This window comes from Bifidobacterium sp. KRGSERBCFTRI, assembly GCF_025908335.1.
Map to the genome: position 1 here is coordinate 3,183,752 of NZ_CP109653.1, position 57,671 is coordinate 3,241,422.

Genomic DNA, 57,671 nt, shown 5'->3' on the forward strand with positions numbered 1-57,671 from the left:
ACACCAACCAACACCCACACACAAAAACACCAACCACACCACACAGACGAAACCCACCACGAGCGCAACAACGCAGAACGGGAACCCCGAATAGGGGTTCCCGTCCGCATTCAGAAAGCGAGTTCACAGAACGCAATCTGCAAATACAAACAAATACAAACTACTTCTTGAGCAGTGGCTCAACCTGCTTCTCGTAGGAAATCAGCGCCTGGTTGAACACCTGGTCCATGTCGTAGTACGCGTAGGTGCCCAAGCGGCCTCCGAACACCACATTCGGCTCGTCGGCGGCCTTCGCCTTGTACTGTGCATACAGGGCCTTGTCTTCATCGGTGTTGATCGGGTAATACGGCTCGTCGTCGCGGTTCGCGAAGCGCGAGTATTCCTCCCACACCACGGTCTTGTTCGGGTTCTGCTCGGCGGCACGCTCCGGGTTGAAGTTCTTGAATTCAATGGCGCGCGTGTATGGCACGTCGGCGTCGGAGAAGTTCATGACCGCGCAGCCGAAGTGGTCACCCTCGTCATAACGCACCTCCTTGAAGTCGACGGTGCGCCACTTGAGCTCGCCCAGATCGTAGTCGAAATAGCGGTCGACCGGGCCCGTGTAGACCACCGGCACGCCCGCTTCCAACAACGCGCGCTTGTTGAGCGGCTGCGTCTCGTCGAAGAAATCCGTCTCCAGCTTCACAGTGATGCGCGGGTCGTCGATCATGCGCTCAAGCCACGCGGTGTAGCCGTCTGCCGGCAGACCTTCCCACGTGTCTTTGAAATACCGGTTGTTGTAGTTGAAACGCACCGGCAGACGCTTGATGATGCTCGCCGGCAGCTCGCTCGGATCGGTCTGCCACTGCTTGGCGGTGTAGTTCTTGATGAACGCCTCATACAGCGGACGCCCGATGAGCGAAATGCCCTGGTCGTTGAGATTCGCCGGATCCGTGCCTGCCAGCTCGCCAGCCTGCTCGTCGATGAGCGCCTTGGCCTGCGCGGGCGTGTAGTTCGCGCGGAAGAACTGGTTGATCGTGCCCAGATTGATCGGCAGCGGGAACACCTCGCCGTCGTGCGTGGCGTAGACGCGGTGCACGTAATCGGTGAACTTCGTGAAACGGTTCACATATTCCCACACGCGGCTATTCGACGTGTGGAACAGGTGGGCGCCGTATTTGTGAATCTCGGCGCCGGTTTCCGGGTCCATGTACGAGTAGGCGTTGCCGCCGATGTGGTCGCGAATGTCGATGATCGTGACGTTCACGCCGAGCTTCTCCACCGCCTGCTGCGCAATGGTGAGGCCGAAGATTCCGGCACCGACGATCACCAGATCCGGCGTCGCGTTCTGCTCGTTTGCAGTCATCTCAAGTCCTTCCGAAAATATCAATCGAACATGCCGCATGTGCATATTCGTCGCCGCACACCACGGAAACAGTCTGCAGCGGGCACTTGTCACCAGCATAAAACGCGGTGTGCACACTGCGGCGTGATTCGCGAATGCCAATGCTTACGCGGCCTGCGAACGAAATTCGGCAGCATAAGAAGATGTGGCGCCGAACATGGCACATGGAGCATATGCAGACATGCGCGCGGAATATGCACACAGTATTCATGCAATGCAGCCACGGCTCATGGCGGAACTTCCCCCGCCGTGGTTTACCATAGGTTGCATGACACACAGGGAACGCCGGGAGACGACTGCCCCCTTCACGCTGCTCATGGCGGTGTATGGGGGCAATTCGTTGCGTGAGGTGGAGCGTTCCGTGCAGTCGAGCACCATCGAGCAGACGCTGCCGCCGAATCAGGTGGTGATTGTGCGTGACGGCCCGGTTCAGGAGCCGGTGCAGCGGTATTTGGATACGCTGCAGTCGACCATGGCGGTGTGGTTCACCGCCGAGCGCCCCGAACTGGAGGTGCCCGAGGTGACGATCGTGCCTCTCGACGAGAACCGCGGACTCGCGCATGCCCTCAACATCGGCCTGCAGCACTGCGATTTCGACGTTGTCGCGCGCGCGGACTGCGATGACGTGTCGCTGCCGAACCGGTTCGCCACGATCATTCCGCAATTCACCCGCCGTTCCGCCGCCTCGCACACCACGGTGAAGTCGAAACTGCCGATTGACGTGATGGGCAGCGCGATCCGCGAATTCACCGACGACGAGCGCCAGCCCGGGCAGATTCGCATGCTGCCTGCCGAGGGCGCCGATCTGGAGAAATACGCACGCATGCAGTCGCCGGTGCATCACCCAAGCGTCGTGTTCCGCAAATCCGCTGTGCTGGCCGCCGGTGGCTACCCGGAGGATGCGGGCAGATTCGAGGACTACCTGCTGTGGGAGCGCATGATGCTCAACCACGCGCAGTTCCTCAACATGCCGGAGCCGCTTGTGCTCTACCGCACCAATCAGGAGGCGTATGAACGCCGTGGCGGCTGGGACATGTTCCGCGAGGAGCTGCGTTTGCAGTGGCGCTTCCTGCGCGACGGTTTCACGTCACCCGCACAGTTCCTGCGCAACACGTTCATTCGCGCCGCATACCGCATGATGCCCACCTCCCTGCGCAAGCGCGCCTACCATTCGATTGTCTCGCGCCGCAACACCGAGATTTCGGCCGCGCCCGCGCCGGCCGAAGTGCAGGCCAAGCCGCGCGGTCGTCACGCCCAGTCCGAGTGATTCGCGATTATTCATATCATATTCATATCAATCTGCATAATTTGGGACATTTTCAGTGCCTATCTGTCTCTTTTTACGCAGATGCGTACGGGTCAATTACCAATACTCTGCGTAAAAAGAGACAGATGGAGGCCCGCAGATGTCCCAAATTACGCAGGGGATGACTGCCTATCTGGAGGAGCATGTCTCCGATGACGCAGGGAGGCGGAGCCAAAGAGCCGAGCCTAAAGAGATTTGAAGAAATCTAAAGGGAGATGCGCTCGATGTCGGGCACCAGCGGCGGGCATGCACGGGCGAAGATCTCGGCATTCGACTCCGGTTCGGTGTGCCAGCCGTCACGCCAGCCGTCGCGCAGGCACTGGAGAATGAGGGGGCGGTCGCCGGCGCGCATCACAGTGAGTAGCCAGCGGCGCGCGGTCTTCGCGAGGAATGAGAGCAGGCCGCCGAACGAGAAATCCGAGCGGCAGAATCTGAGCATCCAGATCTTGTTGCGCACCTCGTTGTAGAAACGCTGGCCCGGGTCGGCGTCCGACGAACCGAATTTCTTCGTCTTGTGCACGACCTCGCTCGCCGGCACATAGTACCCCACGCCATTGCGCAGCAGAGCCGTCGTGTATTCGAAGTCGTCGTTCCACAGGAAGAACGCGCTGATCGGCAGACGTCGACGCCCGCGAATCGCACCCATATTGAGCATGCAGGAGACGAAGGAGAGCGAGCGCACCTGGTACGCACCGCCGGCCATCTCGCGCTCCCCCTTCGCCAGGACGGCACGTGGGCGGGGTTTGTTCATCAGGTGTTCCCGGCCGTCGACCCACACCGCCTTCGACCCGAGTGCCGTGGGCAGGCGATCGTTCACAGTGACGCATTCGTCTGCGGCGGCGAGCAGCTGCTCCAGGGCCGTCGGCGTGGGCACGGTGTCGTCGTCCATCAGCCACACATATTCAGCGATTCCCGGTTCCGCGGAACCGTTGGCGACGGCGTACGCAATGCCCGCGCAGAATCCGCCGGCGCCACCCGTGTTCTCGCGCAGTTCGAGAATATATGCGGGAATCGGCGTGCGCCCGGCGAAATCGCGCGCCACCTGCAAAGCGCCGTCGGTGCTCGCGTTGTCGACGATGACCAGTGAATCCGGCCTGCGGGTCTGCGCATTGAGCGCGGACAGGCATTCGTCGAGCAATCCGGCGCGGTTGTACGACACCACCACTGCGGTCACTGAATACTGCATACCCGCAAGTATAGGTGACGTATGGTGACGTCCACTCGCCATGCACATCTCATTCGCGTACTGCTTGTGAAGACCTCACGGAAATGGGCATCGCTCGGTTTCCATCTCGCAGAGCGAATAGAATACTGATATTTGTGTACAACGGGCGCATATGCCATTCACTTGCCCTAAACCGAATCTGAGAGGATTACGCGTGAGCGATCAGGAATATCAGGCCGAGACGCCGACACCGGTAATCGACGCGCACAAATGCACCCCGAAAACGGTGTTTCGTGACATCTGCGCCGCGGTGAGGCAATGGTGGCCCACACGCCCGAAATACTCATATGGCGCCTACATGGTGGTGTTCATGCTCACCTGCGTATGGTCCGATTACATGGCGCTGTGGAGCATGGATTCCGACAACCGGTATGATCCCGGCCATGGGCCGCTTGTCGCGCAGATTTTCAATTCGGCCCACGCCCGGCTCTCCACGAACCAGGGGTGGATGAATCTCATCATCATCGTGATGGTCTACATTGTGCTGCTCACGCTCATCAACCGGTTCTGGGCGGCCACGGCGGCAACGTTCACACTGTTCGCGGTGTATGCGGTGGCGACCGTGATCAAATGCGTGCTCCGAGATGAGATCATTCTGCCAAGCGATCTCAACTTCCTCACCGGCGGCGGCGAAGGGGACCTGATGTCGTTCATACCGGCGGATCTGAGCTCGATGATCGCCCCATCCGTGGTGATGATCGTGACGTTCGTGCTCATATGCGTCGCACTCCAGTTCCTGGACGGCCGGAGCATGTTCATCCATTGCTCATGGCGGCATGCGCTTGATTCGAAGCGGAACATCTTCGGCCTCATCTGCCGCATCGTCGCGCCGATTCTGAGCATCGCACTGCTCGCCTCATATGCCACCGGTCTCGGGCAGCAGGATTCCGCGGTGCGACGGTTCCTCGACTATTTCGAGTACACGCCCCAGCAGTTCAATACGACGTCTGACGCCAACCGCAACGGTGTGCTCACCTCGTTCCTGAGTCTCGTGGACGTCAAGGCGATGGAGCCGGATCCAAACTACAGCGAATCGGCAATGCAGGCGTTGAACAGCAAGTACGCGCAATCGGCGCAACGGATCAACACCGAGCGCCGGGCCACACTCACCGACAGCACGGTGATCAACGTGCTGTCGGAATCCTACGCCGATCCGACGCGGGTGCCGGGTGTCTCGTTCAGCGAGGATCCCATGCCGAATCTGCGTTCAATCATGCAATCGACGACGTCTGGCCTCGCATTGTCGCCCGGGTACGGCGGCGGCACGGCGAACATCGAATTCCAGCAGGTCACCGGCCTGAGCATGACGAATTTCGCGCCGTCGCTCGCCACGCCGTACCAGCAGCTCATACCGAATCGCCCGACGTTCTTCTCTTTCAACCAGATGTGGAACGCGGCGTGCGACGGTTCCACCGACTGTTCGGTGGCATTCCACCCGTACTACCAGAACATGTACCTGCGCGGCGCGAACTACACGAAGTTCGGTTTCTCGCATTTCCACGCGCTCAACAGCAAACCGCAGATCACGCACCGCGAATCCACCAGCAATTCGAAGTACACGTCCGACGAGCAAGCGTATGCCAATGTGCTCGATGAGCTGAAGCAGCCGGATTCGCGGAGCAAGTACATCGAGCTCATCACGATGCAGAACCACACTCCATATACCGCCGACGAGTATCCGGATAACGAATTCATCGCCGCGGACACCTCCACGGACGTCGCCGCAAGCGACCGCGGATCCATACGGACCTATGCGAAGGGCGTGCAGATCACCGACAAGGCGACCTCAGATTTTCTCGAGGAACTCGATGCAATCGACCGCCCGATCACCGTCGTCTTCTACGGCGACCATTTGCCCGGCATCTATTCGAAGGCCATGGCCGACCCGAAGAACGACATAGCGTTGCATGAAACCGACTACTTCATCTGGTCGAACACGGCGAGCGACGCGCATACGACGAAGCTCGACAAAGCGAATGCGGCCCACACTTCCTCGAATTATTTCATGGCGCAGACCGCCGAGCATCTCAATGCCAAGGTCTCCCCGTACTTGGCACTGCTCACCGAATTGCACGATGAGATTCCGGCCATGGCAAGGCTCGGGCGCAATGACGGCGAGTGGAAGAACGATTCCTCGCTGACCATGCTCGACGCGCAGGGGCGCCCGATCGACGAGAACGACCTGTCGAGCAAGGCCAAGGAACTGCTTGCAGACTACCGCAGCGTGCAATACGACATGTGCGTGGGCAAAAACTACTTGGAAACCATGGGCTTCATGGAACTGCCGAAATCGTAGCGCATACGCGGCACCACACGCCGTCGGCACGGCGCACGACAATTGTGACAGCATAATTGAAAGGTTGAATGAGCATGAAGAGCGTTGCACGGCACGATGGGCCACGTACACGCGCGCAACGGATCCGCTGCGCAAAACACAGGCGCGCCAGGATCCGCGCGGCATATCGTAGGCATCTGACATCGATGGCAGCTGGCAACACATACGCCTTGCATGCCGCATCCTCCGGCGACCCCCTCGCGATGCCTGCCGTGGCGAACCATGTCACCGCACGCAACGGAGACCATGACAACGTGAAGCCATCCGCCGCCCGGAAGGCGGCGCATCCCCGTGCCGGCGTGCAGAATGCGGCCCCTCAACCGACAGGGGAGAAGAACAGCCGCCGAGTGAATCCGGTGACGCGGCAGTGGCGGCGGTTCAAGGAGACGAAGTTCTACGAAATCTGGAACAAACGGCCGAAGTTCTCCTACGGCGCCTACACGGTCGTGTTCATCGCGATGGTCATTCTGGCGACCATGTTCCTGTGGTGGAGCACCAACACGAAACTCAAATACGACCCGGCCAGCGAGCTCAACTTCCTGCAGCAGGTGACCGGAGACGCCTACCATTACCTGTCTTCCGCCTCGTGCTATCTCAATATGATCGCACTCGTGCTCATCTACCTGCTCCTTGTCACCTTGGTGAACAGATTCTGGGTGGGCACCGCGTTGTTCGGCGCATTCGTCATGGTGTTCGCGGTGGCCACGAAAATCAAGATCACGATGCGCAGCGAACCGATCATCCCGTCGGATCTGGGATTCCTGAGCGGCGGTGGCGGAGGCGGCGCCGGCGACGTCGCGTCGTTCGTCACCGACGATTCGCGTCCGCTCGTCAATACGGCCATAGCATGGCTGGTATGGTTCGTCGTGATCTGCGTCATTCTGCAGTGTGTAGATAAGCGCCGCGCATTCATCTATTGCTCGTGGCGGCATCCGATTGCGGGCCCCAAGAACATCTTCGGTCTCATCTGCCGTATTCTCGCGCCCATCGTAAGTGTGCTGCTGCTCATCTCGTACGCCGGCGTGCTGTCGAACCCACAGGCTCCCCAACGCAAGACGTTGTCGAAGATCGGCTATTCGCCCACGCTGTGGAATGTGCAGCAGGATGCGGAGACCAATGGCGCGCTCACCACGTTCCTCAGTCTCACGCGCGTCAAGGCGATGGAGGACGAGCCCGAGTATTCGCAGGCTGCCATGCAGCAGATCAAAAATCGGTATGCACAGGCCGCCGACGAGATCAACGCGCAGCGTTCGCAGAATCTCACGGACAACACGGTCGTCATGATCCTCTCGGAAAGCTTCTCCGATCCGAACCGCGTGCCGAACGTGCACTTCGGCGCCGACCCGATGCCGAACATCCGCGCGCTTGGCCAGACCACCACTTCGGGCCTCATGCTCTCCCCGGGCTATGGCGGCGGCACTGCGAACATCGAGTTCCAGCAGATGACCGGCCTGAACATGGCCAACTTCAGCGATACGCTGCTCTCGCCTTACCAGCAGCTCGTGGCCACCCGGCCGAAGTTCTACTCGTTCAACCAGATGTGGAACGAGCATTGCGGCGACGAATACTCGACGAGTTGTTCGATCGGCTACCACCCGTTCAAGCAGTTCTTCTATCTGCGCGGCGTGAACTACAAGAAGTTCGGGTTCTCGCATCTGTACACGCTCGACAGCGATCCGAAGATCGCGCACGGCGAGGCCTATGTCGGGCCGAACGGCACGAAGACGGAAGTGTCGGACGAAGAGGCCTACAAGAACGTCGTCGAGGAGATTCGCACGAACACCGAGCAGAACAAGCCGTCACAGTACATTCAGCTCATCACGATGCAGAACCATGCCCCGTACCCAGATCTCTACGGCTCCGAGAACGAATTCCACGGCGTGAACGAAACGCCGGACACCGTTCCCGAACGCGGCATCATCGCCACCTATGCGAAGAACGTGCAGCGCACGGACGAGGCCACGGCAAACTTCCTCAATGAGCTCGATGGCATTGACAAGCCCATCACCGTCGTGTTCTACGGCGACCATCTGCCGGGCATCTACAACACGGCGAATGCCGACAAGAACAATGCACTCACCTTGCATGAGACGAACTATTTCATCTGGTCGAACCGCGCTTCGGCTTCCCATGACGTGAAGCTGCCCGAGTCTGATGCCGCCTACACGTCGTCGAATTATTTCATGACGCAGGCTGCCGAGCATATGAACGCGCGCATCTCGCCATACCTGGCCTTGCTCGACGAACTGCATGCCGAGGTGCCGGCGATGTCTCGCTCGGTCAATGCCGGCGTATGGAGCGCGAAGGGCGAACCGACGCTGCTTGACGACAACGGGGAGGTCATCGACACCAACACGTTGTCGAGCAAGGCCAAGCAGTTGCTCGCAGACTACAAGATGGTCCAATACGACATGTCGGTGGGCAAGAACTACCTGATGGACATGGGCTTCATGGACATACCGAAGCAGTAAGGTATAACTCTATGGCAGTGAATACCCCGAAGAAACGCCAGACCCCGCGCCATGCGGCAGCCGCCGCCCAGGGCACGGGCGACTGGGAGACGGTCAATCGCGTTGTGTTCCCGACGTCCGACGAAGACATGACGATGCCGTTGTACGCAATCGAATGGACACGTCCGAAACTCGACGAAGACGTGGTCAACCCATTCGCGGACTTCTACTCATTGGATTTCGGCGCAATGAACGAGTCCGAGCTGCGACGGTTGCTCAACGGGAACAAAAGGCCCATCGCCAATGCCTCGGACGCCGTGTTCACAGTGACCGGTCGCACGGCAATCACAATCCATACCGGTCGGCATGCCTCGTTCTGCACGTATTTCAATGCATTCCCGGCAAGCTATTGGCGTCGCTGGACGCCAGTGCGATCCGTGCGCTTTACCGCACAGGTGAAGGGTGCAGGCGCATTGGCGCTCATGCGTTCCACGGGACGCGGTCTCCTGCACCCCGTGGAGACCGTTCCGATTGATTCCCCGCAGGCATTCACCGAGGTCAGCGTGGAGATGGGCATGGACGGACTGCTCGATGGCGGCTTCTTCTGGTTCGACGCCAAGGCCACCGACACTTCGGCGTTGTATATCGCCGACGCCTGTTGGGAGGTGCCTACTGCCCAACGGCCGAATGACCTGCACCCATTCTCGATTGCGATCACCACGTTCAACCGACCGTCGTACTGCCTGCGGCAGCTGCGTGCCATCGCCGCCAACGCCGACGTACGGGCACGGCTCGACACGATCTACTGCACCGATCAGGGCACCGACCATGTATGCGACCAACCGGACTTCGACGAGACGGCGGACGAACTCGGCACGCAGCTCACCTACATCCAGCAAGCTAATCTCGGCGGCTCCGGCGGTTTTTCACGGGGCATGTACGAGACGCTCAAGGCAGGCACCAGCGCGCATACGCTGCTTCTGGACGACGACGCCATTAGCGAACCTGAATCGATTATTCGTGCCGTGCAGTTCGCCGATTACTGCAACACGCCCACCATTGTGGGCGGCGGCATGCTCCACCTCGACAACCGCACGGTGATGTACGCACAAGGCGAGCGCGTCGACATGCGCGAGATGCGCATGTTCCCGGCAGTAGGTGCCGAATACAACCATGATTACGCGCAGTTCCCACTACGGGACTGCCCCAAGCTGCACCGCCGGTTCAATGTGGACTTCAATGGATGGTGGCTTTGCCTCATCCCCACCGCCTGTATGAAACAGATCGGTCTGTCGATGCCGGCGTTCATCAAATTCGATGACATCGAATACGGACTGCGCGCCAAGGAGCATGGATTCCATACGGTGAGCCTGCCGGGCGTCGCGGTGTGGCATCAGGCATGGCACGACAAAGATCCGGGCCGCACATGGGAGGAGTATTTCAACAACCGCAACCGCTGGGTGTGTGCATTGCTGCACGCCGAAAAGCCAAGCCCGATCATGGCGTACCAGATGGCCTACGGCGACGCGAACCTGGGGCTCCGCTTCATCTACTCGGGAATCAAGCTGCGGCACATTGCACTCCGTGACGTCATGCGGGGCCCCCAGTACATGCTCGACACCGTGCACACGCAGCTGAACACGGTACGCGAGCTGCGCAAGGGATTCTCCGACACCGATCTCAAACCGAATCTCACCGATTTCCCGGAGGCCAAGGCCGAGTTCGAGCCCCATGCCGTGCCGAAGTCGAAGGCCGCAGTGCAGAAGGAATGCTTCAAGGTCGTGCTCAAATCACTCATCTCACGAACCGACGGCACCCATGACGAACGCCCCGCCATCGCCGTCCCCGCCAAGGATGCCACCTGGCACGCCTTCCAAGGGCAATCCTCGGTGCTTGTCACCAGTGCGGACGGCAACTCGGCATCGTGGTGCAGGCGCAACAATCCGCTGTTCCGCAAGCAGTTCATGCGCGGCCTGTACCTGTCGAAGGAGTTCTTCAAGCGCTGGGATCGGCTCGCCGCCGAGTACAAGGCCGCAAATATCGCCAGCGTGGAGCATTGGGAGCAGATCTTCCGCAATCCGCGGTGACAGCACGACATATTCACAGCGTGGCCGGTGTTTCATGTGAAACGCCGGCCACGCTGCATATGCCCGTGTGTGCAGATATCGCGCCACTCACTCCACGTCGAAGAACCGCGGGTCGAACACGCTCACATCGACGTCGCCGGTCACGCCGGGCACACGCGCGGTCGACGTGTATTGCCATGCGTGCAGATCCGGGCAGCCTGCGAAATCATACTCAAGCGTGTCAGAATACGAGGCGATCCAGTTGGCGTGTCCGTGCAGCCAGTCGCTGTCGAGGCGCGTCGCCATGTTGTGCGCGTAAGTGTAGATTCCCAGATTCGTGTACCCCGCATCCTCGAGCACGCCGAAGAACACCTTGGCAATCTGTTCGAACTGAATCGGCCGCGTGGGCATCGTGTGCCCTCCCCAGTCGTCGAGGTGCTCCATGTCGTAGAAAATAGGGACGCTCTTGTCGGTGATCGAATACCTCCTGAGCGTTTGCAGCACGAAATTCGCCTCTTCGCGCGCGAAATCGGTGTCGTAGGCGTAGCTGTACAAATACAGGCCATGCGGAATGCGGTTCACGCGCACTTGGGCCAGATTGTTCTTGAAATACTTGTCTTCGTTGCCATGGCCGTAGCCGATGCGCAGAATCGCCGCATCGACCTCGGATTGCTTGACCTTCTGCCAATTGATGTTTCGCTGATGTTCGGCGACGTCGATGACCCGCCATACCGGCCGCAGCACGCGGCCATCCCCCTCGGTGAACACATGTACGCCGAACGAATACGACCACGGGTCGGCCGCCTCGTTCCATGCGTCCGCCTGATCGCTGCCATTCACATTGCCGCAACCGGTCAACGCGAACATGGCGAGTACGCAGCCGAGCAATGCGCAAACCGCAGTCTTCAATCGCCGGGCAACCCTGCGGACGGCGTTTGGATTGCACCATCCCCCGTATTCGTGCAATCCAAGCCCCATCCGCATCGTCACTCCTCACATACGCCGACCCCTTGTATTGTAGGCGATTTCCCCGGGCATCATGCATACAGGATGAAATGCAGGGCCTCCAACTACAAACGAGCGTCCAAACGGTGCAGCAATGCCACCATGTCCTGACGGTACATATGCCCCATACCCTCGTAACGCCATGTCCCGTTGCCATTGCTGTAACCTTGCGAAATACCCGAACCCCCAAGCCACTGCACTTCCTGGTAATGCGGTGTACTCGCATTCACATCGGTGAAGCTCATCGGTCGCACATTACCCAGCTTGTTCGCCTTCTTAGCCAGGCGATACAGGAAGGCAGCCATGTCCTGCCGATACATGGGTGCCATGCCTTCATACCGCTGGGTTCCATTGCCGTTGTCGTATCCATCGGCAATACCGGCATGGGCGAGCCACAGAATGTCCGCCGCATGCGGCGTTCCGGGATCCACGTCGGTGAACCGGTTCCAATCTGCCGCCGACGGCTTCCACGTCTTCGCGCCTGCTATGTTATGCCGCACGGCCACACGACGCAGGAACGCCGCCATGTCTTGCCTCACCACCGTGTTCATGCCCCGGAACGTTCCATTGGGGAAACCGTCCGTCACCTTGGAGGACTTCGCCCATGCGATGTCTTGCAGATGCGGGGTCTTCCAGTTCACATCGGAGAAGATGCGCTGGTCGAAGGCACTCATATCCACGTTGCCGCTGACTCCCGAGATGCGGTCGATCGAGGTGTACTGCCAACCACGAACGTCGGAGTACCCACTGTGGAAGTCGTAGCTGAGCTGGTAGCTGTACTGCGCCATCCAGCCGATCCGGGCTCGCAGATCATTGGCATTCAGGCGGCTGTTCGCATAGTTGAGGTAGGTGTACAGGTATGTACGTCCATAGCCAGCACTGGCGAGCTGGTTCACGAATGCGTTGATGATCGGGCGGAACGCGTTGGCGTTGGTGGGCATGCGGTGACCGCCCCAATCCCCCTGCTCCACATCGTAGAACACCGGCAACGCCATATCGGACGGGTTTACACCGTACTTGCGCAACAACTGCACGACCCACTGGCCTTCCTGCACCGCGAAGTTTACGTCATAGGCATAGCTGTAGTGGTAGATGCCGAACGGGATGCCCAAGCGGCGCACTTCCTGCAGATTCCGCCTGAAATGGCCGTCCTCGAAGCCATGACCGTAGCCGATGCGCAGAATGACGGCATCGACACCGGAACGCTTCACCCGGTTCCAGTCGATGACCTTCTGGTGTTCGGAAACATCCAGCACCTTCATGGCCGGATTGAACACCTTCTTCCCCGCACAGTTCTGGCCCGTTCCCGCAGAGGAGAACCGCTTGTACCCATTCGCTGTGTCCCAGTCGTACAGTGCGGAACAGCCGGCGGATGCCTTGGCCCTGCCAGCGCCCTGCTGCTCGCCCTTCGCCTGTTGTTCCGCTTCCCATTGCTCCTGGGCGGCGCCTTCCTGCCACATGTGCTCAGGATTTGTAATGCCTTTGAGCTCGTCGGGCATCTCGCCTTCGCCTTGCCACTGTGGCTGCACGTCGGCGGTCTCCGTGGATTCCATGGTCTGCGTCGCGGCTGCATCCGGCGCCACGCTATCGTTCGCCCACGCCGAGGGTGCCGTCACTGCCACGGTTGTGCACATCGCCACAGTCAGCAGACCGGCGCACACGCCCTTCGTCATAGTCCGCACTCGCAGTCCCATCCATCCACTCCTTCACACCGCGAATAATTCCCAAGTCATCTGGGTTTCCACCGCTTATTGTAGAGGGAACACGCGTCCTCATCAGGGCTGCACGAATATCCGCTCAATGTATCAATATTTGGCATATAGGAACTAAACGTGTTGTTTATCTTGCTGCTCATATCATATGGCAGTAGGCGTGTCGTGTGTTCTTTATTGTGCCGTCCCGTTAATACGGCGTGTTTTCCGTGGTGTGGGGTATGCCGCGGGCATGAGGAAGAAATCAGTCAGGGCGCGCAAATGCCCGGTGTGCGGCAACGCGATGATCACACACGGCAGGAGCGCCTCGGGCGCTCAACGACGGCGTTGCGCCACATGCGCGCTCACTCCCACGGCGTCCAGGGCCGACAAGGCGCGTCGGTGCCAGCTGGACGAGTTCCTCGACTGGCTGCTCGGGGCCGCGCCCCAGCGCCGGCGGCGTGAGAGCGCGCGCAACTTCCGCAAACGCGTGGGTTGGTGCCGGGGCTCGCCCCGGGCATCGAACCCGACGGTGTGGTGCATCATACGGTCATGGCCGACGGCACCCACATGAACGGCTGGTGCCTGCTGGTCGCGATCGACGGCGAGGACGGCGAGGTGCTCGCCTGGCAGTGGTGCGACCGTGAGAGCGCAGCCGCCTACAAGGCCCTGTCCGAACAGATCGCACCTCCCGACGTGCTCATCTGCGACGGCATGAAAGGCATCGGCAAGGCCTGCGCCGAGGCATGGCCGGGCACGCGCATCCAACGCCGCCTCATCCACGTGCAGCGCGACACGAGGGCCGACCTGACCTCCAGGCCAAGGCTCGAGGCCGGCCGGGAGCTCAAGGGACCCGCCGACGCGCCCGCCCGCATCCATGACCCCGAACACGCCGCCCGGTGGGGCGAGGCGCCCGACGCATGGCACGAACGCTGGAAGACGATGCTGGCCGAACGCACCTTCGCCAAGGACCATCCCGACGATCCCAGGGCAGCCACAAGCACAAGCGGATGGTGGTGGACCCACCTGCCGCTGCGCCGCGCCTATCCCAGGCTCGAACGCCTCTTCCGCAACGGCACCCTGTTTTGCTTCCTCGACCCCGAATTACTCGAACACGGGCCCGTCGCCCGCGACAGCAACCGGCTCGAGGGCGGCGTCAACGCCAAGCTCAAGCTCATGCTTCCCAACCACCGCGGGCTCCCACCAAAACACATGAGACGCGCCTGTGAATGGCACTGCCACATGAAAAGCAACGACCCCGACCCCACGCGCATCCTCAAGGAACACGACCGCAAGAGCAAAACGAAACAAGCAGCCCCACAAGAAAACGACATGCCCCAACCAACCCTCGGCACCGGCATCGACTGGAACGAATTCCACACCAGCACACGCTACCCAAACAGCACGGACTAGAAACCTAAAACAACACGTTTAGTTCCTATATGCCACATTTTGAAGTTTTGCGACTGAAAATGGAAGGCAGCATGACAGAGCATCGTTCTTAGCTCTGCGGCACCAGAGAGATCAGCAGAAAGGACTATGATGAACACTCTCAAAAAGATGGCCGTCAGCGCTGTCGCCGCACTGGCAGGCGTGATGATGGTGGCGCCGACGGCAATGGCAGCTAACGGCACGATTCCAATTGATGCAGCCCACTTCCCGGATACAGCATTCCGTGTACGCATTGCACAGGAATTCGACAGCTATCCCAAGGACGGCAAACTCACCATAGCAGAACGCAATGCTGTCACCGAAATTCGTGGCGGTGACAGCTATGAGATCAAGTTCGCAAAGGGCATCGGGTATTTTCCAACCCTCGAAAATCTATATTTGTACAACCAGCTCTTGACTTCTATAGATTTGAGCCACAACGCAAAACTCCAGAATCTGAATCTCTCCCGGAATAAGCTGACGAAAATTGATCTCAGCAGGAACCCAGAACTGCGCGACCTCGATCTCAGCTCGAACAAGCTGATCTCAATCAATGTAAGCAAAAACACCAAACTCACTGAATTCGATTTTCAGTCCAACCCGCTGCTTTGGATAAGCTCGATCGCCCCTGCGGTCAATGTCGATATCTATAGCCCCTTCACCGATTAATACAAGACTCAAAGCGGCATCCTAAATCTTAAATCGGCTGCCCCGAGCATTGATCTCTCGATGATTTCAAATGTGCGTGGCGGAAAAATCGAGAATGGCGTCGCCATGCCCGATAAACTTAACGGAAGCGTCACTTATCGATACACCTACGATTACACTCATGAGCCTTTGAAGGCGGAGATTACATTCACACCTTCAGTTTGGTTCACCGACGTGAACGTGTATTCCACACCTCATGCGGTGGATATCCAGTGGCTGGCCGACAACAAGATCACCACCGGCTGGCTGGTGAACGGCTGTTATGTGTTCCGCGGCATGGATAACGTCAAGCGCCGGGACATGGCAGCATTCCTGCACCGATTGGCCGCCAAGGCGGGCAAGGGCACGAACGTCACTCCGAAGAACAACTTCAAGGATGTGAACGCCAAGACCCCACATGTGGCCGACATTCAGTGGCTTGCAGGCGCCGGCGTCACCGAAGGCTGGAAAGTGGGCAACTCCTACGAGTTCCGTGGCATGAACAACGTGGTGAGGCAAGACATGGCAGCATTCCTGCATCATCTCAACGACAAGGTGCTCGCCAGGTGACACATCGCCGTCACTGGGCTACTGCGGGCTGCAGTCACCAGCACGGCATATGAAACGTCCGCACGGCTCCGAGTTTAATACGACACTCGAAACCGTGCGGACATTCCATGTCAACTCATTGCTCGCTCCGGTTACTTATGCAGGGCGACACTCATGCATTGTCGCGCACGAGCACAATCACATCATGGTTGATGCGATCCGTTTCCTCATCTGCAAGCATCTCATCAATGGTCATCCACTTGCAACGATGACCGCCGACGTCGAACGGCCCGTCAACAGACCAAGAATCCGGCAGCGCGGAGACGACCCCTCGGTAGATGCGATAATCATAGTACCGCATCTCATCATGTTCCGTCGAATACTTGGTGCTCTCTCCGTCCGTCTTGTATTCCAGCGTGCAATCGTCTTGCGGAACCTTGAATTCGGCATGAAGATAGTTGCGAAGGTCCCGCTCGTCATCCGGAACACTCGGAGTGGAGCGACGGTTCGGGAAGAACCAGCACTTCCATTTCGTGTCCCAATACACCAGATATTTGTTGGAATCGGAGATGCCGGGCTCCGTGATTGCGATTATCGAGCTGGCGATGGCATTCATTCCGGCGATCTCCTTGAATAACTGCTTCGTGGTGTAAGGCTTGCGAATGACTCCTGCAATGCCATATATAGTAACAATGGCCCCAAGCACGTACATTGGAATCTTCCACCAGAGATCTTCCATGACCACTGCAGATGCCACATAGAACACACCCGTGATGATCGTGAGCGCACTTTCCAAACGCGGGGCGATGCCGATAAAGTTGCGGCGATTGGCCAGCACCGTCTCCAAGTCGTTCTCGCGAATCATCAGCATCATGCGTCACCATCTTACAAAGTTACAGACTCACGAACGAATGTGGCTCGCCGTAGAGCGGGGCGACTTGGGCGCGAATCTGGTCACGGTATGCGAACCGCACCGACGGATCAGCGAAACCAGGTCCCGGTTTCGGAATCAACGAATCGCCTATGGTAGTCTGCGTCCAACGGGAGCCCATGCGCAGCACGGCCGCATGCTTGACGTCATAGTAACCGGGTTTCACCGGTATGAACGTGCCGCTGCAACCGCGCGCTGCCGCCAGCAGGTGCGGATGATACCGCGTGGACAGCCACCGCTGCCCGGAACGCGCCGGGAAGCCGTGGTCAATCAGGTTCTGCAGCGGGAACAGCACGGGCTCCCATCCATGGTCGCGAATCACACGCAATGCATCCATCGAGTCGTACGGAATGCATTCCACAACGCCCACGCGCTCCCCTGCCGGCGCTTCCCATGCCTGGAGCACCGCGACCATATGGTCCAGCAAAGCGGCCGGATCGGGCACCAAGTCCGTTTGCACGCAAACCATGGTCTCGGGGAGGTCTCCCGCCGCCTCATCGGGCAGGTACACGCCCTCCAAGCCATTGACAAAGCAATCGTCGGGAGCCAGCGTGGCGTATGAATGCGAGGAATCTATGGCATCGAGACTCGGCATATCACGGCATGAGAATGCAGTGATATGCGAGGCGATATCGGCCACCCATTCCGCATCTTCGGCATCGAGCGGCTCCAGTCCCACGCCACTCACCACCGCAGGCTTGCCATGCGCCTGCGCCCATTTCGCCACAGCCAGACGCGCCAAATTCGCATTCCAGAAACTGTGCATATAGCCGCCGCCAATGACGTGCATGTCAAGCGCACGATTGTTCAGCAAACGAATGCCTGCGGCATACCGGGCATCCAACCCCTCGGCATCCAACGCGGCGAGAACGCGATTCGCAATCTGCGGAACCGGAATCTCCTCGATGGTGGGAGCAACGGCAGCAGCCGGTTCCACGGAATCGGAGACGGCATGCTGTTCATCATAAATATGAGCGCGATCGATCATGCACATCTGCGCAACGGTGTCCACCACGGAGAACTTCGGGTGGAGCCCCGAGCAGATTGCCGCAGCCGGCCCGGCGCACAGGCAGTCGAGCACCACAGGCACTTCGGGGTCGACCTGTGCGAGATACTTGACCCATTCACGCGCAATGAGCTCGTCGCCGTAGTTCGGGTAACCGGCCTCACCGATCAGGTAATGGCACTTCGATCGGCGAACAATCTCGGTTTCGGGCAGTGGCTTGACGCCGTAATGGCGGTTATACAGGCGTGTGATCTGCTCCCAGAACGCTCGCTTCGCGGCCTTCAATGGGCCTCCCGACCCGCTGCCGCTCACGCCTGCCCACTTTCGAAGACAGTGTTGGCATCGGCCGCGGTATCGGCAGTCTCCTTGCGGGCGGCCTTCTGCTCGGCGGCCGCGTCTTCGGCTTCCTCCTCACTGATCGGCTTGATGTAGAGTGCACGGTTGTTGATGAGCGCATAGTTGGAGTTGCGCGGGTCACGAATCGCGAATGTGCAGGCGTTGTCGTCCAATGCCACAGCCACGGCATCCGTCATCTTGCCATCGCCGGGTGTGGGCGTGCGCAGCGATGTGATGAGCCGGAACTCGCCGTTGTTGAACAGATCGAGCGGCATCTCGAAATACACGGTATGGTGGCCGGGCTTCGTCATGTGCATCTGTGGATTGCGCGCACCGGTGTCGAAGGTGATGCCTCCTCGGCGAACATCGTGCAACGCGATGGCCAGGTAGAAGTCGTCGGTCTCGTCGAACTGGTATTCCACGGCAAACCGGAACGTATCAGCACTGGTGAGCATGAGCGGTGAGACACCATAGGTGCGCAGCAGCGGGCACCGTTCGTTGAGGCCGTTCGGGTACTCCTCATGCCCCGCTTCCAGCGCCTTGCGAGCCTTCTCCTCGTTCTCCTGGTCAATGGCCTCGAGATTGGCGAGCGTGTAGCTCTCCGACACGGTCTCGCGATCGCCTATCGCGGCAACCTCGCCGTCCTTGATGAACATTGCGCGCGTGCAGTAGCGTTTGATCGCACTCATGTCGTGCGTGACCAGAATCACCGTCTTCGTGGGGTCCTGACGCACCTTGGTGAAGTAATCATCGCATTTGCGTTGGAATGCCTCGTCACCCACGGCCAGCACCTCGTCGAGCACGAGAATGTCGCCCTGGGCCTTGATGGCCACCGAGAACGCCAGGCGAACCTGCATGCCGCTCGAGTAGTTCTTGAGCTTCTGATCCATGAACTCCCCAAGTTCGGCGAACTCCACGATGTCGTCGTACATCGCGTCCACTTCCTCGGGCGTGAAACCGAGCAATGCGCCGTTCAAATACACGTTCTCGCGACCGGTGAGCTCCGGGTTGAAGCCCACGCCGAGCTCGATGAACGGCACGAGTTTGCCGGTGACGTTCACTGAACCGCGGTTCGGGTAGTAGATCTGCGAGATGATCTTGAGCAGCGTCGACTTGCCACCGCCATTGCGGCCCACAATGCCGAAGAACTCGCCCTGATGCACCTGGAATGTGACGTCCTTGAGCACCTGCTGCTTCTTGAAACCTTTGATGCCCTTTGTCCAGTTGATGAACGCCTGCTTGAGCCCCGTGGCCTGTTCGGTGGGCAGCTTGAACCATTTGTCCACATGCTCCACGTCCAACACCACGGGCTTGTCCATGTAGTTGTCGATCGTGACGACGTCGCCGTTCTCCACGGCGTCGGTGTTGTGGTCGGTTGCCTGAGTCATTACATTACCTCCGCGAATCGGCGGCTGTTCTTACGGAAGATGTACACACCGAACCACAGCAGCAGCACGGTGATTGCGATGGGGATCATCTTCACCCACCAGGAGCCGAAGGTGTTCCAGACAGTGGGCTGCGTAGCCGGTGCAATGAAATTATGGCGAATGTCTTGAATCGTCTGCGCAATCGGATTCATCAGTTCGAGATTGGCGATCGTACGATACTCGGGGTGCTTGTCGGTGATGAAGCTCAACGGGTAGATGATTGGCATCGCATAGAAGATGATCTGCTGCAGCACTTCCCAAATATGGAGCACATCGCGGTAGAACACATAGAACGTGGACAGAATCAGCGCGAGCGCAAGCGCGATGATGTACAGTTCCAGCACGTTTATTGGCAGCCAGAGCACCCGCCAAGTGAACTGCACGCGCATGAAGATCGCGAAGATGAGAATGACCACATAATTGATGGCGAGCGAGATGAGCGAGCCAATCGAAGCGGAGACGACGACGATGTAGTTCGGGAAATGCACTTTGCGCAGCAGGTCGCCACGGTCGACAATCGAGCGCAGGCCGATTCCCACGGTCTCCGTGACGAACTGCCAGGAGCTGATGCCGAGCAGCAGCACGACTGGGTAGGTTGGCGTGCCATCCGTCATACGCATGAATTTCGCGAACACCACATACATGACCGCGAACAGCATCAGCGGCTTGAGCACAGACCATGCCACGCCCAGGAACGACCATTGGTAGCGCATCTTGAAATCGGTCTTCACCAGGCCGCGCAATACGGTCATGGCATACCCGTAGCGGCTTTTCAACCGTTGACTCAGCGTATTCACTCGCACCTTCTTCGTTTCGGGTTCAGTCGCTCCATTGTACCTATGCCACTGTTCAAGAGCACCGCAATGGGCGAATCCGCAACGAATGGCATAGACCGCGCGCTTGTGCCTAGAACATGCTTTTTCGTTCGCCTGACTATGCTGGAACTATTCGATAGTCGTAGACATAAGTGAGGATGCATGCCATCGATTCGATTTGCGAACGTGCTGCTGGAGACCAAGCCGCGCGCGCTGAGCTACCCAACGATGTATTACCACACTGATCAGCTGATCACCCCGTCCGGCGAGAACGGCGAGTGGACGATCAATGGCGCCGGCACCGTCGATTTCACCACGTATTTCAACGCGCTGTCCGTGCTCAAATTGCAAAAGTACACACGCGCGACCGGCTTTGCGCTGCATATCGACGTGAAAAGCGCCGGCGAGGTCACGCTCACGCAGACCTGCGCCGAGCGTCTGTCGATGAATCCGGAGATTGTCAAAGACAATTCCCAGACTGTCGCCGGCGACAATGACTGGCATACGGTGACGCTGGACATCTCGGTGGACGAGCACACCGTGCTGGCTGGATTCCAGATTGCCACGACCGCCGCCACCGAGATTCGTAACGGCTACTACGAGGTGTCGTTCGACGGTGAGCCGCGCGATGTGGAACTGTCGATTGCGACGACAACCTTCCGCAAGGAGAAGTTCATCGAGCGCAACATCGAGCTCGTGAAGACCGAGCTGCTGGCTTCGGATTACGACATTGCCAAGCATTTGACCATGCACGTGATCGACAATGGCAGCACGCTCGATGCGGCCGCCCTGAGTGACGAGCATGTGATTGTGACGCCGAACGAGAATGTGGGAGGCGCCGGCGGCTTCGCACGCGGCATGATCGAGTCTCTCGAGCAGAGCACCCCTGCGACGCATGTGCTGTTGATGGACGACGACGTCGAGGTGTCGCCGGAGAGCATTCTGCGCACTTACAATCTGCTGCGCATCGTGAACGACGAGTATGCCGAGGCCTTCGTCTCGGGAGCGATGCTCAACATCGAAGACACGCAGGACCAGAAGGAAGACACCGGTTTCATCTCCACCTATGATGGGTCGTGCGTGCCCGCCAAGCCGCCGCTGCAAGTGACCAAGTTCGTCGACGTGGTATACAACGAATGCTTCGACGAATCCGTGTGCGTGCCCGAGGACGCCCACCGCTATGCCGCATGGTGGTACTGCGTGATCCCGACCACCGTGATCGAGCGCAACGGCCTGCCGCTGCCGATCTTCGTGCGTTTCGACGACGTGGAATACGGCATCCGCTGCAACCCGAAGTTCATGACGATGAACGGCATCTGCGTGTGGCACGCGAAGTTCGACATTCGCTACAATGCCGGCGTGGAGCGCTACCAGACGGTGCGCAACCAGATGATCGGGCAGGCGGTGACCGGCCTGGCGCCGAGCATGAAGACGATGCTCCACAGCCTGCACCACATGGTCGATCTCGAAAGCCGCAAATTCAACTACACCGATGCGGAGCTCGCGCTCGATGGCTTCGAGGACTTCCTCAAGGGGCCGAAGTTCATCATGCAGCCGGTGGCCCAAGAGCGTTTCATGCGGGCGAACCGCGAGAAGGAGAAGCTGGTGCCGTTCGACGAGCTCAAGAAGCAGGCGGCCGAGATGGGCATCACCGACTTCGACCCGGACATGCTCACCCGTCAGGTGATCGATTTCGACGAACCGCGTTCGTTCCAGCAGCGGGTGTTCGATTTCGTCACGAAGAACGGGCAGCGCTTCGGCACCGACAAGCTCGTGGCGATCAGGTTCGACGGCAGGGGAGACGAACCTGAGACCGCGCTCGGTTCCGACGGCGACCGTGTGGAATACACCATCATTCCAAGTGCGGGCTGGCTCTACCCTGCCGGCATGATCCACAACGAGAATGTGATCATCGCCATCGATTGGGCCACCCGCAAGGGCGTCATTCGAGTCAAGGACGCCAAGCGCTACAAGGAGGTAATGAAGCGCTACAAGCGTGACATGGCCTACTACAAGAAGCACGCGGACCGCCTGGCAGCCGAGTATTTGGCAGCCGGCCCGCAGATGCAGTCGATGCGCTTCTGGAAGCAGTACCTCGGCATGGACTGATGCCACACGGCGCAGTCGGTGCGATCGTACCCCGACTGCGACACGCTGGACTTGTGACTTACGTGAGCTTGTTGTATTCTATTTAAGTTGCGTAAGCACACTGGAGGATTCGCCTAGTGGCCTATGGCGCACGCTTGGAAAGCGTGTTGGTGTAACAGCCTCGCGAGTTCGAATCTCGCATCCTCCGCTCTTCAGCCGGAACCTTAGGGTTCCGGCTTTTTCGATTTCAGCGGCAGATAAATACGCCAGATAGCAACGCATCACGTTGTCGGCGACGCCATATCGTGGGATCATGCGGTCATTCCGATGAACCAGTTACGCACCGTGGTATACATGCCAGTGCGTACCGAAGCAAACTCCGCAAGCCGCCCCTTGGCGAACAGGCCGAACAGATTGATCAGCATCGTGAAGAACACCAGCGCGACGAGCAGCGTTACCAACGTACGGAACCCCAATGAGTCACGAACCGCGAACGGAACCTCATGGGACTTGGCCAAATCCAGCCCTTCAGACTCGATTGCCCCCTGCTGTATGCCAGAGTCGAAGGCGAGCACCACGAGCAGTGTGGCGAGCATGAAATAGAAGGCGTAGTCGCCCGAGTAGCGCATCGTGGTGCCGCCCTTGTAGCAGTCAAACACGGCCACGATGAAACCGACGGTCATCATCGTGCAGGCCAGCCCCCACACCTTGTGGTCGCGCAGTTGGTACCGCAGGAGTATGAACAGCAAGGCGAACAGCGCCAGCGGGTACACGGCGAAATAACCGCCGATCGACGGCTCGTTCGGTGCAGCCAGCGTGGTGTCCACCGTGGTAATGAACGGGAAGCGCATCGTCGTGGCCACCGGTTCGAACAGCTGGTTGAATACCTGCCCCGGCAGTATATAGAGGGGACTTCTGCGCGTGGTGAGGTCGAAACCGGTGAAATTGTAGTTCTGCCCGAAGTTAAGCCACGCACCAAAGCGAATATGGTTGTAATACAGCAGCGGAACCGTCACGAGCACGAACGGGAGCAGCGCGGCCGCCGTCCCCCATGCGCCGCGCTTGGAGAACAACGTGCGGTGCTGGGTAATCTGCTCCCAGAACAGCGGGAATGCCAGCAGCCAGGCGGCCGCGAACTGCGGGCGCGAGCCCAGCAGCAACGCCATGCACAGCGAGCCAGCACCGATGAGCCGACCATTGACCGAGCCGTCGTGCCGTTTTGACACCTGCCAGAACCACAGGCCCATCAGCACGAGCGCGATCGCACAGACGATGGGCACGCCATAGAAGTTGCAGCTCATGTTGTATACGAACAGATTCGTGCCTATGTTGAAACCGATGATCACGAGCCATACGACGCCGAGCGAGGCCTTCGGAAAATAGTCGTGTGCAAGGCGACGCACCAGCAGCGTGCCGAAGACGACGGCGAGCGCGGAGAATATTCCCATCGCCACCCAGGTGGGCATCCAGTGGCCGGTGATCAACTGGTAGGGCACGAACGTGAGCAATGCCGGGACCACACCGAAATAGCAGTAATATCGTCCATTGAAATATGCGTGGTCCCATATGAACTGGTGGCCGTCGCTTGCAGCCAGACCACGGCGCGCGAAGAAGTCGTACGGATTCGCCATCGTCTGCAATACCGGATCGACCGGCAGATCGAGCCACGTATGCCCATGGATGAGTGCGTCCGCCAGCCGTTGGTACTGTTCATGATCCACATAATGGCCCGTTCCGGCGTCATACCCCCACGGCCTGGGCATCGTCAGCGCGGCGACGGCCACAATGAGCGCGCTCCATGCGACCACGTACACGGTCGTGGCCGACCGTTGCCTGTTGCTGTGCAGGTTCACATGCAGCCGGTAGATCGCTGAACGCGGTCTGAACACGACGAAGAACGCGGCGATGGCGATTTCAAGCAGTAATCTGAACGGATTGATTTCAAATGGAATCGTGGGATTCGCGTACACGCGGTCGAAGATGACCTTATGACCCTTGTCTCCGTAGAATCGGACCCGAATCTCGGTGGAATCGTAATACTGCAGTTTCTTGCCGATCAGCAGGTACTGGCTGCTCGGATTCGTCGTATAGTGCAGTTCGTTGCGCGGGTCGCCCCACACGCCGTCGCTGTCGCGGCTGCTGACCCACTCGTTTCCGGACATGGTGCGTCCGCCAGTCGTACGGAGTTCGATCGCGCCGTCGACATACCGGTTCTGTTGGTATTCGGTGTTGTTCCTGTTGTTCGGCGTGGCCTGCACACGTACGCTCTCTACACGCACCGGCCCTCCCCCGTCGCGCGCGCTGACTGGCACGGTGACGGTCGCCGTCTCGGGATCGGTGATCTCATACTCGTTGTTTCCGAGCGACTTCAGGCCGCGGCCTATGACTGGCTCGCCAACCACGGCCTGCTGCAGGCCGGTTGTTCTCCAGTGCCCCAGATTGAAGAGCCCTACTTCGAAGAACGTGACGATGACGACCGCGACGGCGATGGCCACCCAAAGCCCGCGCTTCGATCGGACTTGGGAATCTGTAATCTGTTCCATTGTTTTCACTCCCCTCACGCCGTCAATCCGATGAACCAGCTGCGAACGGTGGTGTACGTGCCGCTGAAGGTGCCGTGCCAGGCGTCGAGTCTGTTCTCGTTGAACAAGCCGAACAGATTGATCAGCAGTGTGAGGAACACGAGCGTCACCAGCATCGTCTGCAATGTGCGGAAGCCGAGGAACCGATTCACCGAGAATCCTTTGGCGTGCAGATTCACGGCAGGCCTGTGCTGCGCGGCCGTGGCATACGCGAGCACGACGAACAGGGCGGAGAGCATGACCAGATAGGCGAAATCGCCGTAATACCGCATTGCCGTGCCGCACTTGTAGCAGTCAAACAGGGCGACGACGGCGGTGAGCGCCATCATCATGACGGTCATGGCCCACACCCCATGCGCGCGCAGTTGGCGACGCACCAGAACGAACAGCAGTGCGAACAGCGCAAGCGGGTAGATGGCGAAATAACCGCCAATCGACGGTTCGTTCGGACCGGCCATCGTCGTGTCCACCTGCATGATGAACGGGAATCGCATGGCCGTGTCGACCGGCTGGAACCACTGGTTGAACAGATCGGGCAGCACTGTATATGGCGAACTGCTGCGGGTGGTCATATCGAAGCCGGTGAGATTGTAGTTCTGGCCGAAATCGAACAGCGAGCCGAACCGCACGTAATTGTATGCGAGCAGCGGCGGAATGACGAGCGCGAACGGCACGAACGCGGCGATGGTGGGAGCCAGCCCCTTGCGGGAGAACAGCGTGCGGAGCTTGGTGATCTGCGGCCAGAACAACGGGAACGCCAGCAACCACGCGGCCATGAACTGTGGGCGTGAACCGAAATTCAGCGCCATGCACAGCGAGCCGGCGGCGATGAGCCAAGGATTGACGGTGCCGTCGGGCCGTTTCGACACCTGCCAGAACCATAGGCCCACGAGCGTCACGGCAATCGAACAGTTGATCGGCATTCCATAGAAATTCGGACTGTAGACGTAGACGAACAGATTGGTGGCGACGTTGAACCCTATGATGACGAGCCACACGACGCCGAGTGAGGCCTTCGGGAAGTAATCGCGGGCGAGACGGCGCACCAGCAGCGTGCCGAATACGACGGCGAGTGTGGTGAACACACCCATCGCGGCCCATGTGGGCATCCAATGGCCGGTGACGAGCTGGAACGGCACGAAGGTGAGCAATGCCGGGACCACGCCGAAATAGCAGTAGTAATGGCCGTTGTAGTAGGCGTGATCCCAATAGAAGGTGTGCGTGCCGTCGGCGGCGATGCTGCGACGGGCGAAGTAGTCGTAGGGATTGGCCATGGTGGTGAGCGCGGGATCCACCTTGAGATCGAGCCAGGTGTGGCCATGGATGAGGGCGTCCGCCAGCCGTTGGTATTGCTCGTAATCCACCCAATGCATGAAACCGGTGTTCAGACCGCTCGGTTTGGGCATGGCGAATCTGGCGATGGCGACGATGATCGCCGACCATGCCACGACATAGCCGGCGATGGCGAGGTTCTGCCTCACGCGCCGCTCATCGACCCGCATCCGGTAGATGCCGGAACGGGGGCGGAAGAGCACGAAGAACGCGGCGAATGCCAGCTCCACCAGCAGTCGCCACGGGTTGATCTCGAAGGGGATCACAGGATTCGCGTGAATGCTGTCGAAGAGCACGAAATCGCCCTTGTCGCCCAAGTAGCGCACGCGAATCTCATGTGAGTCGTAGTACTGCAGTTTCTTACCGAATATGAGGTATTGGCTGGCCGGATTCGTTGTGTAGTCGAGTATGTTGAGCCGATCTTCCCACACGCCGTCGCTGTCGCGCGAATCCACCCAAGTGTTGCCCGAAATGGTCTGGCCGCCGGTGGTGTTGAGTTGAATGGCCGCTCGCGAATAATGATTGCGCTGGTTGGGCACTTCATTCGTATTGCCTGGCGTGGCCTGCACGCGCACGCTGCCTATGCGCACCGGCGCACCACTATCGCGCGCGCCCACCGGAACCGTGATGGTCGCGGTCTCTGGATCGGTGATCTCGTATTCGTGATGCCCCAACGATTTGAGACCTTCGCCAATGATGGCATCGCCCACGGTGGCAGCCTGCAGACGACTGGTTCTCCAGTGACCGAGATTAAAGAAGCCCACCTCGAGGATCATCACGGCAACGAATGCGATGGCCATGCTGACCCACAGACTGCGACGGTTCCCGCCACTGTGCGTCGCAGACGCCGTCACGCTCCCGTGTGGTTGTGCCTGACTGACCGGCTCGCGCATGGAAACTCCTCCACCATGTTCTGTGTTCGGTTTGCGTTTCTCAGGGTACCCGTACAGTGTAGGCAACGCGAATGAGAAATTTCACATAGCATGCGAGAACGGCCGGATGGCCGGCCCCCTGCCATTGAGCAGTCGGAACTGCATGCACGGGCCGCAGGCCGGCAAGGCACCGCTCCACCGCGGCCAGCCCGGCTATGCGCCGAAGCTCGACCGCGACGGCGATGGCATCGCTTGCGAATGATGCTCGTCAGCACGCCCGCAAGCCGCAATGGGTGCCGTGGCACGGCTCATTAGGCCACGACATCCACGTCAATGATTTCCGCGTCACCGGCCGCCTCGCCCAGTGCATGTTCCGATTCACTGTGTGGGGCGGTTTCCGGTTCCTTCGCACTGGCGACGATCTCGGCAAGCTCCGCGGAATCGACATCGCCGTCGTCTTCATCTTCGAAATACGGCATGATCAACCGCGCATAGGTGCCCGGATGGTCGTTGAGCACGGCCATGGCCAGTTCGGAATTCAGGTCGTCATCGTCCACGAACACGCGTTGCAGCACCACCGAAGCCATGTCGGAGAACACATTCTCCTGGAATTGCGACAGATTCCAGAAATCGGGGTCATCGGCATCGCACAGCCCGAAATTCCCGCCGTCCTCAATCTCATGCTCGAACCGCACCACCACCTGCATGGGCAGCAGGGCCACCGTGAGGTCGCGCACATCGTCGCACAGATGCCCGAGCAGGCGCACACCCTCCTCGAATTCCTCGCGATTGCGCCGTTCAAAGCCCATCGTGATCTTCGAACCCATTGCCGCACCCATCAGCGACACCGTGAGATCCTCCAAATACAGCGGATTCTCCCATAATGGCACCGAAGGCACCGCATTCGTCTCCTCGAGCATTCCGCTCAGCATGCGCGTGCTGCGGGTCTGCTTGTTCCACAACGCACGGTACGCCTCCACCACTTTTCCGGCGTCATACAGGTACCTGCGATCCATGGCTTTCGTGGCAGCCGCATGCTCCTCGACATCCGAGGCGTCGTGCTCGTCGATCAACGCATGCGCATACTCCAGGTCGGCCTGCACACGCAATTTGCGTCGATACCGGATGATGCGCCGGAACCGCATGTCGGTGCTCGCACCCAGCCGCCGCACTGTTTTGTCTTCACGTAGCATGCACATGCCCAACCCCCAGTCGTTGAGTATCAACGTCGCCAGTTCGCGCCGCCTCTCCCCCGGTTCGCCCCATTTCGCCACGCAATACGCTGCCAACATGTAGGTGTGGAGGGAATGGACGCGGTTGTAGCATTCGCGTTGCCACGTTGGCCCGGTCCTCTGCACTGTGGCATCCAAACCGCACCGCAATCTGCCATTGACCACATCCGGCCCGTTCACGATCACCGGCATGTGTTCGGCGGGCTTATGCAGCAGCAGAGCCATCGAGGCATCGTTCATGATGTCGTACAACCACACCGCCATGCCATGCCTGCGCACGGTGGACGAACAGTACAGCATGAATTTGCGGGCCTCGTCGATGAGGTCGTGATCCAATCCGAGCGATGCCATGCGTATGAGCGACCCCCAATGCGTGGGGCCGAACAGATCCTGCGCCAGCACGTCGATGCGACGATCCACGCGACTGAACAGGTCCATCTGCGCCTGCACCTGCGCCGACACCGTCTGGCACATCTGCTCATTCTCGGCACGTTCCGGCGTTGCATTACGCCCCTTGGCAGCCGAGCCGCGCCTATGGAACGCCCCCGTGCGCCTGTTCGAAGACTCCGTCGAGGTATGTGGTTGTATGGTGGGTGAATCGATGCGGTCGAAACTCAGGGGAGCGTGGGAGACCACCTCATCGAATCTGCGTTCCAGCTGATTGAGCAGTTGCAGGAAGCCGATCGAATCGAACGCGAATGGTTCTGGCATGCAATCCTCTTTTCCTAAAGATGCGGCGCCCACGGTGAGCGCTCGTATTCATACACTCGCATAGGTGCACAGAGAATTTCTCGTATCCACAAAAATCTGTGGACAAGTGGATGACAGAGTGGATATCCACGGGGATAACTTGAATTTCCACCGTGAATATGTGGACAATGAACGTCGCGGTATGCACATTGTGGACGACCTGCCATCACAATCCACCATGAACTGTGCATCTGTTGTGGATAACCCAGCCGCGAATTTCGCCTCACAGCATTCTCATAGCCGGGCTTGGAAATATACTTACTCAGGAACGCACAAGGTGCATGAATACAGATTGCGGGGTACTATGTTCATCTTCGGCCAAGCTTGGAAAATGCTGTGCCGCCATCCATTGAGGAGCCTGCTCATCGTACTGGTGAGCGCGGCCATCGCCATGTGGTCCACATTCGGAGGCGCAGTGCTGCAGGAGAACCACAAGGCGCGCACGGAAACACTCGACAAGCAAAGCAACACCGCCGTGATCCGCCCGTCCAGCCAGCTGTTGGAAACACGCCAAGGCGACGACTCCTCCTGGACCGAACACTATCTGTCTTGGTCGGACTACGACAAGCTCGCCTCCGCCGGGCAAACGCAAGGCATGCAATACAAATACACGGTGGCCGAAAGCGTCCCCGTGCGCGAAAGCAAGTCGGTGCAGGCAATCACCACAGGCAAGACGTCCGATGCCAGTGCCGACAAGACCGGCGGCAATCTCACACTGCAGAGCTTCTACACGGCCGAAGCCGCACAGGCGAACGAATACGGCCCATACGAGGTGGTGGAGGGCAAAGGGCTCGACTACCAGAACTCCCTGGCGCAGAACGTGCTCATCTCGGAAGCGCTCGCGAAGAAGAACAACCTCAAAGTGGGCTCCACCATCACCATCGGCAACCCCACCGATGCGAAGAAAACCTATGAATACACGGTGGTGGGCATCTACCGCTACACCGGCAACCCCGACAACGCGCAAGGCGACGACGCCAAATTCGCCAAAGACAACCGCAACAACGTGCTCTACACCACGTACACCACCTTCGCCGTGAACGGATTCGACACCACCAAAGGCAAAGGCTGGTCAATCCCGGACCTCAACGTCGTGTTCACGTTCCAGAACCGCAGCGACATCGACAAATTCGCCGCGGCGCTCAAAGCCGACCTGCCGAAGGGCTTCACGGTGAGCTCGCCCACGATCACCCACTACATGCAGTCGATCGAAGCGCTGGGCACGCTTGCCGGAACCACTCGCATCATCATGATCGTGCTGTGGATCTGCGGCGCGCTTGCACTGCTCGGCCTGGTGCTGCTCGCCGCACTCCCCCGCTCTAACGAGATCGGCATGGGCATGCTCGTCGGACTCAGCAAGGGACGTCTCGCATGGCAGTTCATGCTTGAGACGTTCATGCCGACGCTCGTCGGCCTCGCCGTGGGCTTGGTGCTGGGCGCATGCACCGCCAACCCGCTGGCAGGCGCATTGGGGGCTCAGCATGACGTTCATGCAACCGGTGGCCTCGTATGGCAGGTGATCTGGATCGGCGTGCTGTGCTCGGTGGCGCTGGCCATTGTCGCCGGCCTGCGCGTGACCTTCTTCCGCACCATTCGACTCTTCGAGTCGCCGTACATCTCCGATTCCGCAGATTCCGAGGACTGACATGACCGAACACCACGATTCCAAAGACACAGATTCCAAAGACACCCCAACCACCCCGCAGGAAAACGCCTCCGAGAACGCCGCACCCGACACCTTCGACTATGTGGTCGATTACTGGGACGACGAGGGATCTGCAAGCAACGACTCCTCCGACGCCGTCATCGAGGCGCTGAGCGCGACCGTGGATGCGAACGCAACCGATCCGACCGATGGCGATACCGATGCCGACGGAGAGCCTGCCGCAGACAAATCACGAGAGACGGCTCCGGCACACTCCAACGAGAACGCGCAAGTCACCGTGCCGGATGTGGTGCAGGTGGCAGACCATCTCGACTCGTCACTGCAGGCCGAGGAAGATGGCGAAGACGCCGCGCTCGCCGGATCCTCGATCTTCCGCGCCTACCCCATGCTTTCGCTGCACGATGTGACGGTGAGCGACCCGAAGACGAAGGAGCACATCTGGCAGCATCTCACCTTCCGTTGCGAGGCCGGCGAATGCTACGCGATCATGGTGGACGCGCATGACACGCGCCGCCATGCCACGCTGCTGGCGCTCATCGGCGGCTTCATCGCCCCATCAAGCGGTGAGATCATGACGAAGACCACCCCGTACGAAGACATGGACGCCGAGCAGCTGCGCGGTCATCGTCTCGGCATGATCACGCCGCAATTCTCGCTGCGCGGCGATCTGAACGCCGTGGAAAACCTCACCTACGTCATGAACGCCTCCGGGCAGACGTTCATGAAACCAGTGAAGGGGCTTGCGCAAGACCTCCTCGTGCGCACGCGGTTCGGCGAGAACACGAAGGCGGACGAAAGCACCCTCGCCGACGAACTCGACCCGGTGGATGCGGCCAGACTCAGCATCGCGCGTGCCTTGGCCATCGACCCGGACTACATCATCGCAGACAACCTCACCGTCAATCTCAACGAGACCGACACCAAGCAGGTTCTCAACCTGCTCAAGGCACAGGTGAGCACGCCGGACAAGCAGCGCACGGTGATCGTCGTCACCGCCAGCGAGCAGATCGCCAAGCAGTTCGACAACATCATCGACCTGCGCTGACCTTACAGGCCACGTTTCCCGTTAAGGGCTAGGATTTCTCGTTACGGGCTGGGGCAACATGCATTACAGAAATCCCCAACTGTTGAAAAATGGCGATTTGAGATTCACGCTACCGTGCATCCGTGGTAGTTTGCCCTAGCCCGTAACGGAAAATCCTAGCCCGTAAGCAATCTGCAATCTACAATCTGCGGATCAGTCGACCAAACGCATGTGATAATGCTCGGCGAGCGCCGGCACGTCCGGTTCGCCGTATTTGCGCACCAGTTCAAGCCAACGCTGCTTGTTCTCCGCGCCAAACCGCGCTGCCTTGCGCGCGTAGGCGGAGGCGGTGAGGAACTTCGGCGGCACCGACTTGCTGTGGTATTTGTCGGCCACCATGACCACCTCCTGCTCGAGATTCACCGGCACGTAGTCGGCCGGCGGCAGCGGCAGATGCTGGTCGATCACATCTTCCCTCGTGAGTCCGCAGCCGGTGTGATTGCGCGCGAATTCGGCGATCGATTCGTCATACCCCTCGTTGAGGAGCAGTTCATAGCCGATGAGACCATGCTCCACATACCGCGGGCCATCGAAACTCAGCGGTTCGCCGTTCGAACCGTCGTTCTTGAGCACGGCGTAGGTGCCTATGTCGTGCAGCAAGGCGCCGATCGTGGCCTTTTCCACGTCGATGTACCGTGGGGGCACCATGCCGCCGGTCACGCCGTCGGTGGGTGGCACGACGAACCGATCTTCCTCCGGCGAGCCGATGGCGTCGGCAATGCGTTCGCCGGCGAGCGTGGGGTAGTCTCCCGTGCGCTCGAGCGCGTCGTCCGGCAGCGTGCAGCGGCGCATGAACAGCGCGTTCTGCCGGTGAATCAGCTGCCGCGTAATCTGCGCGATGATCTGGCAATGCGTATGGATGAGATCGTAGGCGGCCTGCGATTGCGCGCATTTGCGATGCAGTTCGTCAATCTGGCCGAATGTAGGAATGATTCCGCTCATACCCACACTCTAGCCCCGATGCCGCAAATTGGCATAGTTTGCGCACATGCGCGCCTGCGTAAAAAGGGACAGATTGGTGCCGCTAAATGTCTCCAATTACGTCGTCGAGACGTAAAAAGAGACAGATTTGCGCAGGTAAATGTCCCAAATTACGCAGGCCGAGAGCCAGTCGAACGCAGAGCGAGAGCAGGCGCGCGGCAGATTGCCGCCGGTATCCTAGCGCTCACCCACCAACGATTCAGATCGAACGCACGCGGAAGGCGCCCGTGCGGTTCGAGGCGACGATCATGCGATTGTTGCCGAGGTCTTTCCAGCCTTCGTCCGCCGGCTGCGCGAAACCGCTGCTCGCGGCGACGACGCCCTTGCGCGCGCCATCCGCACCGGTGATCTCACGGTACCTCACCGTGCGGTAATCTGCGGCCTCTGCGGCACGCCCGTACTGCGCGTACACGTCGAGCACATCCTGCTGTGTGGGCCCGTTGTCGTGCGCCTCGAGCACGATGAGCTGGTCGCGGCTCTGGATTATGCAGTTGTAGCTGGAATCCGGGTATGCGCCCCGCAGTTCGCGCACCGCCTGAGCGAGCGCCTCCTCGAGTTCGTAGCCATAACCGAGGTACTGCAGCACAATGGCGAAGTAGATCGCGGAATCCGAACGTCCACCCGTGGACTGCACGAGCGTGTGGTCCACCGGGTATGCGCGGTTCGTCGTGATGTTGCGCCCCTGCGCATCACTGATGTCTCCATTGTGAATGAAGCTCAGTCCGCTCGCGTAGAACGGCTGCTGGTTCTCCAGCACGAGCGGCAGATTCGAGCTGGCCAGTCGCAGATGCCAGATTCCGCCGCGCACCGGCACGCTTGCCAAGTCGCCGAAAATCGAGTCGTAGCGCGCGGCGATTGTATTGCGGTAGATCGCCGAGCCGGTGGATGGCGAGGGCGCGCCGCCATCGGTCACATGGGCAGTCTGGTCCGGCTCCTTCACCATGGCCGTTCCCCAACCGTCGTTGTGAATCTCGCTCAGCTCGCGGAAGGCGTCGGTGCTCTGCGCACCCAGCACCTCGCGCAGCGAGATGTTCTCGTTCGCGGTCGCGTATCCCAGTAATCTGCACATGGTTGTCGAGTGTAGCGTGCGCATGTTGCCCATTCACCCATTTTCTCGCAATCCCGTTATCGCATATTTCTATAACGGGCATCTCATCGTCGGGATTTCAACGATTTTCACAGATTGTCCCCGCACACGGCCTGCCGAAATCCCGCACCGCAAGATTTACCCCGAGCAAAACGTCCCTCCCGATTTGCATAAAAAGCTCTTTTTACGCGAAAGCTCGCTTTACGTGAAAAGAGACAGAAAACCGCGCGAACCTGTCCCAAATTACGCAAACGGACCTACGCGCAAAGGGTCACTGCACACAGGTGCGCACAGCCTAGTTGATGCGCTTCAGGCGCGGCGGGCGCACGGTGGCAAGGAACAGCGGCTGCACCTCGGTCACCGGGTCATACGGGGCCAAGCCGAACCATTTGATGGGCGAGCCGGCGACATGGCGGATCGCATACTTGATGCGCAGGGCCATCGCACCCCTTTGCGACACCTTCGACTCGGGCATGAGCTCCTTGTGAATGAGCACGTAGCGAATCGGGCCGATCTCCGGATCGGCATCCACCTTCGGGTACGTGCTCTTCTGCGCGGGAAGTTCGCCGGTGCGCAGCAGATCGTGCATAATCTGGTGCAGATACGCCGGCACCGACGTGCGCACCTTGAATCCCAGCCGAATGCGCACGCGGAACAGGAAGTCCGTGCCGAGCGTCTCCACCGAGTATTCGCGCGTGAACGGCTCGTCCGAGGTCTCCACCGAAACGCACCACCAAGCGTGCGCGCGCTTCGGGTGGCTCGCGAAGATCGAGAAGAAGATGTCGGTGTCGATGCGCTTCATCTCGGTGTCGGAGGTCAAATACACGATGTTGTCGGCATAGTACGGAATCGTGTCGTCGTCGTGCAGGCGATGCAGCACCGGCAGGCAATCCTCTGGGCTCATGTGGCGACGTTGCGCGCGCTCGAGCTTCGTGCCCTCGTCCCACGTGGCCATGACGGTGAGGATCGCGAGCGCGAGCAGCATCGTGAACCAGCCGCCGTGCAGGAACTTGGCCATCGACGCGATGAAGAACATGAACATGATCATGGGGAACACGATCGCGAACAGCACCGCCGCGAATCTGCTGCGCATATGCCACAGGTACACGGTGACGAGAATCGACGTCATGATCATCGTGATCGTGAGCGCCAAGCCATAGGCGGCGGCGATGTGCTCGGAATTGCGGAAGATGAGCAGCACCAGCAGCGTGGAGCAGCACAGCACCACGTTCACGGTGGGAATGTACAGCTGGCCGCGCGTACGGGCCGGATAGCGCACCTGCAGGTGGGGCATCCAGTTGAGGCGGGTGGCTTCGGAGACTATTGTGAATGCGCCGGAGATGAGCGCCTGCGAGGCGATGATGCCGGCGATCACCGACAGCAGCACGGCCACGTAGCGCACGCCGGGCGTCAGCATGGCGAAGAACGGGTTGGGGGCGTTCCCGTCGGGTACGAACGCCGGATTCTCGAGCGTGCGGATGATCCACGCGCCCTGGCCGAAGTATGAGAGCACGAGCGCAAGGTTGATGAACGGCCAGGTGGCGTAGATGTTGCCGCGGCCCACATGGCCCATGTCGGAATACAGCGCCTCCGCGCCGGTGATCGACAGGAACACGGTGCCCATGAGCGCCAGGCCGGCGTGGTTGTCGCCGCTGACGAGGAATTGGATGCCATGCACCGGGTTCAGCGCGCGCAGCACCTCGAGGTTCTGCGACATGCTGATCGCGCCGGTGACCGCGATGAACAGGAACCAGACGAGCACGGTGGAACCGAACACCTTGCCGATGCGCTCGGTGCCGCGCGACTGCACGGCGAACACGGCGAGAATGATCACCAGCGCGATGAACAGCGTCAGGCTCGGGTTCTCCTCGAACACGCCCTGCAATGCGGGCAGCGTCTGCAGGCCTTCGACGGCCGAGCTGATCGACATCGCCGGTGTGAGCACCGAATCCGCGAGGAATGCGGCCCCGCCGATCATCGCGGGAACGATGAGCCATTTGCCGTATTTGCGCAGCAACGAGTACAACGCGAAGATGCCGCCTTCGCCCTTGTTGTCCACGCGCATGCAGATGAGCACGTATTCGACGGTCGTGATGAGCGTCATCGTCCAGAACACCAGAGAGAGCATGCCTATGACCGCGGTCTCGTCGGCATGCTGCACACCGCCCTGACCGGCGAGGAACGTCTGCATCGTGTACAGCGGCGAGGTGCCGATGTCTCCGTACACCACGCCCAGCGCCACGATCGACATGGCCAGTGTCACCTTGTCGGGGCCGGACTGCAGCGTCCGCCACCAGCGACCCACCGGACCGAACGCCTTGTGCTGCTCGAGCTTGGCGGCCTCCTGGCGTTTCTTTTCGTTCGCCTCGATGATCGCCAGGCGCTCTTCCTTCGTGAGCACCTTATGCGACACCTTCGGTGCCTGCGTATATTTGTCGGCGGTGCGTAACAGCGGCTCGTCCGCTTGCTGCTCCGGTCTTTCGTCCATACTCATTCCTTATACCATGGCGCGCCTTGGGGCACTCCACACTGTGAAGAAACAACGCAAACTGCCACACTAATCAGCATCGAGACAACACCCTCGGCCAATCCGCCGAAGGCAGAGTGGTCAACGGGGAATGCATTCCCTGCGCACGGGGCATGCCTGCGGGACCATAACCGTTGCGAACCGGCCCCAATCGGGCGCTTCCGGCTCAGATTCCATACACCTCGCGCGTGGTGTTGCGCGTGGCCCGTGCGACCTGTTCGACCGGCGTGTCGAGATATTCGGCAAGCGCGGCGAGCGTGTACGGGATCATCATCGGCGCGTTCGGCCGCCCGCGGTACGGCATTGGCGTCAGGTATGGAGCGTCGGTCTCCACCATCACATGGTCGAGCCCCACAAGTGCCGCAGATTCAAGAATGCCGGTGTTGCCCTTGTAGCTCGACGCTCCCGACAGCGAAAGATACCAGCCGTGCTCGCGTGCGATCTCGCCCATCTCGGCATCGCCGGAATAACTGTGGAACACGGTTTTGCGCGGGGCGCCGTCTGCGAGCAGTGTCTCGATGACATCGCGGTGTGCGTCGCGGTCGTGGATCTGCATGGGAAGGTCGAGCTCCTTGGCGACTGCGATATGGTCGCGGAAGGCCTCACGCTGAATCTCCTTGGCGCTCTCGCCGGTGCGGAACAAGTCCATGCCGGTTTCGCCTATCGCCACCACCTGTTTCGGATATGCCTTGGCAAGCCGGCGCACTTCGGTCATCGCCTCGTCGAACGGCACGTCGTGCCATGGTTTGTAGCGCACTGGCAGACCGTCGGGGCCGGGTGCCCCGCGATGCCCGTGCAACACCGCCTCGTTCGGGTGGATCGCAATCGCCGCCCACACGCTGCCCGGGTGTTCGCGTGCCATGTCGATGGCGGTCATCAGGTGGGGCAGTTCGCAACCGCAGTCGATCACGCCCTCCACGCCCACTGCGGCCGCCTGGTCGAGCAGTTGGTCGACGCTGTAGACGGCGATCTCCGGCTGCCCTTTCTCGACGGCCTCATGACTCAATGCCTGTGAAAAAGGCACCACGGAGGCCACGTGCGTGTGATTATCGATCACGTGGGCGTCCTGCGGCAATGCGGGCGGCAGTGGCGCCCAATCACGAACCCTGTGCTTCTTGCTCATGCTCCCACTCTACCGCCCGCCACCTTTGCCTTTGAGAAATCTGCCGGCAGGTTCGCGGTGACCCGCGCTATTTGGGGCGTATATTTTGAGATTCATATAAACTTCTGATTTAGCGCCCCGTAATTGAGAAGTTTATTTGCAGATTCATATAAACTTCTCAATTACGCAGATTATCGCCCCTCGATATCGTGCCCGGCGTTCTCGCTGGCATCGTCATCCGCTGTGCCATCGGCAGATGGCTGCGGGAATGTGATGGCGAAGACACGTGCGGAGGGCTCCTTGTCTGCGGAGGCTTCGATGCGCACGGTCTCGGAATCCGCCCATTCAATGCGCCACGGCTTGGCATCGGGCGCATGCTCCGGCTTGGCCGGATTGGGGAACACCTGCTCGATATGGGCTCCCTCACCAATCTCCAAATACAGCGAATTAATGCCGCCACGACGCCAGATGGTCAGGTATTGGGCCTCATCGACGTGCTCGGAGCCTTGGCCGTCAGTGCCATTCCAGTCTTCGTCATGCGACAGCCCGGTCACATTGGGGGCATGCCGCAAACCATACACGAGCCAAGGGCTGTTGAAGTCCGGCAACCCACAGGGCCACCATGGCACCAGATGCGATTGCCCGCCCAGGATCGTGCGGTGCAGTGCGATCGCATCGCGCACCAGGCCCAGCCGCGCCTCGTCCATGCGGTCGATGAACCCCGAGAGGTACAGGCGGCCCAGAATGCCTGCAGCCAGCGTGAACACGGCGGTCTCGTCGTCCATCTCCTGCTGTGCATAGCCCCAGTTGCCCTGCTGCTCCGGAAGCACCGTCATGCCGGCGCCGGCGGCGATCGCCGCATAGACGAGTGGATCGGACTGGTCGGAGGTGGACTGCATGTCGAGGCGGCTCAGCATCGCATAGTCGGCCCTCATGGCACCGGAACCGCAGTTTTCGATCATCACGTCGGGGTGTTTGGCGCGGATCTGCTCGATCCACTGCTGCACCGCGCGGCAATGCTCGAGCAGGCCCTCGCCCACCGAATCCGTGTCGACATCGGTGCCGGCACCCGGCGTCGTGTTGTAGTCGAACTTGAAGAACCTCACATTGAACTCGTCGATCAGGCGGTCCACCGTGGCCGTGGCATGGGCGCGCGCCACCGGCGAGCGGAAGTCGAGATGGTAGCGGCCCTGATCGGCGATGCGGACGCCATGCCGGCAGAAGAACGCCGAGTCGGGCAGCATCTTCGCCAGCGGCGAGCGCACGCCGATCACCTCCGGCTCCAGCCACAGGCCGGCCTTCATGCCGTGTGACTGGATGTCGTGGATGAGGCCGGCCAGGCGGATGTCGCCGAAGCGGTTCATGGAGGGTTTCCATTCACCCACCATGTCCCACCAGCCGCCGTCCTCGCTGTCGTACCACCCGGCGTCGATGCAGAACACGTCGGCGCCCACCTTGGCCGCGCCCTCCACAAGCGGCAGCTCCTTCTCGATGCGGGGGTCTCCCCACAACGTGTTCATGTAGTCGTTGTAGACCACGAGACCCTTCGCCTGTTCGGCCTGCTCCAGACGCCCCATCTCCATGGCCTTCGCCCGGTAGAGCGCGCGCCGCTGCACGGTCATCTCGGCCACGGCATGCTGCCAGTCGCCCGCGCAGACCACGAACGAGACCGGCACCGTGACGAAGGGCTGGTTGTCGCGCAGCATGATGAACCACTGATGGTCGTCGTATTCCGGCCCGTATGCGCTCACGCGCAGACCCGGGTCGTCCTCGCCGATCTCCCATTCCCAGGCGCCGTTGTGCTCGATCTGCCATGCGAATGAGAAATGGCCGAGCTCACCCGGGCGGCCGCCTCCTTCGACGATGCCCATCGGCTCGAATTCGCCGGTGGACCACGTCGAGGTGGAACGGCGGGCGAATCGGGCGGAGGACATGCCCGGATTGATCACCTGGTTGCGGTCGCGCAGCGTGGTGGAACGCAGCGGGGCGCTTTGCCAGGCGTTCTCGCAGTCCCACGAGCTTTCTCCCCAATAGACCTGCGCCTGCGCATCCTCCAGTTTGGCCGCTTCCATGGGCAGTGTTGCGTTCATCGACGACACCGCCTCCACTGGATATGGCTCCTCGCTGCACAACCGTGTGTAGGTGCGCACGGCGCTCGTGTGCGCCGTGGCCTCGAACACGCTCGTCACCAACGGGCCGTCCCCGTCCGGGTCGCGCTGCACAATCGCGAGCAGCGTGACCGGCTGTCGCTCATCGCCCAATCTGTTGAGCTCATATGCCCGCACGAACCTCAGTTTGAGGCCGGCGGACGAAACGGCGAGCTTCAGTCTGTTGTCCCCGCCGCCGTCAAGCGAACTGCGCAGTTCCACGATCGGCTGCGCATCCGGTTCGCCGGCGATGTTCGCATCTACCGGCTCCATGCCCCGGCCGCTCATGCCGATCAATGTCACCGGTCTGTCGTCGCTCACGGCGAAGACGAGCGTCACCGTTCCGTTGCCCCATACGATGCGCCCTTTCGAATCCGGCTTCAAGGCGTTGCGGGGCGCCGTCAACTCGTCCAACAATGCGGGGCGGCTATGTTCAAGCATCACGTATTCCTTCCTCTGCGTTGCCGTCTGACTACGCTAGTTCGCCGATATTGCGAACATGTGCACGCATACGTCGGTCACATGCCGAACAGGTAGTCCACGAACAGTCTTGCGTAATCCTTGTTCTGCACGTTCACGAACGAGAGCTGGGCATGCGGGTCCTGCCCCTTGATGCGCGTCCATTCCGCCGACTTGCCCAGATCGATCGCCTTCGCCGCGCCGCCTTCGCCGTCCGTCACGAGTGCGCCGCGCTCGCGCAGCTTGCCCATCTGGTAAGACGTGAGCACGTTGTCAAGCGGCTCGAGATAACCGAGCAGATGCTGCGAGCGCAATGCCGAGTCGTCGCCGATGATCGTGTTGATCGTGCCGCCCGACATCTGCGTTTCGAGCGTGTCGAGCGACATGCTTGCAGATTCCTTGTTCGACGAGTCGATGTAGAGATCGTTCTCGAACGTGATCTTCTTCTCGTCGAGCGCGCGGTATTTGAGGAAGCCGTCTTCGAGCTTGTCCATCGAGCGGTCGGATTCCTCCACGCCCACGAAGGCGACGCCGAGGCCCTGCCCCTTCGGCGAGATGACCATGTTCACCACGAACGCGACGATCGCGGCGAACACCACGACGGCCACGATGATGGGCCAGAAGAAATGATGGTAGAAGTACGGCCACTTATGGCTCTTCGGCAGTTTTCTGTAGGTCGCCCATGCGCTTTCGTGCTCGGTGACGTCGGGCTTGGTGAGTTCGCTGATGTCCTGCTGCACGTTCTTCGGCAGCATATCGTCTTTGTCTTGCATGATTCCTCCTAATACCAGCGCGGCACATGCGGTCGGCATTCCAAGACCGCTGTATGCGGTGCGCTCCATATTCGACCCGGAACGCGCATCATGTGCGTTTCCGCGTTGATTACCTAATTTCAGCATGCCATTCGGCACGATTGCCCGTCGGCCGCCGCGTCTATTCCTCTCACAGCAAACGCGCCAAGGAGGGTGTTTCAGTCGCCTCCCGAGATCATCGCATACTGCGATTCCACGAGACGCCAATATTCGCCGCGCTTGGCCATGAGCTCCTCGTGCGTGCCGCGTTCGACGATCCGGCCGTGGTCGACGACGCAGATCATGTCGGCGTTCTCGATCGTGCTCAATCGGTGCGCGATGATGAAGCTCGTGCGTCCGACGAGCATGTGCTGCAACGCAGCCTGCAGCGCCTCCTCGGTGCGGGTGTCGATGTTGCTCGTCGCCTCGTCGAGAATGAGGATGCGCGGGTCGGCGAGCAGCACGCGCGCGAACGCGATGAGCTGGCGCTGGCCCATCGACAGCGTGGAGCCACGCTCCTGCACCACCGTGTCGTAGCCGTCGGGCAGTTCCTCAATGAACTCGTGCGCGTGCACGGCCTTGGCTGCCGCGATAATCTGCTCGTCGGTCGCATCGAGCTTGCCGTAGCGTATGTTCTCGCGAATCGTGCCCGAGAAAATGAACGTGTCCTGCAGCATGACGCCCATCTGCGAGCGCAGCGACCGCAGTGTGACATCGCGTACGTCGTGGTCGTCGATCAGCACGGCGCCGCCCGCCACGTCGTAGAATCTGGAGAGCAGATTCACGATCGTCGTCTTGCCGGCACCGGTCGGGCCGACGAGCGCGACGGTCTGGCCGGGCTTCGCATGCAGGTCCACATGGTCGAGAATGTTCCTGCCGTCGGGTTCGTAGCGGAACACGACGTCGTCGAAGCGCACGTCGCCGCGGATCGGCGGCAACGGTTCGGCGTTCGTCTTGTCGACGATGTCGGGCTGCACGTCGAGCGTTTCGAAGATGCGTTCGAGATACGCGGAGCAGGTGATGAGCTGGTTGTAGAAGTTGCCGATGTTGATCACCGGGTTCCAGAAGTTGTTCGCATAGCCGACGAACGCGATCAATGTGCCGGTGGTCGCGGTGACGCCGGCCACGTGCATGATGCCGACGTAATAGATCAGCGCCATCGTGGACATCGAGATGATCTCCATGCTCGGCCACAGCAGGAACTGGATGTGCACGGCGCGCATCCACGCGCTTCGCTGCTCGCTTTGCAGATGCTGGAACGTCTCGTACTGCCCGTGTTCGCGGGCGAAGGTCTGCGTGGTCTTCACACCGGCGATCGACTCGTGAATGAACGCGTTCACGTTGCTCTGCTTGTTCGACAGATTCTGGTATGCCTTGCGCTGGAAATGCTGCAGCACGCGCACCACCACGATGAGTAGCGGGAACAGCAGCAGACTCCACAGCGCGAGCTTGAAATCAATCGCGAACATGACGACCAGCGTGATCACGAAGGTGAACACGTCGGCAATCACGTTGATCAGGCCGGAGCTCAATGTGTCGGACAGCGTGTTCACATAGTTGACCACGCGGATCAGAATCTTGCCGTGCGGGCGTGAATCGAAGTAGCTGAACGGCAGCGTCTGGATATGCGTGAACAAATCGCGGCGCATGTCCTTCAAGATCAGCTGGCCCACGCGGGTGATCTCGAGCGTGCGGTAGCGCAGCGCGACCTCGTAGAGCACGCTCAGCACGAGCATGACCACGACGAGCCATGCCAGCAGCGTGTAGTTCCTGTGCGGCAGCACGTCGTCGATGACCACTTTGGTCAGGTACGGCACGGCCACCGTGATGCAGCTCATCGAGATCACGACGGCCGCTATTCTCGCGAGCCGCCTGCCATGAGGGCGCAGGTATCTGCCTATTCTGCGCAGATCATGGAAATTGATGCTCTCCTCGAGCTCTTCGTCTTCGCGGTACGTGTTGCGCTGTGCCATACCGGCTCGCCTCCTTTCAGGATTACAGATTGGTGTGCGGATTACAGATTGCGAATTGTTGATTGCTGACGGCGGATCGGCGGATCCGGCGGGGCGGGGTGGGCCTTGCTGAGGAGCGCCACGGAACGCAGACAACCGACGAAGCGAGGCCAGCCCCGCCCCGCCGGATCCGCCGATCCGCGGTCCACCCACCGGCAGGATCATTGCCGCAGATTGTCGGCCTGTTGGCCGAGTTGTTTCTCGTAGATGTGCTCGTAGAGCCCGTGCCGGGCGATGAGTTCGTCGTGGGTGCCGCGTTCGGCGATGCGACCGTGGTCGAGCACGAGGATCAGATCGCAGTCCTTGACCGACGAGATGCGGTGGGCGATCGTCACAATCGTCTTGCGGTCGTCGAGGTCCTTGAGATGCTGCTGGATCTGCGCCTCCGTCTCCATATCCACCGCACTCGTCGTGTCATCCATGATCAGGATCGCCGGATCGTCGGCAAGCGCACGGGCCAAGCTCAGGCGCTGCTTCTGGCCGCCCGAAAGGCCCACGCCGCGTTCGCCAACCACCGTCTGGTAGCCTTCCGGCATGCGGCGAATGAAGTCGTCGGCACCGGCGATCTGCGCCATACGCCGTACGAAATCGGAGTCGGTCGCCTGTTCGTCGCTCGCGCCGAAGCCGATGTTGCCTTCGATTGTGTCGGAGAACAGGAACACGTCCTGCGCCACAATAGCCACCTGGGAACGCAGCTGCTTGAGCGGCCAGCGTCTCGCGTCGATGCCATCTATGGTCACGGTGCCCGAGGTCGGGTCGTAGAAGCGTGCGATCAGGTTCACGAGCGTCGATTTGCCTGCGCCGGTCTCGCCGAGAATGCCGAGACGCGAGCCGGCGGGTGCATGGAAGTCGATGTCGTGCAGAATCAACGTGTCCGGGTCGTCGGGGAACGCGAAATCCACATGGTCGAAACGGATGTCGCCGCGCATCGAATCGGGAACGGTGCCCTCACGCGCGGCCTTCGTGTTCTTCACATGCGGCGTGGCGGTGAGGAGTCTGCGAATGTTCACACAGCTCGCGTTGAAGCGCTGCCAGTCGTTGACGAGCCAGCCGAACTGGCGCACCGGGCCGTCGATCATCCACAAATACGACGAGAACGCGACGAGTCCGCCCAGGCTCATCGCACCGCGCGCCACAAGGAATCCACCGAAGCCGAGCGTGATGAGCTGGAGCGCGAAACCGAGCCAGTCAAGGCGGGGCAGATACTTGCGCGTGTTCATCGCCATGGCCATGTTGCGATCCATATAGTCGTCGTTGTGCTCGTCGAACTTCCCGGTCTCGTAGTCCTCGCGCACGAACGCCTTGACCACGCGGTTGCCTTCGATGTTCTCCTCCACCATCGAGTTCATCGAGGCGAGCGAATTGCGGATCGCAAGGAACAGCGGCTTGGCCTTCGTGGAGAACTGGTGGGTGAAAATGAACAGGAACGGCGTCACGCAGGCGAGCGCGAGCGCGAGACGCCAGTCGATCGACGTCATGAACGCGAGCGCGCCCACGAACATGACGACGCAGTTGAGCATCTGGTAGCTCACCCAGCTGAGCAGATGGCGGATCGCATCGGTGTCGGAGGTCATGCGGCTCATGATGTCGCCGGTGCGCGTGTGATTGAAATAATCGAAGTCGAGCGTGTGCAGCTTCTCGTATTCGTCGCTCACCAACCGGTACACGGTGTTCTGCCCGGCGCGTTCCATCCACATCTGGTTGCCGTAGTAGGCGCCGTCGCGCACGATCGTCACGCCGATCAGCGCCAGGCACAGGCCGGTGAGCAGACTGAGCTGGCGCTGCTCGATCACGCGGTCCACAATGCGCGCGGCGATGAGCGGCGTGACCAATGCCATCGCGGCGCTGACGAGGTACAGGATCTGCGCGCCGATCACACGGGGCAGCTCCGGCCTGCAATACGGCATGAGCCAGCACAGATTGCTGGCGTTCCTGTTGCGGTTCGGGTCAACGTACATCGAGGGCGTCCTTGCTATGCGTCTGTGCGTATGCATGTCTGGGCGGCGCCGATATGCCGGCGTCCATTGCCCGTATGCATCGATGCCATGCCTGTGGCGTATATGTGCGCGAATGGCATACGGGTATTTCTTTGTTTGCCCGCCTTATTATTGGCGCGTTCACCGCGATATGCAACCGGCTGCCGCTTCGGCGTGTTATGCGATGGAGAGGCTGCCTGGATGCGAATGGAGTCCGAAAACCCTGCAGAAAGAGAGAAGCCGGCGGGATTGAAACCGCCGGCTAACAGAGAGAAGAGAGAAAAGGGTTCAGTTATAAGGGATTCCGAGTGGAACCTCGTCGGCTTTCTTTCGATTGCCGATGGTTATTACCATGCCCGTCGACCCTTAACGCATCGAGTGTTTTCGCTGAGAATTCGCTGGGTATGCTCCTATCGGCACACTGCAGGGCAGGTGTAGAGCGCGCGGAGCAGTGCCGCCCATCTGCCGCAGGCCTTGCAAATACATGGATTCCAGCCATTGGAACCTCAGCCGCCGCAGCAGTGCGGCAATTGCTGGCAAACAATCTGCCCTCATGCCGACTTATCTGCCAGCGAACTCTATGACTGTCGGATGCCCGCGACTGATAGATCAACAGCCTCATCCCGCAATCCACTTTGCGTAAAAAGGGACAAATAGAAGATACAGATGTCCCTTTTTACGCAAGGAGGGCTCGCACGATGATATTTCAGTCGATATTTCAGCCACCTTCTTCCTGCATATGTTCCTCCACATGTTCTTCTGCGTAAATTGGGACAAATACACACTGCCACCTGTCCCTTTTTACGCGAGGAAAACCAATTTCACACAGGAAGGACTCGCACGTGCTCCAGTCATCGCATGTTTCCCCGTGTAAGAAGGGACAAATAGACGTGTCTATTTGTCCCTTCTTACACGGACTGCATTACGCAGATTGTATGCGAATCAGACGAGTCACTCCTCGCCGGCAGCGAGCTTGGCCTTCTCGGCGTCCAGGCGCGCCTGTTCGGCCTCGCGACGTGCCTTGAGGTCGGCGTCGAACCGGGCGAGCTCCTCGTCCACGGCCTCCGGCGGGATCTTCGCGAAGATCGGCGTCGGCTTGACCACTGGCGCACCCACGACGATCGGCTCGCTCTTCCACGGATGCACGTTCTCGCCAAGCACATACTTGCCGGTGATCACCGGGTAGGTGAACTCCGGATCGTCGAGATCGTTCACCTCCTCGATGTGCGGCAGCGGCGAGAATGTACCCTCGCCACCCAGGGCCTCCCACACCTTCTGCGAGGAATGCGGCAGGAACGGGGCGAGCAGGTGGTTGGCATCGGAGACGGCTTGGGCCGCCACATGCAGCACGGTGCCGAGGCGCTCCGGGTCGTCCTTGATCTTCCACGGCTCGGTGGCCGAGATGTATTTGTTGATGTCGCCCACCAACGACATCGCGTCGTTGAGCGCGCTCTTCTGTCGATGCTGCTCGATGAGCGCGCCCACCGTGTCGAAGGCTGCGGAGGACTGCGCCAGCAGGGCACGGTCCTCATCGGTCATCTTTTCCTCCACGATCGGCGGGATCTGGCCGAAGTTCTTGGCGATCAGATTCGCCACACGGTTCACCAGATTGCCCCACGAGGCGGCGAGCACCTCGTTGTTCTGGCGCACGAACTCGGCCCACGTGAAGTCGGAGTCCGACGACTCCGGACCTGCGGCCGAGATGTAGTAGCGCACCGCATCCACCGGGTAACGGGAGAGAATGTCTTTGACATAGATCACAATGCCGCGCGACGACGAGAACTTCTTGCCCTCCATGGTCATGAACTCGGAGGCCACCACCTGCTCGGGCAGGTCGAGCCTGCCGAGCTCACCCGGCTCGCCGCCCTTGGACCCCTCGCCGTTGTAGGCGAGCATCTCGGACGGCCAGATCTGCGAATGGAACGTGATGTTGTCTTTGCCCATGAAATAGTAGCCCGGCGTGGCCGGGTCGTTCCACCATGCGCGCCAAGCCTCCGGATCACCGGAACGACGCGCCCATTCAATCGATGCGGACAGGTAGCCGATCACCGCATCGAACCACACGTACAGGCGTTTGTTCGGGTTGTCGATCCAACCCGGCACCGGCACGGGGATGCCCCAGTCGATGTCGCGGGTGATGGCGCGCGGCTTGACCTCCTTGAACAGGCCGATCGAGAAGTTGAGCACGTTCGGGCGCCAGCCCTTGCGCGTCTTCAGCCATGCGAGGTTCGCCTCCGCCAGGGCGGGGAGGTCGAGGAAGTAATGCTCAGTCTCCTCGAAGATGGGCGTTTCGCCGTTGATCTTCGAAACTGGGTTGATCAGCTCGTCCGGATCGAGCTCATTGCCGCAGTTGTCGCACTGGTCGCCGCGCGCGCCCTGCGCATGGCAGATCGGGCACTCGCCTTCGATGTAGCGGTCTGGCAGCGTACGGCCGGTGGACGGCGAGATCGCGACCTTCTGCGTGCCCTTGTAAATGTAGCCGTTGGCCAGACACTGGCGGAACATCTCCTGCACCACGTGCTCATGGTTCTTTGTGGTGGTGCGGGTGAACAGATCGTAGCTCAGGCCGAGGTTGCACAGATCGTTCGCGATCACGCGGTTGTAGCGGTTCGCAAGTTCCTGCGGGGTGACGCCCTCCTTGTCGGCCTCCACCAGAATAGGCGTACCATGCTCGTCGGTGCCGGACACCATGAGCACATCGTTGCCCTTCATGCGCTGGTATCTTGCGTAGACGTCGGACGGCACACCGAAGCCGGCGACGTGACCAATATGACGGGGGCCGTTCGCATACGGCCAAGCGACGTTCACCATAATATGACTCATACGCCCGATTATCTTCATGCGCTAGGACACTTCCGCACTGTTTTCCGCCCTGTTGCGGCATCACCATGCGCGGACTGGCGGAGCCTCGATTATTCACAATCCACATCGCATGCCTTCACATTATCCACATATCCACATTTCCCCCGAAACAGCTGGAGCCCACCCCATGTCCTTCCTAGCATGTGCGGTATGCGCATCCGTGCGCATACGCAGCGACCTACAGGCAAGGGAGAGAGAAGAGAAAGGAACATACGTCCGTGAACACCACCGCCGTACAGGAAGCGGTCCGAGCCGGCAACGAGGTCGGCTACATGGTCCCGCTCGACCTGGGTCCCGCCTATGCGGATCCGGAACCGCGCGTCCCGCGCCAGCCGGAACGCCCCCACAACTCACATTCGATCATCCACACCAAACAGCTGCCCGGCCCCCTTGCCATGCAACGACTGCTCAGACTCGACGCGTTGTATGAGCTCGACGAGTTCCACGCAGTCACCGCCGAATGCGCGCACACGTTGTACGGGCGCGCCATGCTGATGCGCGACATACTGCCCAATCGCACCACGGCATGCGGGCGCACAGCCGCGTGGGTATGGGTGGGCGGCAGGCTGCCCCAGGATTATTTCGAAGTGCTCTCATCGAGCCATTACCGCAGACTCGCCTTTGGACGGCGCATCAAGGCATGGCAGCGGCAGGTGGATGAATCGCAGATCTCCACCCTCAACACTCTGAACCTCACGACACCATTGCGAACGGCCTGCGATCTGGCCATGTACCCGAAGGACGACCCGCATGCGCGCGACGTGCAGTCGATCATTGGACGGCTCATGGAGCATTACGAGTTCTCGTTGGTCGACTGTGAGCCGATTCTCGAGGAATGCTCGCATCTGCGCAATCTGCCGCAGGCCCGCGAGATGCTGACGCAATTCGAAAGCATCGCCTGACCGAGGAAAGCAATGAAAGAAGGAAAAAGAGATTATGGACGCACTCCCCCACGCCCGTGCACACAGGCCATGCATGCCGGCTCGCCGTGCCGGCATGCCGCTGCGAGCGGCACGGCGCAGACATGCCGCATCGCGCACGGCATCGCAAGCGCCGCGTCGACGCAGCAGTGCAAAACGGTTGGCGAGCACACTGCACACGGCACACACGCCGAACAAGGGCCTACTGCATCCGCCACCGCCGCCCCTCGCGCTCACACCGCAGTCGGCAAGCGATCCGAACACTCCGATGGACGCGTTATGGCACATCGCTCGCACGATGCCGCCGTTGCGCAAATGGGTGGTGGTGAACCGCGCGGCGGACGCGAATCTGCTCGAATACATCTCGCAGCAGGGAGGGCCGGGAGTCAGGCAGGCGTTGGAATTGGTACTCGAATCGCTTGAATTGCAACGCAGTTCCATGCAGCGCATGCGAACGTCATAGGCCCGGCAATGCCAACGGGATGCCGGTCGGCGAATCAGTCGCGCAACGCCAGCACGGCGTTGTATACCTGCTTGCGGTTGGCGAGTGTGCCATCGGCATTCGGGTGTTTGCCTATCACCTCGGCAATGGCGTCCTTGATGCGCATGCCGTGCGCCTGCGCATACTGCATGGCCAGTTCGGCGAGCTCCTCCACGGAGAGCGACTGTGCGGGATCCGCCTCGTCTTCAGAAGCGCCCGCGATCACGAGCACCATCTCGCCGCGCGGCGGATCGTTGGCAACCGACTCGTTGATCTCATGGATGGTGCCGCGGCGAATCTGCTCGTAGTCCTTCGTCAACTCTCGGCACAACGCCATGCGGCGGTCCGGGCCGAAAACCTCCTCGAGATCTGCCATCGATTCGGCAATGCGGTGCAGCGTCTCGTAGAACACGATCGTGCGGCGCTCGCCCTTCAACGCGCGCAATGCCTGCATGCGTTCGGAATGCTTGCGCGGCAGGAATCCCTCGTAGCAGAAACGGTCGGTGGGCAGCCCGGAGAGGGCGAGCGCATCGAGCACCGCGGAGGGGCCCGGAGCGCAGGTCACCGGCAGGCCGCGTTCGATGGCGCGGCGCACAATGGCGAGCCCCGGATCGTTGATCGTGGGCATGCCAGCGTCGGAGACGACGAGCACGGTCTCGCCATTCGCCACATGGTCGAGCAGTGCGTCGGCCTTGCCGCGTTCATTGTGGTCGTGGTTGGCCACCACGCGGCCGCCCACATGCACGCTGAGCCGGTTGGCGAGCGCATACAATCTGCGGGTATCCTCCGCGGCCACGATGTCCGCGCGCTCGAGCAGCGCAACGAGTCGGGCGGAGGCATCGGCAGTGTTGCCGATCGGTGTGGCGGCGAGCACCACGGTTCCACGTGGAACATCTACGTGGAGAGTGCGCGTCTCGTCAGCGGGATCCTCGGCGATGCCGGTGTGTTCAGACTGCTCGTTCATACGTTCAGTATGCCGCGCGGGCAGGTCAGCGGGAGGCGAAACACGGTGCGATGGAGGCGATGCAGGAGCGTACGTCGGCGCGAACCCACGCGGGCGTGTACCGTGGAACCGGGTATGTGCGCGCGGCCGGCGCGCATGCGAAATGTAAGGAGAACAGATGGGCATGCGTTCCACAGGCACCCCCAAACATGCGGCGGCAGAGCGCGTCGAGCTCGAATCATCCGAACTCGCGGCATCATCGCCGCCCAGCGCCCATGCGCGTCTCATGACGTGGGTGTGGACGCTGGTCATCGCGTTGTTCGGCGGACTGCTGCGCTTCGTGAGGCTCGGGCAGCCGCGCGCGGTCGTCTTCGACGAGACATACTACGTGAAGGACGCCTGGACCATGCTCAACACGGGCGAACCGATGAGCTGGCCCGACGAGGTGAGTCTGGGCGGCCAGATGGTGCCGGTCGACACCGCGTTCGCAGACGGCGACACGAATGCATGGATCAACACCGCGGAATACGCGGTGCACCCGCCGCTCGGCAAATGGCTTATCGCAGCCGGGCTCAAGCTGTTCGGCGGCGCGGCGAACCCGGCGGCATGGCGTGCGGCGACGGCGATCGCAGGTGTGCTCGGCATTGTGCTGCTCATCCGCATCACACTGCGGCTGTTCCGCAATCTGCCGGTCGCCCTGCTCGCCGGCCTCCTCATGGCCATCGACGGCGTGTCCATTGTGATGAGCCGCACCGGCCTGCTTGACATCTTCATCATGGTGTTCGCGCTCGGTGCGTTCTCGCTGCTGCTCATCCACCGCGACTGGGCGGCGGCCAGACTACGCATGGCGGCGCAGTCCGGTGCGAACAGACCTCCGCAGATCACGTTCTCCTGGTGGCGAGCAGGTGCGGCTGTACTGCTCGGCTGCGCGACGGGAGTGAAGTGGTCTGGGATCTATTTCTTCGCCGTGTTCTGCGTGATCAGCGTGTTCTGGGACGCCTGGATGATTCGCCAGGCCGGCTTCCGCTCCCCTCGTCAATGGCTTGCGCGCGGCGTGTTCGGCGACGGCCTGCTCGCGGCGCTCTACATGGTGCCGCTGTATGCCGCCACATACTTGCTCACCTGGGTCGGCTGGTTCGTGCACCCGAACTCCTACATGCGTAATTGGGCGGCCACCCATACCGGCCAGGGCGTGCAATGGCTGCCGGCCGACTGGCGCTCGTTCGTCGCATATCATGCCGAGATGTGGCGCTTCCACACCACGCTCGATGCTCCGCACGACTACAAGGCGAACCCGCTCACCTGGCCGCTGCAGATTCGCCCGACGAGCTTCTACTGGCAGAAGCTGGACGGCCACCCGGGCCTGTGCTCGCTCTCGCCGCGCTCGCAGTGCGTGGCGGCGGTGACCTCGCTCGGCAATCCGCTCATCTGGTGGCTGGGGTCGCTGTGCGCAGTGCTCGCCATTGTCATCGCGATTCTCAAACGCGGCGATTGGCGCATCTGGGCGGTGCTCGCCGGGTTCCTCGGCGGCTGGCTGCCGTGGGCCCAGTACCTGAACCGCACCACGTTCACGTTCTATTCGATCGTGCTGCTGCCATGGATGATTCTCGCCATCTGCTACGTGTTCAACTGGGTGCGCGAGACGAGTTCGCGCGAGGTGTGGCTCATCACTCTGTGGGTCATGGTGGGGGTGTGCGCCATCGTCAGCGTGTTCTTCTACCCAATCTGGACGGCCATGCCCGTGCCATATGAGTTCTGGCGCATGCATATGTGGCTGCCCAGCTGGATCTAACACGTCGCCCCACATTCATCGCCGCCCATGGCAGACGACAAAATGCGGCGCACTTTTCGTCATCTACCAACGCAAATGCCGGCGGTGCGCAAAATTGCCTAGTCTGCAGTTGCGGTCTCAGATCGGCACACCGGCAGCATGCAGAATTGTCTAGTTCGCATCTCCAGTCTCAGATTAGCAATCTGCAGATTCCTAGATTGCTCAAGCGAGACTGGAGTTGCACGCGAGACATGTTGACGGAGCACAAGATTGCGCAGCCTGCGACTTCAGTCTCAGATCGGCACACTGGCAGCATGCAGGATCGCCCAGTTTGCAATCGCAATCTCAGATTGGCTACTCTGCAGGTTCCTCAACGCCTGGGTGAGACCGGAGTTACAAACAAAGCGCTCCGGCAAACGACGAAAGTGGCATCTGAGTTCCGTCGTTTGCCATGGGCGATATCGCCGGCGACAAACCACAACACCGTCAACCGGCGCCTCTATTGTATGTTCGTTGAACAAACAAGGCGCGGGCTCTTCCCCGCCCATTCCCGCTCAACGAAAGAGGTGTCATGCAGTATTTTGAGACCACCATCATCGGCATCGACGGTTCCGGAGCGCGTTTTGCAGGCTATCTTCCCGAAAACTACCCCGACATCGTGCCCGACCGCAAGCGTCCGACCGTGCTTGTGCTGCCCGGCGGCGGTTATGAGATGACCACAGGCCGCGAGGGCGAGCCGATTGCGCTGCAGTTCCTCGCCGCCGACTACAACGCGTTTGTGCTCCACTATTCCTGCAAACCGTCCGTCTACCCCATTGCCGTGCTCGAGGTGGCCGAAGCCATGCGGCAGATTCGCGCGCACGCAGACGAATGGAACGTGGACACCGCGCGCATCGCCGTCATCGGCTTCTCCGCGGGCGGTCATCTGGCCGCGGATTTCGCCACTTCCGCCAGCGATGCCGCGCTCGTCGCGCACGGCTATGATCCGGACGAACTGCGGCCGAACGCGCTGATGCTCTCCTACCCGGTCATCACATCGGGGCGTTTCCGTCACGACGGCAGCTTCCGCGCGCTCCTCGGCGAGCGGTACGGCGAGGAGTCGGCGATGAATGAAGTGAGCATCGAGCAGCATATCGACGCGAAGACGCCACCGGTGTTCGTCTGGCACACGATGCCCGACGATTGCGTGCCGGTGGAGAACACGCTGCAGCTCATCGCCGCATGCAAGGCGGCCAACGTGCCGATTGAGGCGCATCTGTACCCCGCAGGTGGCCACGGACTCTCGCTCGGCACCGCGCAGACCGCGTGGGGCGGCGTCAACAGCATCGAACCCGCCGTGCAGTCGTGGATCTTCCTCGCCAAGGACTGGCTCGACCGCACCTTCGCTGAATAGCACACCCACCCGCCACCCATGTCCCAGATTACGCAAACGAACCCCACTCGTCAGCACCTATCTATCTGCGTAAAAAGGGACAAATAGCCGCCATAAACGTCCCCAATTACGCAAAATCCTGTCCTGCGTAAAAAGAGACAGATTCCAGACGCAAACGTCTCCAATTACGCAACCGAGCGGATGGCATCGCCGTCACCTCCACCTTCCCAGCTCTCGACCCACGCACCTCCTCATTGGCATGGTTGCCTACCTGTGCTATGAATAATCAAGGAGATTGAGAAGCACACACCGCTCGACCTATCGAAGAGGACATTCAATCCATGGGATTCATCCAATTCATTGCCAATCTGCTCAAAGACCCGCGTGCGGCGATCGCCGGCTGGATCGCAATGGGCGTGGCGCCAACACTTGGCTTTGTTTTTCTAATCGTCTTCATTGAGACCGGCGTGGTCTTCTTCCCGTTCCTGCCCGGCGACTCGTTGTTGTTCGCCGCCGGTTTCTTCGCGGCGCCCGACGCGGCGACCGGCAAATCCGCACTGCCGCTCGCCGCCTTGCTGCCGGTGGTATGGCTCGCCCCCATTCTAGGCGACCAATGCAACTACTTCATCGGCCACTTCTTCGGCCGGCGCATCATTGAATCCGGCAAGGTCAAGGCGATGACCCCCGAACGTCTGGCCAAAACCGAGAAGATGATCGACCGCTGGGGCCCGCTCGCCGTGTTCCTCGGCCGCTTCTTCCCGTTCATCAGGACGTTCATGCCGTTCATCTCGGGCATCTCGGGCATGCGTTGGAGCAGATTCACGCCGTTCTCGGTGCTCGGCGGTCTCGTCTGGTCGTCGCTGTTCACGCTGCTCGGCTATTTCTTCGGCGGCATTCCGGTGGTGCAAGACAACTTCGAACTCGTGATCGTCGCGATTCTCGTCATCTCGCTCATCCCCACTTTCGTCGGCCTCATCAAGGCGAAGACCGGCAAGAAGGAAGCGCCGGCACACGCGATGGCCGAGGTCGCCGAGAAAGAGGCGACGCCTCTCGTAGAGGATCTCGACGGCAACATCGAGCACGGTGCTTGATTCCGCACAGCATGGCCAACGAAGAACGCCAAAAGAGGCTCCGCACTGGCCCAAAGCATTCGCAAGGCAACTGCGAGGCACTATCCGAAACCCGCACGCATGGAGGAATTTGCATTTGGGAAGGGGTTGGGCTAAACTGGACGAGTTGTCGGAAGACGACATAATTGAAGATTGGGGCTGTAGCTCAGTTGGTAGAGCGCTTCGTTCGCATCGAAGAGGTCGTGGTTTCGATTACCATCAGCTCCACTAAGGCCGCTGCATTCATTCCACCGCAGCGGCCTTTTTCTTTACGTATAAGCACACAACCGCGCTCCCTCACTCAGACGCCATGCGCACAGGATGCCGGATCACCGTGCGCAGACGGTCGGGAGCGCACCGCTGTGGATTGCTCAGGTAGATCTCGTGATGGTGGCGCGCATCGCTGAAATCCAGCGCATACCCATGCTCACCCACAAACTTGTCGAGGGCGGCGATTGTCGCAGGCTCGGTGTCATACGGCCCGACGTGCATCACCTGCGCACACAATCCCTCGTCATATTCGAATAGCCGCGCGCGTGACACGTCCGCCTCGGGGTGCTTGTTCGCGAATAGTCCGCGCGCATGTTCGAACGCGTCCGCTGTGACGAATTCAGGCAAGCGGATCATCGAAATCCATTGGAAATCCTGTTTGCGCGCGTAATCGACCGGCTCACTCGCGTTCCGCCCCATCCACCACAGACCTTCCAGCGGCGGCACGACATATGGCATGTACCCGGCGATGTGATCACGTGAATCCTTGGATTTCTCGCTCATCTTGATTGTGAACGATATACCGTACAGCAGCTGCAGCGCGCTCTGGTATTCGCCGTGCGGATCGTTCGGGTCACCCGCCCCGCGCACCGCCACGAACTGCATCGCCGGCACCTCGACGATTGCGGGCGTCTTGCCCGGCACATACAGGTTCTTCTGTTCTCGCTTCACATCGTACGGCATGAGCACACTGTAGCAGAAAATACATGAATGAGCCGCCCGTATCAGCATCATCTCTGAGAGAGGGCTGATGCGGGCATGGAAACGCACTCATTCCACCACGGTGAACGTCGCTTGCCGCAGATTCTCGTCGCGGCTCGAATGCCCCACGAGCACCTTGAATTCGCCGGGTTCGACGATCCGCTCCGCATCGCCGTTCACAATCGTGCACGAATCGACCGGCAGATCGAAGGCAACGCGCCGCGTCTCCCCCGGCTCGAGCGTCACACGCCGGAACAGCTTGAGCTCCTTGCACGCCCAGGTGAACGATGTGACGACGTCGCTGATGTACAGCTGCACGACCTCCGTTCCTGTGCGCGCGCCGGTGTTCGTCAGATCCACCTCGACGCGCACCGTGTCACCTGCGCGGAATTCGGAACCGTTCACAATCTGCGGATCTCCGTATTCGAATGTCGTGTACGAGAGGCCCTCGCCGAACGCGAACGCCGGATCCTGGGTCAGATCCGCGTACCGATTGCCGTGCTGACCGCGAATCTCGTTGTAGAACACCGGCAGCTGCCCGGCATGGCGAGGGAATGTGATCGGCAGACGCCCACTCGGCTCGGTCTTGCCGAAGATGATCTCGGCAATCGCACGGCCGCCCTGCATACCCGGATTCGCCGCCCACAGCAGCGCGCCGAGACCGTCCGCCGCGGATTCGTCGACAATCACGCCGTTCTCGCCGATCACACACGCCGGCAGCACCTGCGGTTTCGAACTGACGAGCACGACGATGAGCGGCTTATGTGTTTCACGTGCAACGTTGGCGAGCTCCTCCAGCAGACGGTTCTGGCCGCCCTGCAGTTCGAGCGTCGCCGTCGAGCACGTCTCGCCGACGAGCTGCACAACGTCGCCGACCACTGCGATCACCGCGTCCGCCGCGCGCGCCTGTTCCACCGCCTCGTCGAGCAGTCGCTGGTCGATTTTCGCGGCCACCGCCATCTTCGGCCGCGGCTGCCCATCCGGGTAGAGCTCGCCTTCCGGGTCCGGCACCAGATCCACCACGTTCGCGCCGCGGGCATACGTAATCTCGCAATCTGCAGGCGCCAGCTCGCGCACGCCGTCGAGCACCGTGCAGATCATCTCGCGCGGCTGGCCTTCCGGCATCCACGGCACCTGACCCGAGTTGCCCGCCCAATCGCCGAGCTGATTCTGCGCATCGTCCGCGAGCGGCCCCACCACTGCGATCCTGTGCAGCTCACCGGCATCTGCGAACGGCAGCACAGCGTTGTTGCGCAGCAGCACAATCGATTCACGCGCCATCTCCAGATTGCGCCGCGCATGGTCTGCGGACCCAATCACCGCGTCGATGCGCGCGCGATCGGGCAAACGTGGATCTTCGAACAGACCGAGCTGGAACTTGAGCGTGAGCAGGCGCGCCACGGCGTCGTCCAGCAGACGCTCGTCGAGCAGACCTTCGCTTACCGCCGCGATGGCACCCTCATAGAAGCCCGGGGTCGTCATGATCAAGTCATTGCCGGCCTTGACGGCATCGGCCGCCGCCACTGTGTAGTTCGGCTTGATGTGCTGCTCCCACACGGCACGGCCCACATTGTCCCAATCGGTCACCAACGTGCCGCCATACTGCCATTCGCCGCGCAGCTTGCGGTTCAGCAGCCAATTGTTGAACGTGACCGGCGTGCCATCGATTGACTCGTAGCCGAGCATGAACGTGGCGCAGCCCTCCTTGGCCACACGCTCGAATGGCGGCAGATACCAGCTTTCCAACGCGCGATGCGTCAGATCGGCCTCGGAGGCGTCACGGCCACCCTGCGTGTACGAATAGCCAGCGAAATGCTTGGCGCAGGCGAGAATCGCATCGTCGGCGAAGGTCTCGCCCGCGGCAGCGTTCTTCTGGTAGCCCTTGACCATGGCGGATGCCATCTCACCA

Annotated in this window: 38 protein-coding genes, 2 tRNA genes and 1 pseudogene (1 of these 41 cut by a window edge); 18 read left to right on the plus strand and 23 right to left on the minus strand. The window is 60.5% G+C overall.

Going from position 1 to position 57,671, the window contains the following annotated elements:
* Positions 1 to 160: 160 nt before the first annotated feature.
* Positions 161 to 1,345: a UDP-galactopyranose mutase gene (gene glf / locus OGI63_RS13470; protein WP_004219209.1), complete on the minus strand. Its 1,185-nt coding sequence runs from the start codon at positions 1,343 to 1,345 to the stop codon at positions 161 to 163.
* A 220-nt stretch (positions 1,346 to 1,565) separates the two neighbouring features.
* Between glf and OGI63_RS13475 the strand changes: the two genes are divergently transcribed.
* Positions 1,566 to 2,651: a glycosyltransferase gene (locus OGI63_RS13475; RefSeq protein WP_012754406.1), complete on the plus strand. Its 1,086-nt coding sequence runs from the start codon at positions 1,566 to 1,568 to the stop codon at positions 2,649 to 2,651.
* 244 nt (positions 2,652 to 2,895) lie between these two features.
* Here the strand turns inward: OGI63_RS13475 and OGI63_RS13480 are convergent, their stop codons facing one another.
* Complete coding sequence (locus tag OGI63_RS13480) at positions 2,896 to 3,876, minus strand: glycosyltransferase (protein WP_012619849.1); 981 nt, start codon at positions 3,874 to 3,876, stop codon at positions 2,896 to 2,898.
* A gap of 193 nt (positions 3,877 to 4,069) precedes the next feature.
* Here OGI63_RS13480 and OGI63_RS13485 point away from each other — a divergent pair, with 193 nt between their 5' ends.
* The 3 genes from OGI63_RS13485 to OGI63_RS13495 all read left to right on the plus strand — a co-directional run bounded on the left by OGI63_RS13485 (position 4,070) and on the right by OGI63_RS13495 (position 10,787).
* Positions 4,070 to 6,211, plus strand: coding sequence for an LTA synthase family protein (locus tag OGI63_RS13485; protein ID WP_004219216.1), 2,142 nt, complete (start codon positions 4,070 to 4,072; stop codon positions 6,209 to 6,211).
* A 185-nt stretch (positions 6,212 to 6,396) separates the two neighbouring features.
* Positions 6,397 to 8,721, plus strand: a complete 2,325-nt coding sequence (locus OGI63_RS13490) for an LTA synthase family protein (protein WP_004219217.1) — start codon at positions 6,397 to 6,399, stop codon at positions 8,719 to 8,721.
* An 11-nt stretch (positions 8,722 to 8,732) separates the two neighbouring features.
* Entirely contained in the window at positions 8,733 to 10,787 is a 2,055-nt protein-coding gene (locus OGI63_RS13495) for a glycosyltransferase (RefSeq protein WP_004219218.1), read from the plus strand.
* Between the two features lie 87 nt (positions 10,788 to 10,874).
* Here OGI63_RS13495 and OGI63_RS13500 read toward each other — a convergent pair whose 3' ends face one another.
* Together OGI63_RS13500 and OGI63_RS13505 are read right to left on the minus strand one after the other, a co-directional pair.
* Positions 10,875 to 11,654 (minus strand): glycoside hydrolase family 25 protein, encoded by a 780-nt coding sequence (locus OGI63_RS13500; protein ID WP_004219219.1) that lies wholly within the window; start codon positions 11,652 to 11,654, stop codon positions 10,875 to 10,877.
* Between the two features lie 182 nt (positions 11,655 to 11,836).
* Positions 11,837 to 13,465: a GH25 family lysozyme gene (locus OGI63_RS13505; protein WP_012619855.1), complete on the minus strand. Its 1,629-nt coding sequence runs from the start codon at positions 13,463 to 13,465 to the stop codon at positions 11,837 to 11,839.
* A 250-nt stretch (positions 13,466 to 13,715) separates the two neighbouring features.
* On the opposite strand from OGI63_RS13505, the pseudogene OGI63_RS13510 reads away from it, so the two are divergent.
* The 3 genes and pseudogenes from OGI63_RS13510 to OGI63_RS13520 all read left to right on the plus strand — a co-directional run bounded on the left by OGI63_RS13510 (position 13,716) and on the right by OGI63_RS13520 (position 16,150).
* Positions 13,716 to 14,875: pseudogene (locus OGI63_RS13510) on the plus strand (IS1249 family transposase).
* Positions 14,876 to 15,004: 129 nt separating this feature from the next.
* Positions 15,005 to 15,562 (plus strand): leucine-rich repeat domain-containing protein, encoded by a 558-nt coding sequence (locus OGI63_RS13515; RefSeq protein WP_004269241.1) that lies wholly within the window; start codon positions 15,005 to 15,007, stop codon positions 15,560 to 15,562.
* A gap of 105 nt (positions 15,563 to 15,667) precedes the next feature.
* Complete coding sequence (locus tag OGI63_RS13520) at positions 15,668 to 16,150, plus strand: S-layer homology domain-containing protein (protein ID WP_225842356.1); 483 nt, start codon at positions 15,668 to 15,670, stop codon at positions 16,148 to 16,150.
* Positions 16,151 to 16,301: 151 nt separating this feature from the next.
* On the opposite strand, the gene OGI63_RS13525 is transcribed toward OGI63_RS13520, so the two are convergent.
* Genes OGI63_RS13525 through OGI63_RS13540 form a run of 4 tightly spaced genes read right to left on the minus strand, consistent with a single transcriptional unit; the run spans position 16,302 to position 20,626 of the window.
* Complete coding sequence (locus OGI63_RS13525; RefSeq protein WP_004219224.1) at positions 16,302 to 17,003, minus strand: hypothetical protein; 702 nt, start codon at positions 17,001 to 17,003, stop codon at positions 16,302 to 16,304.
* A gap of 19 nt (positions 17,004 to 17,022) precedes the next feature.
* Complete coding sequence (locus OGI63_RS13530; RefSeq protein ID WP_004219226.1) at positions 17,023 to 18,378, minus strand: polysaccharide pyruvyl transferase family protein; 1,356 nt, start codon at positions 18,376 to 18,378, stop codon at positions 17,023 to 17,025.
* Entirely contained in the window at positions 18,375 to 19,790 is a 1,416-nt protein-coding gene (locus OGI63_RS13535; RefSeq protein ID WP_004219227.1) for an ABC transporter ATP-binding protein, read from the minus strand. Before OGI63_RS13535 ends, OGI63_RS13530 begins: the two co-directional genes overlap by 4 nt.
* Positions 19,790 to 20,626 carry an ABC transporter permease gene (locus tag OGI63_RS13540; protein WP_319026321.1) on the minus strand — a complete coding sequence of 279 codons (837 nt, stop codon included), beginning with the start codon at positions 20,624 to 20,626 and terminating at the stop codon, positions 19,790 to 19,792. Before OGI63_RS13540 ends, OGI63_RS13535 begins: the two co-directional genes overlap by 1 nt.
* A gap of 180 nt (positions 20,627 to 20,806) precedes the next feature.
* Here OGI63_RS13540 and OGI63_RS13545 point away from each other — a divergent pair, with 180 nt between their 5' ends.
* Positions 20,807 to 22,753 (plus strand): glycosyltransferase, encoded by a 1,947-nt coding sequence (locus OGI63_RS13545; protein WP_004219229.1) that lies wholly within the window; start codon positions 20,807 to 20,809, stop codon positions 22,751 to 22,753.
* A 102-nt stretch (positions 22,754 to 22,855) separates the two neighbouring features.
* A tRNA-Ser gene (locus OGI63_RS13550) sits at positions 22,856 to 22,940 on the plus strand.
* Positions 22,941 to 23,043: 103 nt separating this feature from the next.
* On the opposite strand, the gene OGI63_RS13555 is transcribed toward OGI63_RS13550, so the two are convergent.
* Together OGI63_RS13555 and OGI63_RS13560 are read right to left on the minus strand one after the other, a co-directional pair.
* Positions 23,044 to 25,275, minus strand: a complete 2,232-nt coding sequence (locus OGI63_RS13555; RefSeq protein ID WP_004219230.1) for a hypothetical protein — start codon at positions 25,273 to 25,275, stop codon at positions 23,044 to 23,046.
* A 14-nt stretch (positions 25,276 to 25,289) separates the two neighbouring features.
* A complete protein-coding gene (locus OGI63_RS13560) occupies positions 25,290 to 27,539 on the minus strand; it encodes a hypothetical protein (RefSeq protein WP_004219231.1) in 2,250 nt (749 codons plus the stop codon).
* On the opposite strand from OGI63_RS13560, the gene OGI63_RS13565 reads away from it, so the two are divergent.
* A complete protein-coding gene (locus OGI63_RS13565) occupies positions 27,538 to 27,780 on the plus strand; it encodes an excalibur calcium-binding domain-containing protein (RefSeq protein WP_014482412.1) in 243 nt (80 codons plus the stop codon). The two genes, OGI63_RS13560 and OGI63_RS13565, sit on opposite strands and share 2 nt — an antisense overlap.
* A gap of 49 nt (positions 27,781 to 27,829) precedes the next feature.
* On the opposite strand, the gene OGI63_RS13570 is transcribed toward OGI63_RS13565, so the two are convergent.
* Entirely contained in the window at positions 27,830 to 29,461 is a 1,632-nt protein-coding gene (locus OGI63_RS13570) for a hypothetical protein (protein WP_004219233.1), read from the minus strand.
* A 343-nt stretch (positions 29,462 to 29,804) separates the two neighbouring features.
* Between OGI63_RS13570 and OGI63_RS13575 the strand changes: the two genes are divergently transcribed.
* Together OGI63_RS13575 and OGI63_RS13580 are read left to right on the plus strand one after the other, a co-directional pair.
* Positions 29,805 to 31,145, plus strand: a complete 1,341-nt coding sequence (locus OGI63_RS13575; protein ID WP_004219234.1) for an ABC transporter permease — start codon at positions 29,805 to 29,807, stop codon at positions 31,143 to 31,145.
* 1 nt (position 31,146) lies between these two features.
* Positions 31,147 to 32,211, plus strand: coding sequence for an ATP-binding cassette domain-containing protein (locus OGI63_RS13580; protein ID WP_004219235.1), 1,065 nt, complete (start codon positions 31,147 to 31,149; stop codon positions 32,209 to 32,211).
* Between the two features lie 192 nt (positions 32,212 to 32,403).
* On the opposite strand, the gene OGI63_RS13585 is transcribed toward OGI63_RS13580, so the two are convergent.
* The 9 genes from OGI63_RS13585 to metG form a co-directional block, all read right to left on the minus strand.
* Positions 32,404 to 33,192 carry an HD domain-containing protein gene (locus OGI63_RS13585; protein WP_004219236.1) on the minus strand — a complete coding sequence of 263 codons (789 nt, stop codon included), beginning with the start codon at positions 33,190 to 33,192 and terminating at the stop codon, positions 32,404 to 32,406.
* Positions 33,193 to 33,430: 238 nt separating this feature from the next.
* A complete protein-coding gene (locus OGI63_RS13590; RefSeq protein ID WP_004269244.1) occupies positions 33,431 to 34,300 on the minus strand; it encodes a class II glutamine amidotransferase in 870 nt (289 codons plus the stop codon).
* A 313-nt stretch (positions 34,301 to 34,613) separates the two neighbouring features.
* Positions 34,614 to 36,806, minus strand: a complete 2,193-nt coding sequence (locus tag OGI63_RS13595; protein WP_004219239.1) for a KUP/HAK/KT family potassium transporter — start codon at positions 36,804 to 36,806, stop codon at positions 34,614 to 34,616.
* A gap of 205 nt (positions 36,807 to 37,011) precedes the next feature.
* On the minus strand, positions 37,012 to 37,968 hold the full coding sequence (locus tag OGI63_RS13600; RefSeq protein WP_004219241.1) for a TatD family hydrolase: 957 nt from the start codon (positions 37,966 to 37,968) through the stop codon (positions 37,012 to 37,014).
* A 170-nt stretch (positions 37,969 to 38,138) separates the two neighbouring features.
* Positions 38,139 to 40,535: a glycoside hydrolase family 36 protein gene (locus OGI63_RS13605; protein WP_004219242.1), complete on the minus strand. Its 2,397-nt coding sequence runs from the start codon at positions 40,533 to 40,535 to the stop codon at positions 38,139 to 38,141.
* Positions 40,536 to 40,612: 77 nt separating this feature from the next.
* The gene (locus OGI63_RS13610; RefSeq protein WP_004219244.1) at positions 40,613 to 41,326 is read right to left on the minus strand and encodes a hypothetical protein; all 714 of its coding nucleotides are present in this window, start codon (positions 41,324 to 41,326) and stop codon (positions 40,613 to 40,615) included.
* A 197-nt stretch (positions 41,327 to 41,523) separates the two neighbouring features.
* Entirely contained in the window at positions 41,524 to 43,317 is a 1,794-nt protein-coding gene (locus OGI63_RS13615) for an ABC transporter ATP-binding protein (RefSeq protein WP_004219246.1), read from the minus strand.
* A 200-nt stretch (positions 43,318 to 43,517) separates the two neighbouring features.
* Positions 43,518 to 45,314: an ABC transporter ATP-binding protein gene (locus OGI63_RS13620; protein WP_004219294.1), complete on the minus strand. Its 1,797-nt coding sequence runs from the start codon at positions 45,312 to 45,314 to the stop codon at positions 43,518 to 43,520.
* Between the two features lie 969 nt (positions 45,315 to 46,283).
* Positions 46,284 to 48,155 carry a methionine--tRNA ligase gene (metG, locus tag OGI63_RS13625; protein ID WP_012619863.1) on the minus strand — a complete coding sequence of 624 codons (1,872 nt, stop codon included), beginning with the start codon at positions 48,153 to 48,155 and terminating at the stop codon, positions 46,284 to 46,286.
* 257 nt (positions 48,156 to 48,412) lie between these two features.
* Here metG and OGI63_RS13630 point away from each other — a divergent pair, with 257 nt between their 5' ends.
* Both OGI63_RS13630 and OGI63_RS13635 read left to right on the plus strand, forming a co-directional pair.
* Entirely contained in the window at positions 48,413 to 49,096 is a 684-nt protein-coding gene (locus OGI63_RS13630) for a hypothetical protein (protein WP_004219291.1), read from the plus strand.
* Between the two features lie 34 nt (positions 49,097 to 49,130).
* Positions 49,131 to 49,577, plus strand: coding sequence for a hypothetical protein (locus OGI63_RS13635; protein ID WP_004219290.1), 447 nt, complete (start codon positions 49,131 to 49,133; stop codon positions 49,575 to 49,577).
* Between the two features lie 34 nt (positions 49,578 to 49,611).
* Here the strand turns inward: OGI63_RS13635 and rsmI are convergent, their stop codons facing one another.
* Positions 49,612 to 50,559 (minus strand): 16S rRNA (cytidine(1402)-2'-O)-methyltransferase, encoded by a 948-nt coding sequence (gene rsmI / locus OGI63_RS13640; protein WP_004219288.1) that lies wholly within the window; start codon positions 50,557 to 50,559, stop codon positions 49,612 to 49,614.
* Positions 50,560 to 50,716: 157 nt separating this feature from the next.
* Here rsmI and OGI63_RS13645 point away from each other — a divergent pair, with 157 nt between their 5' ends.
* The 4 genes from OGI63_RS13645 to OGI63_RS13660 all read left to right on the plus strand — a co-directional run bounded on the left by OGI63_RS13645 (position 50,717) and on the right by OGI63_RS13660 (position 55,018).
* Positions 50,717 to 52,330 (plus strand): dolichyl-phosphate-mannose--protein mannosyltransferase, encoded by a 1,614-nt coding sequence (locus OGI63_RS13645; protein ID WP_004219287.1) that lies wholly within the window; start codon positions 50,717 to 50,719, stop codon positions 52,328 to 52,330.
* A gap of 550 nt (positions 52,331 to 52,880) precedes the next feature.
* Entirely contained in the window at positions 52,881 to 53,702 is an 822-nt protein-coding gene (locus tag OGI63_RS13650; RefSeq protein ID WP_004269246.1) for an alpha/beta hydrolase, read from the plus strand.
* Between the two features lie 320 nt (positions 53,703 to 54,022).
* A complete protein-coding gene (locus OGI63_RS13655; protein WP_004219284.1) occupies positions 54,023 to 54,772 on the plus strand; it encodes a DedA family protein in 750 nt (249 codons plus the stop codon).
* 173 nt (positions 54,773 to 54,945) lie between these two features.
* Positions 54,946 to 55,018 (plus strand) — tRNA-Ala (locus OGI63_RS13660).
* A gap of 69 nt (positions 55,019 to 55,087) precedes the next feature.
* Here OGI63_RS13660 and OGI63_RS13665 read toward each other — a convergent pair.
* Together OGI63_RS13665 and OGI63_RS13670 are read right to left on the minus strand one after the other, a co-directional pair.
* A complete protein-coding gene (locus tag OGI63_RS13665) occupies positions 55,088 to 55,744 on the minus strand; it encodes a GyrI-like domain-containing protein (protein WP_012619864.1) in 657 nt (218 codons plus the stop codon).
* Between the two features lie 87 nt (positions 55,745 to 55,831).
* Positions 55,832 to 57,671: the 3' portion of a glycoside hydrolase family 3 N-terminal domain-containing protein gene (locus tag OGI63_RS13670; RefSeq protein ID WP_004219281.1), read on the minus strand. It continues 491 nt past the right edge of the window; only the last 1,840 of its 2,331 coding nucleotides appear in the window; its start codon lies off the right edge, out of view; it ends in the stop codon at positions 55,832 to 55,834.

What these genes read in the sequence shown, in the direction of transcription:
- glf (WP_004219209.1), bottom strand. Translation starts at nt 1,345, where the DNA reads ATGACTGCAAACGAGCAGAACGCGACGCCGGATCTGGTGATCGTCGGT.
- OGI63_RS13475 (WP_012754406.1), top strand. Translation starts at nt 1,566, where the DNA reads ATGCGCGCGGAATATGCACACAGTATTCATGCAATGCAGCCACGGCTC.
- OGI63_RS13480 (WP_012619849.1), bottom strand. Translation starts at nt 3,876, where the DNA reads ATGCAGTATTCAGTGACCGCAGTGGTGGTGTCGTACAACCGCGCCGGA.
- OGI63_RS13490 (WP_004219217.1), top strand. Translation starts at nt 6,397, where the DNA reads ATGGCAGCTGGCAACACATACGCCTTGCATGCCGCATCCTCCGGCGAC.
- OGI63_RS13495 (WP_004219218.1), top strand. Translation starts at nt 8,733, where the DNA reads ATGGCAGTGAATACCCCGAAGAAACGCCAGACCCCGCGCCATGCGGCA.
- OGI63_RS13505 (WP_012619855.1), bottom strand. Translation starts at nt 13,465, where the DNA reads ATGGGACTGCGAGTGCGGACTATGACGAAGGGCGTGTGCGCCGGTCTG.
- OGI63_RS13515 (WP_004269241.1), top strand. Translation starts at nt 15,005, where the DNA reads ATGAACACTCTCAAAAAGATGGCCGTCAGCGCTGTCGCCGCACTGGCA.
- OGI63_RS13520 (WP_225842356.1), top strand. Translation starts at nt 15,668, where the DNA reads ATGCCCGATAAACTTAACGGAAGCGTCACTTATCGATACACCTACGAT.
- OGI63_RS13525 (WP_004219224.1), bottom strand. Translation starts at nt 17,003, where the DNA reads ATGATGCTGATGATTCGCGAGAACGACTTGGAGACGGTGCTGGCCAAT.
- OGI63_RS13535 (WP_004219227.1), bottom strand. Translation starts at nt 19,790, where the DNA reads ATGACTCAGGCAACCGACCACAACACCGACGCCGTGGAGAACGGCGAC.
- OGI63_RS13545 (WP_004219229.1), top strand. Translation starts at nt 20,807, where the DNA reads ATGCCATCGATTCGATTTGCGAACGTGCTGCTGGAGACCAAGCCGCGC.
- OGI63_RS13555 (WP_004219230.1), bottom strand. Translation starts at nt 25,275, where the DNA reads ATGGAACAGATTACAGATTCCCAAGTCCGATCGAAGCGCGGGCTTTGG.
- OGI63_RS13565 (WP_014482412.1), top strand. Translation starts at nt 27,538, where the DNA reads ATGGAAACTCCTCCACCATGTTCTGTGTTCGGTTTGCGTTTCTCAGGG.
- OGI63_RS13560 (WP_004219231.1), bottom strand. Translation starts at nt 27,539, where the DNA reads ATGCGCGAGCCGGTCAGTCAGGCACAACCACACGGGAGCGTGACGGCG.
- OGI63_RS13570 (WP_004219233.1), bottom strand. Translation starts at nt 29,461, where the DNA reads ATGCCAGAACCATTCGCGTTCGATTCGATCGGCTTCCTGCAACTGCTC.
- OGI63_RS13575 (WP_004219234.1), top strand. Translation starts at nt 29,805, where the DNA reads ATGTTCATCTTCGGCCAAGCTTGGAAAATGCTGTGCCGCCATCCATTG.
- OGI63_RS13580 (WP_004219235.1), top strand. Translation starts at nt 31,147, where the DNA reads ATGACCGAACACCACGATTCCAAAGACACAGATTCCAAAGACACCCCA.
- OGI63_RS13585 (WP_004219236.1), bottom strand. Translation starts at nt 33,192, where the DNA reads ATGAGCGGAATCATTCCTACATTCGGCCAGATTGACGAACTGCATCGC.
- OGI63_RS13590 (WP_004269244.1), bottom strand. Translation starts at nt 34,300, where the DNA reads ATGTGCAGATTACTGGGATACGCGACCGCGAACGAGAACATCTCGCTG.
- OGI63_RS13595 (WP_004219239.1), bottom strand. Translation starts at nt 36,806, where the DNA reads ATGGACGAAAGACCGGAGCAGCAAGCGGACGAGCCGCTGTTACGCACC.
- OGI63_RS13600 (WP_004219241.1), bottom strand. Translation starts at nt 37,968, where the DNA reads ATGAGCAAGAAGCACAGGGTTCGTGATTGGGCGCCACTGCCGCCCGCA.
- OGI63_RS13605 (WP_004219242.1), bottom strand. Translation starts at nt 40,535, where the DNA reads ATGCTTGAACATAGCCGCCCCGCATTGTTGGACGAGTTGACGGCGCCC.
- OGI63_RS13610 (WP_004219244.1), bottom strand. Translation starts at nt 41,326, where the DNA reads ATGCAAGACAAAGACGATATGCTGCCGAAGAACGTGCAGCAGGACATC.
- OGI63_RS13615 (WP_004219246.1), bottom strand. Translation starts at nt 43,317, where the DNA reads ATGGCACAGCGCAACACGTACCGCGAAGACGAAGAGCTCGAGGAGAGC.
- OGI63_RS13620 (WP_004219294.1), bottom strand. Translation starts at nt 45,314, where the DNA reads ATGTACGTTGACCCGAACCGCAACAGGAACGCCAGCAATCTGTGCTGG.
- metG (WP_012619863.1), bottom strand. Translation starts at nt 48,155, where the DNA reads ATGAGTCATATTATGGTGAACGTCGCTTGGCCGTATGCGAACGGCCCC.
- OGI63_RS13635 (WP_004219290.1), top strand. Translation starts at nt 49,131, where the DNA reads ATGGACGCACTCCCCCACGCCCGTGCACACAGGCCATGCATGCCGGCT.
- rsmI (WP_004219288.1), bottom strand. Translation starts at nt 50,559, where the DNA reads ATGAACGAGCAGTCTGAACACACCGGCATCGCCGAGGATCCCGCTGAC.
- OGI63_RS13645 (WP_004219287.1), top strand. Translation starts at nt 50,717, where the DNA reads ATGGGCATGCGTTCCACAGGCACCCCCAAACATGCGGCGGCAGAGCGC.
- OGI63_RS13650 (WP_004269246.1), top strand. Translation starts at nt 52,881, where the DNA reads ATGCAGTATTTTGAGACCACCATCATCGGCATCGACGGTTCCGGAGCG.
- OGI63_RS13655 (WP_004219284.1), top strand. Translation starts at nt 54,023, where the DNA reads ATGGGATTCATCCAATTCATTGCCAATCTGCTCAAAGACCCGCGTGCG.
- OGI63_RS13665 (WP_012619864.1), bottom strand. Translation starts at nt 55,744, where the DNA reads ATGCCGTACGATGTGAAGCGAGAACAGAAGAACCTGTATGTGCCGGGC.